General features: G+C 70.8%; 53 protein-coding genes and 2 pseudogenes (1 of these 55 only partly in view). 35 read left to right on the top strand and 20 right to left on the bottom strand.

What is annotated here, in order from left to right; genetic code table 11:
* Positions 1 to 304, bottom strand: partial view of an MFS transporter gene (locus ABZ845_RS08315; protein WP_360974633.1) — the start only. Its footprint begins 1409 nt before the window's first position; 304 of the gene's 1713 nt are visible here — the first part of the coding sequence; the start codon lies at positions 302 to 304; its stop codon lies beyond the left edge, outside the window.
* A 270-nt stretch (positions 305 to 574) separates the two neighbouring features.
* On the opposite strand from ABZ845_RS08315, the gene ABZ845_RS08310 reads away from it, so the two are divergent.
* Positions 575 to 1387, top strand: coding sequence for a TetR/AcrR family transcriptional regulator (locus ABZ845_RS08310; RefSeq protein ID WP_360974630.1), 813 nt, complete (start codon positions 575 to 577; stop codon positions 1385 to 1387).
* 371 nt (positions 1388 to 1758) lie between these two features.
* Here the strand turns inward: ABZ845_RS08310 and ABZ845_RS08305 are convergent, their stop codons facing one another.
* Positions 1759 to 2028: a hypothetical protein gene (locus tag ABZ845_RS08305; RefSeq protein WP_360975177.1), complete on the bottom strand. Its 270-nt coding sequence runs from the start codon at positions 2026 to 2028 to the stop codon at positions 1759 to 1761.
* 325 nt (positions 2029 to 2353) lie between these two features.
* Between ABZ845_RS08305 and ABZ845_RS08300 the strand changes: the two genes are divergently transcribed.
* Together ABZ845_RS08300 and ABZ845_RS08295 are read left to right on the top strand one after the other, a co-directional pair.
* Positions 2354 to 3232 (top strand): SDR family NAD(P)-dependent oxidoreductase, encoded by an 879-nt coding sequence (locus tag ABZ845_RS08300; RefSeq protein ID WP_360974627.1) that lies wholly within the window; start codon positions 2354 to 2356, stop codon positions 3230 to 3232.
* A 97-nt stretch (positions 3233 to 3329) separates the two neighbouring features.
* Positions 3330 to 3896, top strand: coding sequence for a TetR family transcriptional regulator (locus ABZ845_RS08295; protein WP_360974624.1), 567 nt, complete (start codon positions 3330 to 3332; stop codon positions 3894 to 3896).
* Between the two features lie 182 nt (positions 3897 to 4078).
* On the opposite strand, the gene ABZ845_RS08290 is transcribed toward ABZ845_RS08295, so the two are convergent.
* Positions 4079 to 7447 carry a lectin gene (locus ABZ845_RS08290; RefSeq protein WP_360974621.1) on the bottom strand — a complete coding sequence of 1123 codons (3369 nt, stop codon included), beginning with the start codon at positions 7445 to 7447 and terminating at the stop codon, positions 4079 to 4081.
* A gap of 313 nt (positions 7448 to 7760) precedes the next feature.
* Positions 7761 to 8564: a CAP domain-containing protein gene (locus ABZ845_RS08285; RefSeq protein ID WP_360974618.1), complete on the bottom strand. Its 804-nt coding sequence runs from the start codon at positions 8562 to 8564 to the stop codon at positions 7761 to 7763.
* 562 nt (positions 8565 to 9126) lie between these two features.
* On the opposite strand from ABZ845_RS08285, the gene ABZ845_RS08280 reads away from it, so the two are divergent.
* Positions 9127 to 10581, top strand: coding sequence for a glyceraldehyde-3-phosphate dehydrogenase (locus ABZ845_RS08280; protein WP_360974615.1), 1455 nt, complete (start codon positions 9127 to 9129; stop codon positions 10579 to 10581).
* A gap of 212 nt (positions 10582 to 10793) precedes the next feature.
* On the opposite strand, the gene ABZ845_RS08275 is transcribed toward ABZ845_RS08280, so the two are convergent.
* Positions 10794 to 12149, bottom strand: coding sequence for a hypothetical protein (locus ABZ845_RS08275; RefSeq protein ID WP_360974612.1), 1356 nt, complete (start codon positions 12147 to 12149; stop codon positions 10794 to 10796).
* Between the two features lie 113 nt (positions 12150 to 12262).
* On the opposite strand from ABZ845_RS08275, the gene ABZ845_RS08270 reads away from it, so the two are divergent.
* Positions 12263 to 13504: a molybdopterin-dependent oxidoreductase gene (locus ABZ845_RS08270; protein WP_360974609.1), complete on the top strand. Its 1242-nt coding sequence runs from the start codon at positions 12263 to 12265 to the stop codon at positions 13502 to 13504.
* 310 nt (positions 13505 to 13814) lie between these two features.
* Here ABZ845_RS08270 and ABZ845_RS08265 read toward each other — a convergent pair whose 3' ends face one another.
* The 3 genes from ABZ845_RS08265 to ABZ845_RS08255 are packed head-to-tail and all read right to left on the bottom strand — an operon-like array spanning position 13815 to position 15990.
* On the bottom strand, positions 13815 to 14663 hold the full coding sequence (locus ABZ845_RS08265; RefSeq protein ID WP_360974606.1) for a methyltransferase domain-containing protein: 849 nt from the start codon (positions 14661 to 14663) through the stop codon (positions 13815 to 13817).
* Positions 14660 to 15277: a DUF2064 domain-containing protein gene (locus ABZ845_RS08260; RefSeq protein ID WP_360974603.1), complete on the bottom strand. Its 618-nt coding sequence runs from the start codon at positions 15275 to 15277 to the stop codon at positions 14660 to 14662. Before ABZ845_RS08260 ends, ABZ845_RS08265 begins: the two co-directional genes overlap by 4 nt.
* Positions 15274 to 15990: a glycosyltransferase family 2 protein gene (locus tag ABZ845_RS08255; protein ID WP_360974600.1), complete on the bottom strand. Its 717-nt coding sequence runs from the start codon at positions 15988 to 15990 to the stop codon at positions 15274 to 15276. The genes ABZ845_RS08260 and ABZ845_RS08255 overlap by 4 nt, the downstream gene beginning before the upstream one ends.
* Before the next feature lie 115 nt (positions 15991 to 16105).
* On the opposite strand from ABZ845_RS08255, the gene ABZ845_RS08250 reads away from it, so the two are divergent.
* The 3 genes from ABZ845_RS08250 (at position 16106) to ABZ845_RS08240 (ending at position 18998) form a co-directional block, all read left to right on the top strand.
* The gene (locus ABZ845_RS08250) at positions 16106 to 16864 is read left to right on the top strand and encodes a response regulator transcription factor (RefSeq protein WP_360974597.1); all 759 of its coding nucleotides are present in this window, start codon (positions 16106 to 16108) and stop codon (positions 16862 to 16864) included.
* Positions 16865 to 16866: 2 nt separating this feature from the next.
* Positions 16867 to 17979 (top strand): HAMP domain-containing sensor histidine kinase, encoded by a 1113-nt coding sequence (locus ABZ845_RS08245; RefSeq protein ID WP_360974594.1) that lies wholly within the window; start codon positions 16867 to 16869, stop codon positions 17977 to 17979.
* Between the two features lie 140 nt (positions 17980 to 18119).
* Positions 18120 to 18998, top strand: coding sequence for an alpha/beta hydrolase (locus ABZ845_RS08240; RefSeq protein WP_360974591.1), 879 nt, complete (start codon positions 18120 to 18122; stop codon positions 18996 to 18998).
* Here ABZ845_RS08240 and ABZ845_RS08235 read toward each other — a convergent pair.
* Positions 18968 to 19618, bottom strand: coding sequence for a GAP family protein (locus tag ABZ845_RS08235; protein ID WP_360974588.1), 651 nt, complete (start codon positions 19616 to 19618; stop codon positions 18968 to 18970). The genes ABZ845_RS08240 and ABZ845_RS08235 overlap by 31 nt on opposite strands.
* A 284-nt stretch (positions 19619 to 19902) precedes the next feature.
* The gene (locus tag ABZ845_RS08230) at positions 19903 to 20901 is read right to left on the bottom strand and encodes an NAD-dependent epimerase/dehydratase family protein (protein ID WP_360974585.1); all 999 of its coding nucleotides are present in this window, start codon (positions 20899 to 20901) and stop codon (positions 19903 to 19905) included.
* Positions 20902 to 21108: 207 nt separating this feature from the next.
* Between ABZ845_RS08230 and ABZ845_RS08225 the strand changes: the two genes are divergently transcribed.
* The 5 genes from ABZ845_RS08225 to ABZ845_RS08205 all read left to right on the top strand — a co-directional run bounded on the left by ABZ845_RS08225 (position 21109) and on the right by ABZ845_RS08205 (position 24249).
* Positions 21109 to 21672 (top strand): hypothetical protein, encoded by a 564-nt coding sequence (locus ABZ845_RS08225; RefSeq protein ID WP_360974582.1) that lies wholly within the window; start codon positions 21109 to 21111, stop codon positions 21670 to 21672.
* An 88-nt stretch (positions 21673 to 21760) separates the two neighbouring features.
* Positions 21761 to 21958, top strand: coding sequence for a hypothetical protein (locus tag ABZ845_RS08220; RefSeq protein ID WP_360974579.1), 198 nt, complete (start codon positions 21761 to 21763; stop codon positions 21956 to 21958).
* A 239-nt stretch (positions 21959 to 22197) separates the two neighbouring features.
* Positions 22198 to 22761: a DUF308 domain-containing protein gene (locus ABZ845_RS08215; protein WP_360974576.1), complete on the top strand. Its 564-nt coding sequence runs from the start codon at positions 22198 to 22200 to the stop codon at positions 22759 to 22761.
* Positions 22762 to 22772: 11 nt separating this feature from the next.
* Entirely contained in the window at positions 22773 to 23699 is a 927-nt protein-coding gene (locus ABZ845_RS08210; RefSeq protein ID WP_360974573.1) for a ribonuclease BN, read from the top strand.
* A 1-nt stretch (position 23700) separates the two neighbouring features.
* The gene (locus ABZ845_RS08205; protein ID WP_360974570.1) at positions 23701 to 24249 is read left to right on the top strand and encodes an SHOCT domain-containing protein; all 549 of its coding nucleotides are present in this window, start codon (positions 23701 to 23703) and stop codon (positions 24247 to 24249) included.
* Between the two features lie 23 nt (positions 24250 to 24272).
* Here ABZ845_RS08205 and ABZ845_RS08200 read toward each other — a convergent pair whose 3' ends face one another.
* On the bottom strand, positions 24273 to 25262 hold the full coding sequence (locus ABZ845_RS08200; protein ID WP_360974567.1) for a Ku protein: 990 nt from the start codon (positions 25260 to 25262) through the stop codon (positions 24273 to 24275).
* Positions 25263 to 25531: 269 nt separating this feature from the next.
* Between ABZ845_RS08200 and ABZ845_RS08195 the strand changes: the two genes are divergently transcribed.
* The 3 genes from ABZ845_RS08195 (at position 25532) to ABZ845_RS08185 (ending at position 30168) form a co-directional block, all read left to right on the top strand.
* Positions 25532 to 26731, top strand: coding sequence for an EfeM/EfeO family lipoprotein (locus ABZ845_RS08195; protein ID WP_360974564.1), 1200 nt, complete (start codon positions 25532 to 25534; stop codon positions 26729 to 26731).
* Positions 26728 to 28143: an iron uptake transporter deferrochelatase/peroxidase subunit gene (efeB, locus tag ABZ845_RS08190; protein WP_360974561.1), complete on the top strand. Its 1416-nt coding sequence runs from the start codon at positions 26728 to 26730 to the stop codon at positions 28141 to 28143. Before ABZ845_RS08195 ends, efeB begins: the two co-directional genes overlap by 4 nt.
* Before the next feature lie 210 nt (positions 28144 to 28353).
* The gene (locus ABZ845_RS08185; protein ID WP_360974558.1) at positions 28354 to 30168 is read left to right on the top strand and encodes an alkaline phosphatase family protein; all 1815 of its coding nucleotides are present in this window, start codon (positions 28354 to 28356) and stop codon (positions 30166 to 30168) included.
* Between the two features lie 305 nt (positions 30169 to 30473).
* Here the strand turns inward: ABZ845_RS08185 and ABZ845_RS08180 are convergent, their stop codons facing one another.
* The gene (locus ABZ845_RS08180; protein WP_360974555.1) at positions 30474 to 30656 is read right to left on the bottom strand and encodes a hypothetical protein; all 183 of its coding nucleotides are present in this window, start codon (positions 30654 to 30656) and stop codon (positions 30474 to 30476) included.
* A 127-nt stretch (positions 30657 to 30783) separates the two neighbouring features.
* On the opposite strand from ABZ845_RS08180, the gene ABZ845_RS08175 reads away from it, so the two are divergent.
* Positions 30784 to 31185, top strand: a complete 402-nt coding sequence (locus ABZ845_RS08175) for an SseB family protein (protein WP_360974553.1) — start codon at positions 30784 to 30786, stop codon at positions 31183 to 31185.
* Positions 31186 to 31242: 57 nt separating this feature from the next.
* On the opposite strand, the gene ABZ845_RS08170 is transcribed toward ABZ845_RS08175, so the two are convergent.
* Complete coding sequence (locus ABZ845_RS08170) at positions 31243 to 31647, bottom strand: MarR family transcriptional regulator (protein WP_360974550.1); 405 nt, start codon at positions 31645 to 31647, stop codon at positions 31243 to 31245.
* A 181-nt stretch (positions 31648 to 31828) separates the two neighbouring features.
* Positions 31829 to 32179, bottom strand: coding sequence for a VOC family protein (locus tag ABZ845_RS08165; RefSeq protein WP_360974547.1), 351 nt, complete (start codon positions 32177 to 32179; stop codon positions 31829 to 31831).
* A gap of 160 nt (positions 32180 to 32339) precedes the next feature.
* On the opposite strand from ABZ845_RS08165, the gene ABZ845_RS08160 reads away from it, so the two are divergent.
* The 11 genes from ABZ845_RS08160 (at position 32340) to ABZ845_RS08110 (ending at position 43362) form a co-directional block, all read left to right on the top strand.
* Positions 32340 to 33302, top strand: a complete 963-nt coding sequence (locus ABZ845_RS08160; protein ID WP_360974544.1) for an SMP-30/gluconolactonase/LRE family protein — start codon at positions 32340 to 32342, stop codon at positions 33300 to 33302.
* Positions 33303 to 33478: 176 nt separating this feature from the next.
* Positions 33479 to 33955, top strand: a complete 477-nt coding sequence (crcB, locus tag ABZ845_RS08155; protein WP_360974541.1) for a fluoride efflux transporter CrcB — start codon at positions 33479 to 33481, stop codon at positions 33953 to 33955.
* 384 nt (positions 33956 to 34339) lie between these two features.
* Positions 34340 to 34714, top strand: a complete 375-nt coding sequence (locus ABZ845_RS08150; RefSeq protein WP_360974538.1) for a DUF190 domain-containing protein — start codon at positions 34340 to 34342, stop codon at positions 34712 to 34714.
* Between the two features lie 2 nt (positions 34715 to 34716).
* Positions 34717 to 35091, top strand: a complete 375-nt coding sequence (gene crcB, locus ABZ845_RS08145; RefSeq protein WP_360974535.1) for a fluoride efflux transporter CrcB — start codon at positions 34717 to 34719, stop codon at positions 35089 to 35091.
* An 88-nt stretch (positions 35092 to 35179) separates the two neighbouring features.
* Positions 35180 to 36013, top strand: a complete 834-nt coding sequence (locus tag ABZ845_RS08140; RefSeq protein ID WP_360974532.1) for an undecaprenyl-diphosphate phosphatase — start codon at positions 35180 to 35182, stop codon at positions 36011 to 36013.
* Between the two features lie 172 nt (positions 36014 to 36185).
* Positions 36186 to 36857, top strand: coding sequence for a FadR/GntR family transcriptional regulator (locus tag ABZ845_RS08135; RefSeq protein ID WP_360975174.1), 672 nt, complete (start codon positions 36186 to 36188; stop codon positions 36855 to 36857).
* A gap of 5 nt (positions 36858 to 36862) precedes the next feature.
* Entirely contained in the window at positions 36863 to 37921 is a 1059-nt protein-coding gene (locus ABZ845_RS08130) for an asparaginase (RefSeq protein ID WP_360975171.1), read from the top strand.
* A gap of 36 nt (positions 37922 to 37957) precedes the next feature.
* Entirely contained in the window at positions 37958 to 39370 is a 1413-nt protein-coding gene (aspA, locus tag ABZ845_RS08125; RefSeq protein WP_360974529.1) for an aspartate ammonia-lyase, read from the top strand.
* Positions 39371 to 39464: 94 nt separating this feature from the next.
* Positions 39465 to 40397, top strand: a complete 933-nt coding sequence (locus tag ABZ845_RS08120) for a glutaminase (RefSeq protein ID WP_360974526.1) — start codon at positions 39465 to 39467, stop codon at positions 40395 to 40397.
* Between the two features lie 185 nt (positions 40398 to 40582).
* Positions 40583 to 41971, top strand: a complete 1389-nt coding sequence (gene mptB / locus ABZ845_RS08115) for a polyprenol phosphomannose-dependent alpha 1,6 mannosyltransferase MptB (protein ID WP_360974523.1) — start codon at positions 40583 to 40585, stop codon at positions 41969 to 41971.
* A gap of 17 nt (positions 41972 to 41988) precedes the next feature.
* Entirely contained in the window at positions 41989 to 43362 is a 1374-nt protein-coding gene (locus tag ABZ845_RS08110) for a glycosyltransferase 87 family protein (RefSeq protein ID WP_360975168.1), read from the top strand.
* On the opposite strand, the pseudogene ABZ845_RS08105 reads toward ABZ845_RS08110, so the two are convergent.
* Positions 43278 to 44294, bottom strand: a pseudogene (locus ABZ845_RS08105) (serine hydrolase); the annotation flags it as partial. The gene ABZ845_RS08110 and the pseudogene ABZ845_RS08105 overlap by 85 nt on opposite strands.
* 108 nt (positions 44295 to 44402) lie before the next feature.
* Positions 44403 to 45542, bottom strand: coding sequence for a transcription termination factor Rho (rho, locus tag ABZ845_RS08100; protein WP_360974520.1), 1140 nt, complete (start codon positions 45540 to 45542; stop codon positions 44403 to 44405).
* Positions 45543 to 45857: 315 nt separating this feature from the next.
* Between rho and ABZ845_RS08095 the strand changes: the two genes are divergently transcribed.
* On the top strand, positions 45858 to 46601 hold the full coding sequence (locus ABZ845_RS08095) for a class I SAM-dependent methyltransferase (protein WP_360974517.1): 744 nt from the start codon (positions 45858 to 45860) through the stop codon (positions 46599 to 46601).
* Between the two features lie 132 nt (positions 46602 to 46733).
* Positions 46734 to 47678, top strand: coding sequence for a polyphosphate kinase 2 family protein (locus tag ABZ845_RS08090; RefSeq protein ID WP_360974514.1), 945 nt, complete (start codon positions 46734 to 46736; stop codon positions 47676 to 47678).
* A 54-nt stretch (positions 47679 to 47732) separates the two neighbouring features.
* Here the strand turns inward: ABZ845_RS08090 and ABZ845_RS08085 are convergent, their stop codons facing one another.
* The 3 genes from ABZ845_RS08085 to ABZ845_RS08075 all read right to left on the bottom strand — a co-directional run bounded on the left by ABZ845_RS08085 (position 47733) and on the right by ABZ845_RS08075 (position 50067).
* Positions 47733 to 48182, bottom strand: a complete 450-nt coding sequence (locus tag ABZ845_RS08085; RefSeq protein ID WP_360974512.1) for a hypothetical protein — start codon at positions 48180 to 48182, stop codon at positions 47733 to 47735.
* 183 nt (positions 48183 to 48365) lie between these two features.
* Positions 48366 to 49331 (bottom strand): acetylxylan esterase, encoded by a 966-nt coding sequence (locus tag ABZ845_RS08080; protein WP_360974509.1) that lies wholly within the window; start codon positions 49329 to 49331, stop codon positions 48366 to 48368.
* A 151-nt stretch (positions 49332 to 49482) separates the two neighbouring features.
* Positions 49483 to 50067, bottom strand: coding sequence for a hypothetical protein (locus ABZ845_RS08075; protein WP_360974506.1), 585 nt, complete (start codon positions 50065 to 50067; stop codon positions 49483 to 49485).
* A 517-nt stretch (positions 50068 to 50584) separates the two neighbouring features.
* Here ABZ845_RS08075 and ABZ845_RS08070 point away from each other — a divergent pair.
* A complete protein-coding gene (locus tag ABZ845_RS08070) occupies positions 50585 to 51301 on the top strand; it encodes a GNAT family N-acetyltransferase (protein WP_360974503.1) in 717 nt (238 codons plus the stop codon).
* Between the two features lie 33 nt (positions 51302 to 51334).
* Here the strand turns inward: ABZ845_RS08070 and ABZ845_RS08065 are convergent, their stop codons facing one another.
* Complete coding sequence (locus ABZ845_RS08065) at positions 51335 to 51784, bottom strand: MarR family winged helix-turn-helix transcriptional regulator (protein ID WP_360975165.1); 450 nt, start codon at positions 51782 to 51784, stop codon at positions 51335 to 51337.
* A 444-nt stretch (positions 51785 to 52228) separates the two neighbouring features.
* Between ABZ845_RS08065 and ABZ845_RS08060 the strand changes: the two genes are divergently transcribed.
* From ABZ845_RS08060 to ABZ845_RS08045, 4 genes and pseudogenes are all read left to right on the top strand, one after another.
* The gene (locus ABZ845_RS08060) at positions 52229 to 53050 is read left to right on the top strand and encodes a putative protein N(5)-glutamine methyltransferase (RefSeq protein ID WP_360974500.1); all 822 of its coding nucleotides are present in this window, start codon (positions 52229 to 52231) and stop codon (positions 53048 to 53050) included.
* A 73-nt stretch (positions 53051 to 53123) separates the two neighbouring features.
* On the top strand, positions 53124 to 55139 hold the full coding sequence (locus ABZ845_RS08055; RefSeq protein ID WP_360974497.1) for an NADPH-dependent 2,4-dienoyl-CoA reductase: 2016 nt from the start codon (positions 53124 to 53126) through the stop codon (positions 55137 to 55139).
* Positions 55140 to 55286: 147 nt separating this feature from the next.
* Complete coding sequence (locus ABZ845_RS08050) at positions 55287 to 55694, top strand: helix-turn-helix domain-containing protein (protein ID WP_360974494.1); 408 nt, start codon at positions 55287 to 55289, stop codon at positions 55692 to 55694.
* Between the two features lie 50 nt (positions 55695 to 55744).
* Positions 55745 to 55956 (top strand): annotated as a pseudogene (locus ABZ845_RS08045) (IS630 family transposase); the annotation flags it as partial.

Genomic DNA, 55956 nt, shown 5'->3' with positions numbered 1-55956 from the left:
CGAGGGTGAAGCCGGCGGCCCCCACCAGGAACATCCGGCGGCGCCCGTGTATGTCCCCGAGGCGGCCCCCGGTGACGAGCCCGACGGCCATCGAGAGGGTGTACGCGGCAGCGAGCCACTGCAGGGTGGAGGCACCGCCACCGAGGTCGGCCCGCATGGAGGGGCCGGCGATGTTCGTGACGACGGCGTCGAGGAGGTCCATCACCTCGGCCGCGAGGATGACGAAGAGTGCAGCCCAGCGCCACCGGTAGGGCGCCGGCGAATCGGTGGGCGTCTCTGCGGACGCGACACCGGTGGTGGACATCGGAACTCCTTGCGGGTGGGGCCGCGCTGCGGTGGTCCGCGGGCACGGTGGGACGGATGGATGTGCCGCTCGGTTCGCTGGTACGGCCCTGCAGAGGGGCGACCGAATCGGAGAACGGTGTTCACCCTAACAGAACAGTGCTCACCAAGAGAACAGTGTTCATTGAGCTATAGCGCAACTTCGATCCGGAACAAGATATATCGCGTCCGATGGCATCGGTGCCAGTCACCGAAGGAGAACACTGTTCTCGGCGATACCTAGACTGTCCTCATGACGGACCCGGCCGACGGCACCCCCACACCACCTCCGCCTTCCCCGTGGCAGCGCGAGCGCCCGGCCCGCACCCACGTCGCCCCCTCACGCACACCGCTGTCGCGCGAACGGGTCGTCGAGGCCGCCTTCACCGTGCTGGACCGCCAGGGACTCGACGGCCTGTCGATGAGACAGGTGGCATCCGAACTGGGGGTCACGGTCTCCGCCCTCTACGCCCACGTCAGCTCCAAGGACGAACTTCTGGAGCTGATGTACAACAAGCTCTTCGAGGGCTTCGAGATGCCCGAACCCGACCCGGAGCGCTGGCAGGAGCAGCTCCGGGACTTCGCCCGCGCCGGACGGCGACGCCTGCTGGCCCACCGGGACATGGCCAGGATCTCCATGGGCCATGTCCCCTTCACCGCCGAACTGCTGCCACATGTCGAGGCGTTGCTCGGCATCTTCCGCGCCGCCGGACTGCCCGACCGCATCGCGGCGGAGGCCGGCGACCTCCTCTCCACGTACATCGACGGGTTCGTCCTGGAAGAGCACATGTGGCAGGACCGGGCCGCCAGTCGCTCCGGTGGTGATGCCTCCATGGCCCGCCCCGACTGGCGCGAGATGGCCGACGAGATGGAGAGCTACTTTTCGTCCCTGTCGCCCGAGGGCTATCCCCATCTGCGCGCCCTGTCAGGGCTGATGGTGACGGACTCCTCCGACGAGAGGTTCGACATCGGTCTGGAGATCATCCTGCGCGGCCTGGCCAGCTACCTGCCGGACCGGGCCGCCTGCGCGGGTCCGGACACCTGCCCGGCCGCGGATGCCGTCTGACCCACCCGCCTGTGCCAAGCAGGGTCGTGAGCGCCGTGGGTCCGGCCCGGAGGCGCGAGCCCGCCTCGATGCCTGCCTGGCTGAGAGTGCGTAGGGCGGACCCCGGCCTGCGCCTCAGGCCTGCGCCTCCGGCCGAGATGCCTGCCGGCGCCGGGCGGCGGTCGTACGGCTCCGCGGTTCCCGGACGCGCGGGCGCCCGATACGTGCGGCCTCCGCGGGATGGTCGCCGTCGCCCCGAAGCGCCGTGGCGAGTCGTTCGAGTTCGGTGGCGCTCAGGCCGGGGCCGCCCCCGGGAGGCGGGTACAGGCCGTCCGCCGACGGCGGCCCGGACTGTGCCGGGCCGCCGGGCGTACGCCCCGTGGTTCGTGCGGTCAGCCTGCGCTCCGCGCGTCGACGACGTGGCCGTTCTCGTCGAGCGTGTGGGTGCGCCAGTAGACGTCCCACTTGTCGTCGACGTGCTGTGGCACCTTGCCCTCCGGGTATCGCGTGTATCCGGCCGGGGGCCTTTCGCCGTTCTTGACGCACGCCGAACCGGTGCCGTTCACCGTGAGGACGGGGTACTCGCCGCTGCTGCAGATGGCGTCCCGGAAGTCCGGGGAGGAGCATCCGGCGAGCGCCGCGACCGCGGTCGCGGCGACCAGGGCGGCTCCGGCGGTCCGGAGCCTGCCGGTCCGGAGGGCGGTGGTGGGCCGGGTGGCCTTATGACGCGCGAGCACGTTCGTCTCCTCTCGCTCGATGTGCCTTCACTCTCGCCGCCGACGATCTCGGACGCCTGAGTACGCGTACTCAGGCGCCTTCGCGCGGAGGCTCACTGTGCTCGGGCTCCAGCGGTGGGGTGCGGCGCCATACCTGCGGCCTGGTGGCGGACCGGCCACGGCCAAGAAGTGGATAGATAATCCGGATCTGTTAGAGTGGCGGCGCCGGGTAACCGGATGAACTATCCAGATATGGGGAGCGGGTCGCGCGATGAAGCGAACAGCGGTGGTCACGGCAGGAACAGCGGGAATCGGGCTGGAGACCGCCTTGGGGCTGGCGGAAGCCGGGCTCGCGGTCACGGTGGTCGGGCGCGACACCGAGCGCGGTGCCCGCGCGGCAGAGCGGATCAACGCCACGGGCCCCCTGCACTCCGCGCGGTTCCTGGCCGCGGACCTCTCCTCGCTCGGCGCGGTCCGCGTCCTGGCCGACCGGATCGCCGCGGACGGTCCACTGACCGTCCTGGTCAACAACGTCGGAGCGATGTTCCCGGACCGGCAGGACTCGGCCGACGGGATCGAGGCGTCCTTCGCCGTGAACCACCTCTCGCCGTATCTGCTGACCGAGTTGCTGCTGCCCGCCCTGCGGGCCGGGACGCCCAGCCGGGTCGTGAACGTCACCTCGGGAGCGGTCGGCGTCGCCAAGCGCGTCTTCGACGCCGTCGAGCCGCCGGGGGGCTACTACGGCTTCCACTGGTACGGCCGCGCCAAGCTCGCCAATCTCGCCTACACACTCGAGCTGGCGGACCGTCTCGGCGGCACGGGCGTCTCGGTCTTCGCGGCGGACCCCGGCGGCGCCCGGACCGACATGACCGACGGCACCATGAACGATCCGAAGATCGTCTCACCGGGGCTACGGGTGCTGTGGCCGCTGGTCCGCCGTAAGTTCGAACGCTCGACCTCGGGTCCGGCGTCCGTGGCGGCCAGGCCGTCGGTCTTCGCCGCGACCGACAGTTCGCTGGCCGGCCGGACCGGCGTGGTCATCGGACCCCGGGCACATCCGGTCGCCCCCTTCCGCGCGGCCGGGGACCCCCGTGTCGCCGCGGCCGTCCGCCGCCTCAGTGAACTGCTCGCACCGCTCGGGGCCGAGTGACGGGATCCGAAGCCGGTCGGCCGTCGGGGGAGGCGGGTGGCTCGTCCGGATCGCGTACCACGACGATCCGGATGAGCCATCCAGTTAGACTCGCCCCATGACGACCGCCCCCTTGCGCAAGGATGCCGCCCGCAACTGGGAACGGATCGTCTCCGTGGCCCGCGAACTCGTCGACGAAGGCGTACCGCTGCAGCTCAACGACGTCGCCCGCCGGGCCCGGCTGGGCGTCGGCACCGTCTACCGCCACTTTCCGACCGCCGAGGCCCTCCTGGAGACCGTCGCGGCTCCCGGCCTGGAGGCACTGGCCGCCCACGGTGAGCAGGCGCTGACCGATGACGACGCCGGCCGCGCTCTGGCCGGTTTCCTGACCCGCACCATCGAGGCACAGGTCACCGACGCTTCCCTGTCCCCGGTCACCGCCGCGCCCGTGGACGCGCTGACGCGCACCAGCGAACTGAAGCGGACCCTACGGTCGGTCGGCGGACAGTTGCTCGAACAGGCCCGCGAAGCCCGGGTGGTTCGCGCCGACCTCACCTCCGACGACCTGGTCCCCCTGATGTGCGGTGTCGCCTTCGCCGCGAACGTCCACAGCGCTCCCGCCGCCCGCGCCGAGACCGCGCGCCGCTATCTGAACGCACTGCTGGAGGGCTTGTACGTCCGCTGAGGTCCGGGACGACCTGGGTTCCGGTGGTCGTTGCGAGACACCCTGGCGCCCGCGATCTGACCGCGGACACGGTGCCGTACACGACTCGGCCCCGGGTATCGGCCAAGCCGTACGGCGAGGCCCATACCCGGGGCCGGGGGGATGCCCTGCGGCAACCGAGTGCCCTGCGGCAGCGGAGTGCCCTAGGGCAGCGTCCAGTTCTGCGCACCGGTGCCGTTGCAGGTGTAGAGCTGGAGCTGTGTGCTCCAGGTGGTGGACGATCCCGGATCGTCAAGGCACTTGCCGGACCCCGGGTTGACGAGGGAGCCATGCGTGTCTGCACGCCACTGCTGGGCGCCGGTGCCGTTGCACTGGTACCACTGCACCGGAGTGCCGTCGGCCGTACCTGACTTGGTGACGTCCATACAGCCGCCCAGCACCCGGAGGGTGCCGTCCTGCGCGGCGGTCCACTGCTGGGCGCCGGTGCCGTTGCAGGCGTAGATCTGCACGGGGGTGCCGTTGGTCGTGGCGCTTCCGCGGTCGTCCACGCACAGGCCGGCCGAAACACCGGAGACGATGGACCCGGTGGCCGGTCCCGTGGCGGAGGCGGTACCGAACCCGACCGCGAAGATGTGCATACCTCCGCTGCCGACGTCGGACGGCAGCCGGACGCCGCTCACCGTCTTGCCCGCGGCCAGTGCCGCGGGCGCCGTCGCGAACACATACGTCTTCACGTTGTCGGACGAGGCCCCGGCGTGATTGCGGTAGGCGGTGGTCACCGCGACGGTGTTGCCGGAGACCGGTGAGGAACTGCCGCCGCCCAGCGTCCAGTCGGAGAGGCGGACGGTGACGGACTGGGTCGTGCCGTCCGTGTAGGTGACGATCGCGGTGCCGGAGGAGGGGCCGTTGTTGGCGGCGCCCAGGAAGGATATGGCGCCGGAGCCGGACGCCCGCATGGTCTGCCCGTTCGCCTCGTAGTTGTCGGGTGTGGCGGTGGCGGTGTCGGGCCAGGTGAACGAGACCCCGCCTGCCGTGACCTTCGCCCCGGGGGTGACTCCCGCTGAGGAGAGGGCGTTCGCGGAGTAGCTGTGGCCCGCTCCGTCGAAGTCGGCCGAGGAAGTGGCGGAGTCCCCCGAAGTTCCGATGTTCGTGTAAGTGGGCGAGCCTGGGTACGACGGCGGCGCGGAGGAGGAGGACGCGGCCCAGGAGGTGTTCGCGGAGGTGCCGAGCTGGAAGGAGAGCGTGCCGCCGTCGCCGAGGGCACCTGCCGGGACGAACGCGTTGTTCCACGCCGAGCCGTTCCAGGTGGCCGACTGCACGTACGGGGCGTTGTCCGCGGCTCCCGAGCCGTTGACGGTGAGCGTCTTTCCGGAGGGAAGGGTGATCACCGCCTGGGTGAACAGCGGGCTGCCCAGCGCCAGATCGGCGGTGCCCGGGGTCTCCGGATACATGCCGAGCGCGGACCACACGTACCACGAGCTCATCTCGCCCAGATCGTCGTTGCCCGCAAGACCGGACGGGCTGTCGGTCCAGATCTGGTCCTGCACCTGGCGGACGACCTGCTGGGTCCGGTACGGGCGGCCGATGTAGTCGTACTCCCAGGGGATGTTGAGGCTGGGCTCGTTGCCGAGGTCGGTGTGCCCGTCGCCGCCCGTCAGGGAGGACAGGTCCGTGTCGAGGAACCTCGCCATGACCGGGTTGCCGCCCATCGCGGTGGACAGTCCATGCACGTCGAACGGCACCATAGGGGTGTACTGCCAGGAGTCGCCCTCGACGAAGGTGCTGCCGGACGTCGGCGAGAATCCCGAGGCCCATGTCCCCGAGGCCGTGCGCGGCTGAATGAATCCGCTGCCGTAGTTGAAGAGGTTGCGCCAGCCCTGTGCCCGGTCGGCGAACCGGCGCTGGTCGGTGGTGTCGCCGAGGGCCCCGGCCAGCGCGGACACGGCGAAGTCGGCTGAGTTGTACTCGAGAGCGGTCGACGTCGGGCCGTAGTAGTTGCAGCAGCCGTAGCTGCCGTCGCTGGGCAGCCACCCCAGCTGCCCGAGGTAGCCGAGTCCGGGCCGGTTGTTGTTGGTACCGGTCGCCTCCGCGGCCATCGCCTTGAGCGCCGCGGCACTGTCGAAGTCCCGTGCGCCGAAGGCGTAGTAGCCCGCGATGATCTCGTCCGCCGGGTCACCGACCATGACATAGGTCTCGCCGTTGTTCTCCGACCACTTGGGGAACCGCCCGGTCTGGCGGTAGTCGTCCAGCATCGACTGCGCGGTGTCGGACGCCGCCTTCGGGGCGATCAGGGCCTCGAGCTGCGCCTGGGAGCGGTAGATGTCCCAGCCCGAGTAGTTGGCGTAGGCGGCGTCGTGGCCCGGGTCGACGGTGTGCGTCGTGCCGTCGAAGCCCGGGTACTGGCCGTTGCTGTCACTGATCACGTTCGGATGCAGCAGCGAGTGATAGAGCGCGGTGTAGAAGACCGCCTGCTGAGCGGCCGTTCCACCGGCTGTGCGCACGCGGCCGAGCAGCGAGTTCCAGGTGCCCGACGCCGCGGTCCGCACTCCGTCGAAGTCCCAGCCCGGGTTCTCCGCCGTGCGGTTGGCGACCGCGTTCGAGAGCGACACGTACGAGATACCGACCTTGGCCTGCACGATGCGTTTGGCGGTGGTGTCGAAGGTGACATAGCCGTCGGTACCGCTCGCCTGGGGGGCGAAGGTGTGCGCGGCACCGGACCGGGGAGCGGTTCCGTGCAGGACCGGCCTGTTGGGCGACTCGGGGGTACCGGGGGAGACACCTGTCTTCGGTGCCGGAACCGTGGCGGTGGCCGCCGCGGTACCGCCCTGGCTGAACGGCTGGTCGAAGACCATGTCGAAGTAGACGGTGTAGGAGTTGCCCGCACCGCAGAAGTTGCCGCTGGTGACCTGACCGCTCACCTCGGTGGTGCTGACCGTCCTGAACTGTGTATTGGAGTCACCGTTCTGACTGTCAGTCAGTTTGAAGACCAGGTTGGCCTGACTGCTGGACGGGAAGGTGAACCGTCCCATGCCGCTGCGGGTGGTCGTGGTCAGCTCCGTCTTGACACCGTTGTTCAGCGACACCGTGTACACGCCGGGGGAGGCGGACTCGTTCGTGTGGGAGAAGCCCGCCGTGGCGCCGGTGTCGACCGCGCCGACGGTCGGCAGGACCGGGATGTCACCGGCGGCGCCGCAGCCCGGGCCCGCGATATGGGTCAGGCTGAACCCGGTGATGGAGGAGTCGTTGTACTCGTAGCCGCCGCCGTCTGGCCTGTGCGGTGTGTCGGGGCTCCACTGGACCATTCCGAACGGCATGTCGGCGCCGGGGAAGTCGTCGGCGGAGTGCGACGTCCCGATGAACGGATTCACGAGTGAGGCGGGACTGGTGACGAGCGCGGGTGCGCCGCCGGCGGCGATGGCCGGGGTGGAGGCGGTGGCCACGATCAGGGCGCCGGTGGCCAGGGCTGCCGCGGGGCGCAGCAGCGGGAGGGCGCGGGACAGAAGCGGCTGAGATCTGTGCCGAGTTCGCGGTCTCGGCGGTCGCAGGGGTCTTGCCGGCGTGCGTCGTGCCATCGTGACCCTTCCCTTCGACGAGCAGGCGGAACGACCTGGACGAGGGAACTGCACACGGAGGCTGACAACGTTGTCCCGGCTCGGCTCGCTGGGCTGCGCCCGACTGCAGGTGATGGCGGGAGATGACGCGGGGAGGCATGGTGCGGAGCGGGCCGAGGGGTGACCGCGTGGCCAACTGTCCGTACGACGGGGAACGTTGGACCCTGCGCCGCGCACTGTCAAGGCCGGGCGCCACGGCACCCGTCGAAGGTCGGCCACGTGTGGCGGTGCGGCGGCGGAGACCCGCCGCCGCGCACATGGCCCTCGCCTGCGCTCAGCGGGCGGTCCCGAAGTCCTGGGTCCAGTAGCTGCCGGGCTGCGCGAGACCGACGCCGATCTCCTTGAAGCCGCAGTTGAGGATGTTCGCCTTGTGGCCGGGGCTCGACATCCAGGCGGCCATGACCTGCTCGGGGGTGGAGTAGCCGTAGGCCACGTTCTCGCCGTACGAGCTCCAGTTGTACCCGGCGGCCGTGATCCGGTCGCCCGGCGAGGAGCCGTCCGATCCCGTGTGGGACATGTTCTGGTGTTCCGCCATGTCGGCGCTGTGCGCCTGCGCCACCTTGGTCAGCGTCGAGTCGAGTGTCAGGGGCGAGCAGCCGGCCTCGCCGCGCTCGGCGTTGACGAGTGCGACGATGCGCGCCACGACGGAGGATGCTGTGGGTGTGGATGTGGGTGTGGGAGTGCTCGACGCCGTCGGGATCGCGGAGGGCGTGGCCTGCGGGGCGCTGGAGAAGGCGGTGACGCTCGGGCGAGGAGCGGCGGTCGTGGGGCGGGCCGCCGGTGCGGTGGCCTTCCGCTTCGGCTTATGGGTCCACTCGGAACGCGGGGTCGCGGTCGGGGTGGCCGACTCGGCCCAGGTGTGCTTGCTGCCGCCGTCGGCGCTCCACTCCCGGTACCAGTTGGGGTCACTTCCCCAGCTCTCGGCCGCCGTCGGCTTCGCGGCGACGTGAGCCAGGTGTCCTCCCTCGCCCGGCCAGTCGGCGCAGGCAAGGGCGACGGACGGCACCCCCACGACGCCCATGGCGAGGGCGGCGACGAGTATTCGCCGGTGGCGCGAGTTCTTGCGGTGCTTCCCCATGACTGACCTCACCCGGAAATCGCCGAGCGCTTCTCGTACGGCTGGCTGTGCGCAGACTCCGCTCTTCGACGTGCGGCGATGCCCTGCGGCTCGTCATTCTTGGACGGCTTTGCAGTGAACGCAAAGTTGGTTGCTACTAATTTGCTTAGTAGGCATGCGGCGCCCTTGTCAGGGGAGTGGGGGCGTGCTCGGCACCGCTTCGCGGCCTTCGCGAAGGAGTACCGCTCCGTCATAAACCCTCTTGCCGTGGCTGTTGGCCGTGAGGGTCCCGCCGACGGGTGCCGTGCCATGTCGAGCAGCCGGTGCCCGATCCAAGTCCGGACAAATCCATCATGTCGCAGCACGAGCCTCTACTATCCGGCACCCCTAGATCCAGGTCCGATGTGATGGATGTCACGGAAGTGATCGCTCCGTTTGTGGCCGACCCGTAGGCGCCAAGGGGTCTGAGGTCGTGATGTCCCGCACTCGCCGGCCCGCCGGTCCCGTGCGGGTGGTACCGATTGAATGATCAAAATGCCGGGCGGCTACCATATGAGCACCCTCTAGCTCGAAAGATAAGCCTGTGACTGTCAACGACGACTCGTTCACCAACTGGAAGAACCGCGAGGAGATCGCGGAGTCGATGATCCCGATCATCGGGAAGCTGCACCGCGAGCGGGACGTCACGGTCCTGCTGCACAGCCGCTCCTTGGTGAACAAGTCGGTGGTCAGCATCCTCAAGACCCACCGATTCGCCCGGCAGATCGCCGGGGAGGAGCTCTCGGTCACCGAGACGCTTCCGTTCCTCCAGGCACTCACCACGCTCGATCTCGGGCCCTCCCAGATCGACATCGGCATGCTCGCCGCGACGTACCGGGGCGACGACCGCGGGCTGTCGGTGGAGGAGTTCACCGCCGAGGCAGTCGCGGGCGCCACGGGTGAAGGCAAGATCGAGCGGCGTGAGCCGCGCGACGTCGTCCTTTACGGGTTCGGCCGCATCGGCCGCCTCGTCGCCCGGCTTCTCATCGAGAAGGCCGGTTCCGGCAACGGTCTGCGGCTGCGCGCGATCGTCGTGCGCGGGAGCGGCGGCCGGGCCGCCGACGACCTCGTCAAGCGCGCCTCGCTGCTGCGCCGGGACTCCATCCACGGCCAGTTCCAGGGCACGATCACCGTCGACGACGAGAACAGCACGATCGTCGCCAACGGCAACGAGATCAAGGTGATCTACGCCGACGATCCGACGGCGGTGGACTACACGGCGTACGGCATCAAGGACGCCATCCTCATCGACAACACGGGCAAGTGGCGTGACCGCGAGGGGCTGTCGAAGCATCTGCGACCCGGCATCGACAAGGTCGTCCTGACCGCTCCGGGCAAGGGCGACGTGCCGAACATCGTCCACGGCGTCAACCACGACACCATCAAGCCGGACGAGCAGATCCTGTCCTGCGCCTCCTGCACCACCAACGCGATCGTCCCGCCGCTCAAGGCGATGGCGGACGAGTACGGCGTTCTGCGGGGCCATGTGGAGACCGTCCACTCGTTCACCAACGACCAGAACCTGCTGGACAACCACCACAAGGCCGACCGCCGAGGCCGCTCGGCGGCGCTCAACATGGTCATCACCGAGACCGGTGCCGCCTCGGCCGTGGCCAAGGCGCTGCCCGATCTCAAGGCCAAGATCACCGGCAGCTCGATCCGGGTGCCCGTGCCGGACGTCTCGATCGCGATCCTCAACCTTCAGCTGGCGCGCGAGACCACCCGTGAGGATGTCCTCGACTACCTCCGCAACGTCTCGCTGACCTCGCCGCTCAAGCGCCAGATCGACTTCACCACCGCCCCGGACGCCGTCTCCAGCGACTTCATCGGCTCGCGCCACGCCTCGATCGTCGACGCCGGTGCCACCAAGGTCGAGGGCGACAACGCGATCCTCTACCTCTGGTACGACAACGAGTTCGGCTACTCGTGCCAGGTCATCCGCGTCGTCCAGTACATCTCCGGCGTGGAGTACCCGACTTACCCGGCGCCGACCGCGTAACGAGGCCGCCACCACAGCAAGGGCCGTCACCCGCACGCCGGGTGACGGCCCTTCGTGACTTCGGTGCCGTGTTACGGCACTTCTCCGGCCGGCCTGGGCCGAACGGCGGACGATGACTGCGGCCGGTGGCGCCTTTCGTTCCGTCCGCCGGGTGTCGCGACGGGGCGAACGTTACCTGTCGTGGCACTGGCACCGTGGTCTGACACCGGTACTCACCAGCCGGTCAGCAGCAGGTGGTTGATGAGGAGCGCGAGCGCTGCCTGGGCGGCCAGCCAGCCCTGGGGGCGGTCGAGGAGGGCACATGCCGGGAGCAGCCACATGGCGAAGGGGAGCCAGATGCGCTCAGTCTCCGCCTTGCTCATGCCGGACAGGTCCGCGGCCAGCAGGGCGAGCAGGGCGCAGAGCACCAGCAGGGCCAGGCGTGACTCGGGGACGCCGGCCGCCGGAGGGCGACGGACGCCGGTGAGCGCGGCCGCGGCACGTCGCAGGCCTCCCGCGGTCGCGAGGCCGACCACCGCCACGGTGCAGGCGAGGTTCGCCCACACCCAGTAGCCGTAGGGCCGGATCCCACCGACGCCTTCGTAGTAGCGCGTCACCAGCAGCCGGTACGCCTCCCACCAGTCGAATCCGGCGGCGGTGAACAGAAGGGGGACGACGGCGAAGCCCGCGATGAGAAAAGGGGCGCCGCGCAGCAGCGTGCCGGCGGGTATCCGGCCCAGTGCCACCACGCCCGCCCCGATCAGCGCGAACAGCGTGAGACCGTAGGAGAGATAGCAGGTCAGGCCGAAGAGCAGACCCGATCCGAAGGCGGCGGCTGCCCGCGGTCCGGCTCCCGTGTTCCCCGTCACCGCCAGCGCCAGCAGCGCCACGGACCAGGACGCGACGGCCGCGAAATAGCCGTCGGCGGAGGCGCCCACCCACACCGCGGCCGGTGCCAGGACCAGGAAGGGCGCCGCCCGGCGCGCGAGGGCCTCGCCGGTCAGTGCCCGCAGGGCGGTCAGCACGGCCACGCACGCCGTGGCACCGACGGTGATGCACCAGGCCCCGGCCCAGCCGCCGCCTCGAAGACCGATGCGGTCGAGCAGGACGAAGGTCACGGTCGCGGCCGGGGGATGTCCGGCGATATGGGCGGGCCAGGGAGCGGGGGACGCGCTCACGATGTGGTGGGTGAAGTCCCGCAGCGTCGCGGGAATGTCGTGGAAGCGGTCGATGACCCGGAGGTACTCGTTGGTGGCGGTGAGCCGGCCGGCAACGCCCCGCTGCCAGCCGTCCACCAGGGCGAGGGACCACGTCCACGCCAGGCAGGCGCCCCAGGCCGCCGCGAGCAGCGCCCGCCACGGCAGTCGAGCCGCGAGAGCCGGTCCGTACGCCACCACAAGGACCGCCACCAGCAAAGCGGCCGGAGTCCCCGGTCCGACATGGGGCTCCCAATGGGCGAACAAGGGCGGCCAGTTGACGAACAGCGAGTGGTGGTCGTGCTGGATACGGCGGCCGATCACGACCGCGGCCACGATGAGCAGGGCGGCGGCCAGGACGGCGTACAGGTCACGGCGGAGGGAGCGGGTCACACCGGAACGCTAGGCCCCGGACGGGGCGCACGGGCGGGTCGCGGGGCGGACGTCAGAGTTTCGTCATCGGTCGAGAGCCCTTGTGCGGGGTGGTCGCGGCCTACGGTCGGGACATGCCCGATCAACGGCTTCCCTCATCTCCCGGTTTCTGGCGCAGTCCCCTGCGCGGGCCCTGGTTCACCTCGGTTCTGGGTCTGGTCCTGCTCGTCGGCATCACCGTGCTGTTCGTGACGGGGCTGCTCTCCTACGCCGCCTACAACCCGGACCTGTCACCGGTCAACGACATGACCCCCGGCAAGGGGCTCCTCGGCTTCTATCTCTTCGACTGGCCCACACATCCTGCCTGGCTGTACCGGCTGAACCAGGGCGTGCACGTCACGCTCGGCATCACCTTGATCCCTGTCCTGCTGGCCAAGTTGTGGTCGGTCCTGCCCAAGCTGTTCGCGCTGCCACCGGCGCGGTCGCTCGCCCATGCCCTGGAGCGGATCTCGCTGCTGCTCCTGGTCGGGGGAGGGCTCTTCGAATTCGTCACCGGTGTGCTCAACATCCAGCTCGACTACCTCTTTCCGGGCTCCTTCTACACGCTGCACTTCTACGGCGCCTGGGTCTTCTTCGCCGCGTTCCTCGCCCACGCCGTGCTGAAGACACCGGCGGCCCTGCGCGCCGTGCGCCGGATACGGGAGGAGGGGGCGCTGCCCGACGGGGAACTCGTGTCCCCCCGGCCGGATCCGCCCACCGTCTCCCGGCGCGGGGCGCTGGGGCTCGTCGGCGGCGGGTCGCTGCTGCTGTTCGGCACCACCGTGGGCCGGAGCGTGGACGGCTCGCTGCGAGAGGCCGCGGTACTCGCGCCGCACGGCGGCACCGGACCGGCCCGGGGCCCGGGTGGCTTCCAGGTCAACAAGACGGCCGCCTACGCGGGGATCCGCGACGACGAGACGAGCGAGGAGGCATGGCGGCTGGTGGTGGTCGGCCGCTCCCGTACCGTTCGGCTCAGCCGGGGCGAGCTGCTGCGGCACCCGCAGTACAGCGCGGCGCTGCCCATCGCCTGTGTGGAGGGCTGGGCCACCTCGGACCAGTGGTGGCGCGGGGTACGACTGCGTGACCTCGCCGCACTCGTCGGGCACGACGACCCGCCCGATGTGCTCGTGGAGTCGCTCCAGCGACACGGCGCCTTCCGCCGGGCCGCCCTGCGGGCCAACCAGGTCGCCGACCCGCGTTCGCTGCTCGCTCTGCACGTCAACGGTGCTGACCTGACGCCGGACCACGGCTATCCGGCGCGGATCATCGTGCCCGCGGCGCCCGGTGTGCTCAACACCAAGTGGGTGGGACGGCTGACGTTCGGAGACCCGCGATGAGGCGCCGGATCGTGGTCGGCAGCCCCGTACAACTGTTGCTGCTCGCCTGCTCGTTCACACTCGCGGGGTACGCCGGCCTGCGGCTGCTGGACGGAGACTGGTTCCAGATCGCGCTGTGGATGGTGGGCGCCGCGTTCCTGCACGATCTCGTGCTGCTGCCGCTCTACGCGGTGGCGGACCGCGCGGTCGTACGGGGTCTCGACAGGGCCGGACACCGGGAGTGGGCGGGATACGTCCGCGTCCCGGCCGCCCTGTCCGGGCTGCTGCTCCTGGTGTGGTTCCCGCTCATCAGCGGTCAGGTGGCCCAGCGCTACCGGTTGGCCACCGGGCTCTCCACGGGCCCGGTCCTCGCCCGCTGGCTGCTGATCACCGCCGTCCTCTTCGGCGGCTCGGCGCTGCTGCTGGTAGTGCGGCTGCGGCTGCGGAGGGCGACGAAGCAGCGCCCGCCCGAAGACCACTGATCGACGGCGCGCCAGCCCCTGCCGCGCGCGTGGCGCAGCAGGGCCGGCGTGCCGAGCCGCGCCCAGGGAAACGGGCTGCCCGTGCCGTTCTGGTCGCCGGGGAGATCGACGACCTGGACACTGACCCGTTCGTCGATGTCCGCGGGCGTGGTCTCCACGACCAGCGTCCCGCCGGGCCGCAGGAGTTCGTACAGCCGGTCCAGCAGGGCGTGCGGGTCGCCGCCTATGCCGACGTTGCCGTCCATCAGGAGCGCGGTGTCCCAGCGGCCTTCGCCGGGGACAGATTCGAAGACGGAGCGGAGCAGTGCGGTCGCACGGCCCGGCTTCCGGTTCCGCCGCGGCACGGGGTGCGCGAGCCGCCGGAGGGTGTGAGCGACGGCGGCCTCGCTGACGTCGATGCCGAGGACGTCCCGCCCTCGTTCGGCGAGCGCGGAGACCAGCCGTCCCGGTCCGCACCCGATGTCGAGCACGGACCCTTCGCACCGGCCCAGTACCGCCAGATCGACGGCGTCGGCCTCCGCGCACCATCGTTCGACCTCCAGAGGCAGCAGCCAGCCGTCGGCCCGCCGCAGGAAGAGCGGGCCCCGGCCCGAGCGCAGGGCGTGGGAGTACGGATCGTCCGCGGCCCAGGGCGAGGAGACGCCCGCCGCGCCGTGTGCGGCGGTGTCCACCGGCGCGATGTCGTATGCCGCGCTCATCGGGTGCTGCCCGTCCTGAGCCGGGTGAACAGCGCGGCGAACGCGCTGCCGGGCGCCGCCGCCGCGACGGCCCTGGCGTCGCCGGCGGTGTCGACATCGCGCAGGCACGGCAGGTCGCGCACCCGCAGCCCCGCGGCCACGAGCCTGTCCCGCTGCACTGCACCCGTCGTGTCGGTCGACATGGGCACACCGCGCAGCAGCGACGGATCGGGGTCGGCCAGTCCCAGGGCCCAGAATCCGCCGTCCTCGGCCGGGCCGAAGTACGCGTCGCAGCCGGCGAAGTCCACGGTGAGCAGGTCCGGTGTCACCTGCGGTGTGTCCATTCCGATCAGCAGCGCGGGGCCGTCGCAGCGCGCGAAGGCCGCGGCCAGGCGTTCGTCCAGCCCGCCCTGGCATTGCGGTACGACCTCGAACCCGGACGGCAGCCATGGTCCGGGCCGCCCCTGGAGGACGAGGATGCGCCGGGTGGCGGGGGTCCGCGCCACCGCACTCAGGGTGTCGGCCAGCGCGGCCTCGGCGAGCGCCGCCGCCTCGCGCGGGGTGAACGGCGGCGTCAGCCGGGTCTTCACCCGTCCCGGCCGCGGCTCCTTGGCGATCACGAGGAGTGTGGTCACCGGGCGGTCCCTCCCACCGTGGTTCCCGTCGGCGGCTGGGCGAGCACACGGCTCATGTCCCGAACCGCCTGCCAGGTGCCGCGCCAGGTGCCCGTCACCTTCGAGTCGCCCGTGCGCGGCAGATACGGCACGTCGTGCTCGGTGATCCGCCATCCCGCGTCGGCCGCGTGCACGACCATCTGGAGGGGATAGCCGCTGCGCCGGTCGCTGAGTCCCAGGGCGAGCAGGGACTCGCGGCGGGCGGCGCGCAGCGGGCCCAGGTCGTGCAGACGCAGCCCGGTGCGGCGGCGCAGCATCCGGGCGAGCGCGAGATTGCCCGCCCTGGCGTGCGCCGGCCAAGCGCCCTTGCCCTGCGGGCGCCGTCGTCCGAGCACCAAGTCGGCCTCGCCGGAACGCACTTCACGGACGAAGCGCACGAGCAGCGACGGATCCAGCGAGGCGTCGCAGTCGCAGAAGCAGACGATGTCGGCGGTCGCGGCGGTCAGCCCCGCATGGCAGGCGGCGCCGAAACCGCGGCGCGGCTCGTGGACGACCCTCGCGCCGAGTTCGAGCGCGAGAGCGGCCGAGCCGTCCGTGGAGCCGTTGTCCACGACGAGCGCACGCCAGCCGTGCGGGATGCGGGAGAGGACCCAGGGGAGTGCCTCGGCCTCGTTCAGACAGGGGAGCACCACGTCGACGTCCGGTGGTGTGGGAGAGGTCGTCACGGCTTTCACCCTACGAACGCGAAGGGGACATTCCGGACTCCGGCTCCTTACGAAACACGGACGTCGGCGGCCGGGAGAGGGGGCGGAGGCACTGCCGAGGGTGACGTGGTGCGAGGCTGGACGCATGCAGCAGCCGTACGAGCCCAAGGAGCCGGTGCCCCATGAGCACCGGTCGGCCGAAGCCGCCCGCGTCCTCGTCGTGGAGGACGACGCCACCGTCGCCGAGGTCGTCTCGGGTTATCTGGACCGAGCCGGTTACGCGGTGGACCGCGCGCAGGACGGGCCGACGGCGCTGGCCCGGGCCGCCGCCCACTGGCCCGATCTGGTGGTGCTGGATCTGATGCTGCCCGGGATGGACGGCCTGGAGGTGTGCCGCAGGATGCGCGACCGTGGGCCCGTGCCCGTGATCATGCTGACCGCGCGCGGCGACGAGGACGACCGCATCCTCGGCCTGGAGGTGGGGGCCGACGACTACGTCACCAAGCCCTTCAGCCCCCGCGAACTGGTCCTGCGGGTGGAGTCGGTGCTGCGCCGGGCACGGCCCGGGAACGGAACACGTCAGCCGTTGGGCGCCGCGGGGCTCACCGTGGATCCGGCCGCCCGCCGTGCCACCAAGGACGGCGCCGAACTCGCCCTCACCCTACGCGAGTTCGACTTGCTGGCCTTCTTCCTTCGGCACCCGGGGCGGGCGTTCAGCCGCGAGGACCTGATGCGCGAGGTGTGGGGCTGGGACTTCGGCGATCTGTCGACCGTGACCGTCCATGTCCGGCGGTTGCGCGGCAAGGTCGAGGACGACGCGGCCAGGCCCCGTCTGATCCAGACCGTGTGGGGCGTGGGCTACCGGTTCGACCCCGCCGGGCGTGAAGAGCGCGCAGGGAGCTGACGATGAACGACACACTTCTCATGGCCCTGTACGCCTTCCTGGGCGCCGCCGCCTCCGGCCTGGCCGGAGCGGGTGTGCTGCGCCTGATCCGGCGGCGCTCGCTCACCGCGTCCCTCACCGTGGTCGCCGCCGTGGCGGTGTTCGCGATGCTCGCCGGCACGCTGGCCGTGGCCGAGGCGATGTTCCTGTCCGGGCACGACCTGAGGGTCGTGACGACGGTCGTCGCGATGGCGGCGGTCGTCTCACTGGCCACCGCGCTGCTGCTGGGCCGGTGGGTCGTCGCCCGGAGCCGCGAACTCCAGCTCGCGGCAAGGTCGTTCGGAGAGGGCGGCGACTTCGCCGCCCCGAGGGTTCCGGCCACCGCTGAACTCGCCGCACTGAGCAAGGAGTTGGCCGCCACCAGCGCCAAGCTAGCCGAGTCCCGTGAGCGTGAGCGCGCCCTGGAGTCCTCCCGGCGCGAGCTGGTGGCCTGGATCTCGCACGATCTGCGCACCCCGCTCGCCGGACTGCGGGCCATGGCGGAGGCACTCGAGGACGGGGTGGCGGCGGACCCGGGCCGCTACCTCAGGCAGATCCGCACCGAGGTCGAGCGCCTCAACGACATGGTCGGCGACCTGTTCGAGCTCTCCCGTATCCACGCCGGCGCGCTCGCCCTCGCGCCCAGCCGGATGTCGCTGTACGACCTCGTCGGCGACGCCCTCGCGGGAGCGGACCCGCTCGCCCGCGAGCTGGGGGTACGGCTGGTCGGTGACCACGTCGAACCGGTGCCGGTGGAGGTGGACGGCAAGGAGATGAGCCGTGTGCTGGGCAATCTGCTCGTGAACGCGATCCGGCGGACACCGGCCGACGGCACCGTCGCGGTCACCGCCGAGCGCTCGGCCGACGGCGTGGTGCTGTCCGTGACCGACGGCTGCGGCGGGATCGCCGAGGACGACCTGCCGCGCGTCTTCGACACCGGCTGGCGCGGCACGCATGCCCGGACGCCGCCTGCGGGGGCGGGTCTGGGCCTCGCCATCGTCCGCGGCATCGTGGAGGCCCATCAGGGTCATGCCACCGTGCACAACATCCCGGGCGGCTGCCGCTTCGAGGTGACGCTTCCCGCGGCCATGGGGTGAACCGGCCGGGCCCGACCCTGGTCCGCACAGCCGCACGACCATGTCGTACTGTCTCGTCCCGTCCTCGGCAGTGCGCTGGTGGACGCTCTTCGAGCCGAGCGCCCTGCCTTGCCCGATGGCGATGGTATTGGAGAGCCTCGTTGAATCTCGTCGACTGGACCGCGGGCGGCACCAGGGTGGAACTGAACGGCCATCGCCTGTTCGTCCGCCAGGACGGTGAGGGCAGGCCCGTGACGCTCGTGCACGGCTTCCCCACCTCCTCCCACGACTGGGCGATGACCGTCCCGCACCTGGTCGCGGCCGGATGCCGGGTGACCACCCTCGACCTGCTCGGGTTCGGGCACAGCGACAAGCCCTCCCGCCACCGCTACTCCATCCATGAGCAGGCCGATCTGGTGGAGGCCGTCTGGGAGCACCTGGACATCCGCGACACCGCACTCGTCGCCCACGACTACGGAGTCTCGGTCGCCCAGGAGCTGCTGGCCCGTGACCCGGGCCGCATCACCCGCACCGCCCTGCTGAACGGCGGTCTCTACGCCGACCTCCACCGCCCGATCCTGGCGCAGCGTCTCCTGCACAGCCGCATCGGCCCACTCCTGGCCCGCCTCACCGACGAGAAGAGGTTCACCGCGAACCTGCGCAGCGTCCTGGCCAGGCCCGTCCCGGACGAGCTTCTGCACGACATGTGGACGTCCCTCACCCGCGAGAAGGGGCATCACCTGGCCCCGCGCCTGCTCCGCTACATCGACGACCGACGCGTCCACTTCCACCGCTGGTCCGACTCCCTCGAACAGTACGGGGGCCCGCTGCTGTTCGTGTGGGGCCCCGAAGACCCCGTCAGCGGAGCCCATGTCCTGGAGCGCCTCCGCAGGCGGCGCCCCGACGCCAGCTTCACCGTGCTCGACGGTGTCGGCCACTATCCCCAGGTCGAGGCACCCGAGGAAGCGGCACGGGCGCTGGCCGCCTTCATCGCGGACACCGGTGATGGTCAGCCGGTCGCGGACCTGACGAGAAAGTAGGCGCCGACCGCGACCAGTACTCCGGAGGTGGTCACGGTCCCGTGTGCGCTCAGCCAGGTCCTGCACCGGGCCAGATACCGTGTGCTGCGCTCGCCCCCCAGGAGGTGGACACCCATCGGCAGCAGCAGACCCGAGGAGCCCGCGAACACCAGGAAGGCGAGCCCCGCGTACTGAACGGGGCCGCTCGTCGTCCGCGACGCCGCGCCGAGGGCACCGTCGGCCGCGAACAGCAGATTCTTGGGATCGGCCGACAGCATGACGGCGGCCAGCACAGCCGAGCGCGTCGGCGTGAAGCGGTCGAAGACGCGCATCCAGCCGGGCAGGTGGCCGCCGTTCCCGCCCCGTCGACCGTGCAGCACATGGGCGGCGCCCAGGAGCAGGGCCAGGACGCCCACAGTGCGCTGCACCCACCCCGCGCCGCTGTGGGAACTCCCCGCCCCCGGACGGTCACCGGCGAGAGCCAGGAGTGTGACGACCGCGGTCAGGGCGGCCATCCAGCCGGTCGTGAACGCCAGTCCGTTGGCCCGCCCGCGGCTTGTGGTCAGCAGCAGGAACAGGACGAGCACCGGGACCGGGCTGAGCGCTATCCCGATGCCCGCCGTGACAAGCTGCCCGATCATGACGCCTCCTCCTGCCTTCCGCGCACGGCGTCGCCTTGAATTCCGCGTACAGGTCGGGAAGAAAGCACCCGAGGTGGTTCATCTCGCTTGCGTGGAGACGCACCATGCCGTGCCCTGATCCCGGGCCCAGGATCCGCGGGGGGACCGCGAAGAGGAAGGGCCGCGCAGCGGCCGGTACCAATCCGCCGCCCAGTGGCGCGGGGCCCGGTGCGGGTAGCCGCCGGGGAACGGCGCGACGGTGCGGGGCGACGCCCCGGCCTGTGTGAAGCCCGTCCGCCGCTTCGCTATCCGCGCAGTCCCGCGTGCGCGAACTCGATCATTCCCTCCTCGAAGCCGACCTCGGGCTGCCAGCCGAGTTCGGCGCGCAGCCGGGAGGAGTCCGCGGTGATGTGCCGTACGTCGCCGAGCCGGTACTCACCCGTGACGACCGGCTGCGGGCCGCCGTACGCGTCGGCCAGTGCCTGCGCCATCCGGCCCACCGTGCGGGGTTCGCCGCTGCCGGTGTTGTAGACCGTGAGCACTCCCTCGGGCAGATCCGCCTCCAGCGCCGCCACGTTGGCCGAGGCCACGTCGCGCACATGCACGAAGTCGCGCCGCTGGCGGCCGTCCTCGAAGACGCGCGGGGCCTCGCCGCGGGCGAGCGCGGAGCGGAAGAACGAGGCGACACCCGCGTAGGGGGTGTCCCGGGGCATCCGAGGGCCGTACACGTTGTGGTACCGCAGCGACACGGCACAACCCCCGGCCGACCGGGCCCAGGCCGCCGACAGATGCTCCTGGGTCAGCTTGGTGGCCGCGTACACGTTGCGGGGATCGGTGGGGGCGTCCTCGCCCACCAGCCCGGGGGACAACCCCTCGTCGCACAGAGGGCACGTCGGCTCGAAGCGCCCGGCCTCCAGATCGGCGACGGCCCTCGGGCCCGGCCGCACCACGCCGTGCCGTCCGCACTCGTACCGCCCTTCCCCGTAGACGACCATCGACCCGGCCAGGACCAGGCGCCGTACGCCCGCGTCCGCCATCGCAGCCAGCAGGACGGCCGTACCCAGGTCGTTGCGGGAGACGTACTCGGGCGCGTCCGCTACCCCGTTGCCGAGACCGACCATGGCCGCCTGATGGCACACCGCCTCGACTCCGGACAGGGCGCGGGCGACCGCTTCCGGGTTGCGCACATCGGCGCCGGTGCCCTCTCGTACGTCGAACACCACCGGCTCGTGGCCGCGCGATCGCAGTGCCTCGACGACATGGGACCCGATGAAACCGGCACCGCCGGTGACCAGTACACGCATACGGCCACGCTAGGCCCGCGACGGACCGCCGCCGCGCGTCCCGCCCGCCATGTCACCACTCCGTAAGACCGGTCGTGATGTCACCTCGCTCGACCGGTGAGGTGAAGGGCGGGGCCGTGGCGGGCCGGGATCTTCGTGCGAGAGGACGTACTGCCCGCAGACTTTCAGCCTGTCCGCCCGTGACGGGAAGTGCGAGGGAAGGCTGTGATGTCCGAGGCGGAAGGCTCCGGTGCCGAAGGCTCCAAAGCCGAGGAGAGCAGGGAGAGCAGGGAGAGCAAGGAGAGCAAGGCCGAGCGCCGCGCCCGTGCCGACTACACCGGCGGTGTCTACGGTTCACTGCTCGCCGCGTCCGTGGTGGTCGGCGCCGGGGCGACGGGCCCGGTGTCGCGCCTCGAACTGGTGCTGTTGCTGTTGGGCACCGGGCTGGTGTTCTGGATCGCGCATGTGCACGCCGAGCTGTTCGGCGCGCGGCTTGCGCAGCGGCAGCTGCCGACCTGGCGGGCAGCGCTGCATGTCTGCCGCGACGAGTGGCCCATCGTCAAGGCCGCCGTGCCGCCGGCCGTGGCCGCGGCCGTCAGTCCGCTGTTCGGACTGGACGCGCGAGGCGGGGCCTGGCTGGCGCTCGCGATCGCCGTGGCCGGGCAGATGGGCTGGTCCGCGGCGGCGGCCCGGCGCGCCCGTGCCCCCTGGTTCCTCGTGGCGGTCAGCGCCGCGGTCAATCTGCTGCTCGGGCTGCTGATCATCGTGTTCAAGATCTTCCTTGAGCACTGACACTCGGGGCCGCACCGTGGCCCGGGCTACCCCGGGTTCACCTTCGCCAGGTGAGGCCGGGGGGCGTCGTGGGGCGGAGGATCGGCTCATGCGTTATGAGATCCGCGTCGACGGGCAGATGTCCGAGGCTCTGAGCCGGGCCTTTCCCGAGCTGGACCGTCTGGTGCTGGCCGGTGAGACGGTGCTGGTCGGGCCCGTGGTCGACGAGGCACATCTGTATGGGCTGCTGGCCCGGTTCCAGTCGCTGGGACTGAGCGTCGTGGAGATGCATCGGTTGCCGGAGTGACGGGTGCCGCGCGGGGGCCGAGGTGTGTGGTCCAGGGCGGGTGCGTTGTGTGGTGTGCGCGGTTTCCCGCGTCCATGAAAGCGCAGTTCCCCGCGTCCATGAAAGCGCAGTTCCCCGCGTCCATGAAAAGGGCCGCGACCCCGGCCATCGGGGGCCTCACCCGTTGTGGGTGAGCCGGACCGCCCTTGCCGGCGGGACTCTGGCAGGGATCCGTCTCCCTGCCCGCGATAGGAGGAGCCATGTCCATACCGCGTGGTTCTGTGCTGGTCACGGGATTCGCCGCCTCGTGGACCTGGATCCTCGGTGCGGCGCTCGCGGCGCTGGTGCCGGGCATCCTCGTGCTGGTCTGGCCGCACGAGACCCTGCATATCCTCGCGGTGCTGATCGGGCTGTATCTGCTCATCACCGGAGGCTTCCGCTTTGTCACGGCCTTCTCCCGGGAGGAGCACGAAGAGAGGCTGCCACGCCTGATCATCGCGGTGATACTCGTGCTGGCCGGGGTGCTGTGCCTGAGGAACCCGCTGCAGACCATCGCCGCGCTGTCGCTCATCGTCGGGGTGGTGTGGCTGGTGTCCGGCATGCTGACCGCCTACACGGCCTTGGTGGGCCGGGACCTGCCGCACCGCGGGTTCGTCCTCGGCGCGGCGGTGCTCGGCATCGTCGCAGGGATCGTCGTACTGGCCCTGCCGGCCCAGTCGGCCGTCGTCCTGACCCGGCTGCTGGGACTGTGGCTCGTGCTGATCGGGCTCGCGGAGTTGATGGTCGCCGTCGCGTTGCGGAGCGCGCTCCGCGAGGCCCGATGACACGCTGACCGGTGTCCAGGACTCCCGGACCGGAACCCCCGCCACGCGGCGGAGCGCTGAGACGAGGGGCGGCCGGTCTGTGGTCGGGGCGCGCCGCCCGGCTCCTTCCCCGGCTGCTGGCGCTCAACGTCCTGGAAGGCGCCATCCGGCTGGCCGCCCAGGCGTTCCTCACGGCGCTCCCGTTGCTGATGACGGTGGCGGCGTTCGCACCGCACCAGCTGCAGCAGATGCTGAGCGAGTCGCTGGCCGCCGTTCTGGGGCTGCACGGTCAGACCCTGGACGAGGTGCGCCGTACCTATTTCGCCGGCGGGCCCGTGCGGGGGTCCGTGGGAGGTCTGGGCGCCCTGCTGGTGCTCCTGTCGGCAACAGCCTTCACCCGCGCGCTGCAGGCGGTGTGCGAACGCTGCTGGTCACTGGCCAGGGCGCCGATACGGTCCGTGGCATGGCGCTGGCTGCTCTGGCTGATCGTCTGGCTGGCCGTCCTCCTCGTCCAGGCCCCGCTGCGCTCCGGCTTCGGCGGCGGACCGGTGCCCGGGCTCCTGCTGTCCGCACTGTCCTCGACACTGCTGTGGTGGTGGAGTCAGCACCTGCTGCTGGGCGGCAGGATCGGCTGGCCCGGCCTGCTGCCGGGGGCGGTCCTGGCGGGAGCCGGCACCGTCGTCCTGAGCTGGGGCGCCCGGCTGGTGATGCCGACGGCCATGCAGCGCAGTCTGGACGAGTTCGGCCCGCTCGGACCCGTGTTCACGTTCCAGTCGTGGCTGATCTCCGTGTTCCTGGTGGCGGTCTCGGGCCTGGCGCTCGGCGCGACGATCGCGTCCTCCGCCTGGTACGGCGGCATACACGCTCACCCCCACCGGGTGAGGCCGCACGGTCCTCACCGCGCGCACGCTGAAAACGGCACCGGTGGCCTCGGGCGAGAGCCTGGAACGGAGGAGTGACATGGTCGCGCAGACATATCTCGCGTACGACTACCCACTGCTGAGCGCCTTCTGGACGATCCTGTGGTTCTTCGCGCTGGTCATGTGGTTCATCCTGCTGTTCCGCGTGATCGTCGACATCTTCCGCGACGACTCCATGGGCGGCTGGGCCAAGGCCGGCTGGCTGGTCTTCGTGATCGTGCTGCCGTTCCTCGGCGTCTTCGTCTACGTCGTCGCTCGCGGCAGGGACATGGGACGCCGTGAAATGGCGCAGGCACGGGCACAGCAGGAGGCCCTCGACTCCTACATCCGTGAGACGGCGGTCGGCAAGAGCCGCCCGAGCGGGACCGACGAACTCATGAGACTGTCCGATATGCGCTCCCGTGGCGACATCACGGACGAGGAGTTCCGCAGGGCGAAGGAGATGGTCCTGTCCGGCCATGGAACGTCGTGGACCGAGACATCGTCGGCGACGCCGATGTCCTCCTCCTCACCCCCGTCGGCATCCACGCCCGCGCCGGACCAGGCGGCGGAACGGCCCTCTTCCATCCATCACACCTCGCGTCGCTGACGCAGTGTCGGGCGGTCGGCCGGCTATGCGCTGCGTGGCCGGCGGGCCGCCTTCTTCGCCGTGCTCTTCTTCGCGGCCCCCTTCTCCGGCTCCTGTCTCGCGGACTTCTCCGCCACGGTCTTCCTGGCCGTCTCCTGGGCCTTCTTCACTGTCTTCTTCGCTGCCTTCTCCGCCGCCCGGGCCGCGGTCTTCTTCGGCAGCTCGTGCACCTCGGCCTCTGTGCTCTCGCCGCGGGCCGCCTTCGCCTCGGCGACCGATGCCTGGAGCGCGGCCATGAGGTCCAGCACCTTGGCCGGTTCGGCCGCCGGTTCCGGCACCCCGGGCGGCGCGTGCCCCTCGCGCTTGGCCTCGATCACCTGCTCGAGTGCCGCCGTGTAGCTGTCCGTGTACTCGGGGCCCTCCAGGTCGTCGCGGGTCATGCGCTCGATCAGATGTTCAGCCTCGGTGATCTCGTCCTCGGAGAGCCGCACGTCCGGAGGGGCCAGCTCGCCCGGGTCCCTGATCTCGTCCGGCCAGCGCATCGCGTGCAGCACGAGCGCATCGTCCCTCACCCGCAGCAGGCCGAGCCTCTCCCTGCCGTGCCAGGCGAACTTCGCCACAGCGGCCTTCGACGTTCTCGCCAGTGCCTTGCGCAGCAGCACGTACGGCTTCGCGGCGATCGCGCCCGAGGCCTGCAGGTAGTAGCCCTCACCCATACGGATCGGATCGATCGATCCGGCCGGTACGAACCCGGCGATCTCGATGGCCCTCGCCGTGGGCAGGGGCAGGCTGCGCAGCTCCTCGTCGAGGACCGGCACGACCTCGTCCCGGGACACCTCGTACCCCTTGCCGATCTCCTGGGCCGGGACCTCACGGTCCTCGGCCTCGCAGTACTTCCGGACTCGGACCCGGCCCATGTCCTCGAGGTGGTACTGGTGGAAGCGGACGCTGTGGTCCTCGGTGGCGGGGACCACGTCGACCGGGATCGTGACCAGGCCGAAGCTGATCGCTCCCGACCAGATGCTCCGGGGCATCGCAGACCTCCGTGACGTGGCCCGAGGGCACCAGCCTACGAAGGGCTCCGGCGCACGGCACGGCGAAGAGGTCCGCGCGGATGAGGAGCCCCGGTACGCGCCCGACGGCAAGCGTCCGGTGAACCAGGAGGGAACTCTTGGTGTCCGTCCCGGCCTTGGGGTCATCGGAGCCGTTCCCGCTGCCTAGCATGTGATGATCGCGCCGGCACAGCGGCGCGGGGTCAAGTTCGCACGTCACGTTCGCACGACGTCCCGGGAAGCGTGGAGGAATGCCGGTGCCCGGCCTCACCTCATGGCGGGTCCGACTCTGGGCCACGGGTGGGGTTGTCCTCACCCTCGTTCTGGTCGCGGTGCTGCTGGTCACCACTTTCGGCGGAGGCCACCGCGCACGAGCCGCCGACGGGCTGCCGCACACAGCGGTGGAGGTGTCGCCGAGCGGCTGCGGTCACGGCTGGCAGCGGGGCGCCCCGGGCCTTCAGGTCTTCGACCTGCACAACACCTCCAGCGGACCGGCGGAGGTCTTCCTGGAGGACTCCCGCAGCCACGCCGTGTACGGCGAGCTGGAGGGCCTCGCCCCGGGTACCACGCGTCAGTTGACGGTCAAGCTCGGCAAGGGCTCGTACGCGTTCATGTGCCTGCCCGACGACGCCGACGCGGTGACCGGCCCCACGGTGCGCATCACCACCGGGACTGCAGGGCCCGCCGCGGTCCCGCTCACCGAGCACGACCTGATCCCTCTCGCGATCGACTACCAGAAGTGGGTCGGCGACGGTCTGAACGGCGTCGTACGGCAGACCGGCGTGCTGAAGGACGCGATCGACCGTGGAGACCTCGACGCGGCCCGCACGGCCTGGCTCCCGGCCCATCTCGCCTATGAGCGGCTGGGCGCGGCCTACGACGCCTTCGGCGACGCGGACGGTCAGATCAACGCGACGGACGCGGGTCTTGCGAAGGGCGTGCAGGACCCGGCCTTCACCGGCTTCCACCGCATCGAGTACGGGCTGTGGCACGGCCAGTCCGCCGATTCCCTGCGCGCCGCGGCGTCCGCCCTGGTCAAGGCCGTCACCGGACTGCGTGACGGCTGGGCGCAGGCCCGCATGGACCCGGCGCAGCTGGGTCTGCGGGCGCACGAAATCCTGGAGAACACCGTGCAGTTCGAGCTGACCGGGCGCACCGACTACGGCAGCGGCAGCAACCTCGCCACCGCCCGCGCGAACCTCGACGGCACCCGCGCCGTACTGTCCCGGCTGCGTCCCGTGCTCAAGACGCGCTACGCGGACCTGTCCTCACTCGACCGGGAGCTGGACCGGGCTCAGCACACCCTGGACGGCTTCGACCAAGGCGGTCGCTGGACGCCCCTGGAGCGTCTGGAGCGCCCCCAGCGGGAGCAACTCGATGCGATCCTCGGTGATCTGGTCGAACGCCTCGCATCGGTGGCGACCCTCTGCGACCCGCGGAGGACGGTATGAGCGCGTCTCCCGCCGCTCCCGGGAATTCCGTGAACGCCGAGTCCACGAACACTGACTGCACGAACGCTGACTGCACGAACGCCGACTGCACGAACGCCGACTCCCCGTACACCGCCTCCGCGAACGGCGCCTCCATGAACGCGAATTCCCACCACAGCACCTCCGCGAAGGACGCGAAGGACGCGAGGAACGCGAAGAGCGGAGTCGCGCGTCGCGGCTTCCTGCGCGGCGCGGCCCTCGCGGGCGCCGGACTCGCCACGGGCGGCGCCGCCGCCCCGACCGGCGCCGACGCCAGGGGAGCGGGAGCACCCCCCATCGCCCCGTTCCACGGGGTCCACCAGGAGTCGGTGCTCGCTCTCCCGCGCCGGGTCAGCGCGTTCGCCGCCTTCGATCTCACGGTGGACAACCGCACTCAACTCATCGACCTTCTGCGTACCCTCACCACCCGCGCCCGCTTCCTGACCTCGGGCGGAACGCCCGCGCCGGTCGGTATCACCGGGCCGCCGGCCGACTCCGGCATCCTGGGGGAGCGGCTGCCCTCCGGCGCGCTCGCGGTGACCGTCGGCGTCGGAGCCTCCCTCTTCGACCAGCGCTTCGGGCTCACCGGCGGCCGCCCGCGGCGCCTCGCGGCCATGCCCTCGTTCCCCGACGACGACCTCAGGCCCGAGTGGTGCCACGGCGACCTCAGCCTCCAACTGCACGCCGACGACTCCGACACGGTGCTGCACGCCCTGCGCGACATCGCCCGGCACACCCGTGGCGGTATGCAGGTCCGCTGGCGCCTCGACGGCTTCAGCAGCCCGCCCCGTCCCACCGGCACCCCGCGCAATCTGATGGGCTTCCGGGACGGCACGGCCAACCCCGACCACGCCGACGCCCGTGAGATGAACCGTCTGGTGTGGGTGGGGAAGGGCATGGGCGAGCCGGACTGGGCGGTGGGCGGCAGCTATCAGGTCGTACGGCTGATCCGGATGCTCGTGGAGTTCTGGGACCGGGTCTCCCTCAGCGAGCAGGAGCGGATGTTCGGCCGGGCCCGGGAGTCGGGCGCCCCGCTGGACGGGAACACCGAGCACGACACCCCGGACTACCCGAACGACCCCAAGGGCGACGTCATTCCGCTGGACGCCCACATACGCCTGGCCAATCCGCGTACGGCGGCCACGGCCGGGCAGCGCATCCTGCGCCGCGCCTACAACTACGACTCGGGCATGGACGGCAACGGCAATCTCGACATGGGCCTGCTGTTCTCCTGCTACCAGCAGGATCTCGCCCGCCAGTTCGAGAGTGTGCAGCACCGCCTCGCGGGCGAGCCCCTCACCGACTACATCAAGCCGTTCGGCGGTGGCTATTTCTTTGCGCTGCCGGGAGTTCGGGACAGCGCGGACTGGTACGGCCGCGCTCTGCTGAGCTGAACTCGTCCGCACCTGTCCGGACAACTTCACGCGCCGTTGGTCAATACACGGTCAAGGTTTCCTTCTGTATCCCTGACTCGTTGTTCACTTGGGCGCCACCGCCCCTCCAGCGGTGTGCCGCGCGACTGGCGGAGCATCCCGACCGTATCGCGTAACGATGTTCGTGTCCGGAAGGTGAACCGAATGGCCAGCAGGGGAAGTCGAGCAACGATGAGGAGCCTGGGGGCACTTGCGGGCGCTGTGGCGCTCACGGCACTCGGCGCACACACGTCCGCCTGGGCCGGCACGCCGGACGGGGCCCACCACCCGTCTACGGCCACGCCCATCAAGCACGTTGTCGTCCTCTTCGACGAGAACATATCCTTCGACCACTACTTCGCGACCTACCCCGAGGCCGCGAACACCGACGGCACGAAGTTCACCGCGGCCAGGAACACCCCGAGGGACATCGACAACCTGCGCACCGCGGGGCTGCTGAAGAAGAACCCCAACCAGTACGCCCCCAAGCGGCTCACCCCCTCCCAGGCCATGACCTGCGACCAGAACCACTCCTACGGTGCTGAGCAGTACGCCTACAACGGCGGCAAGAACGACCAGTTCGTGCAGAACACGGACTCGGGCAAGTGCTCGGGCAACCTGTTCGGCGAGCCGGGCCTGGTCATGGACTACTACGACGGAAACACCGTCACGGGTCTGTGGAACTACGCCCAGCACTACTCCCTCAACGACCGCTCCTTCAGCTCGGTCTACGGCCCCTCCACGCCCGGCGCCCTCAACCTGGTCTCCGGCCAGACCCACGGCGTCGTCTCGATGGACCCGTCCTCCGGTACCGAGAACCCCAAGCAGACCGCCGCACCGGACTCGTACACCGTGGCGTCGCCCGACGCCAAGGGTGTCGGCACGGTCATCAACGACCCCGACCCGGCGTACGACGACTGCTCCGGCAAGGACCACACCAGCAAGAACGCCCTGGCGTCGATGCAGGGCCGCAACGTCGGTGACGTGCTCAACTCCAAGAAGGTCAGCTGGGGTTGGTTCCAGGGCGGCTTCCGGCCGTCCACGGCGTGGGACGGCAAGCAGGGCGACTACGCCAAGTGCGACACCGCGCACACCAACGTCGGCGGGGCCTCGGCCGTCGACTACAGCCCGCACCACTCGCCGTTCCAGTACTACAAGTCGACGTCCAACCCGCACCACCTGCCGCCCAAGAACGTCGACGAGATCGGTCACAACGGGCAGGCGAACCACAACTACGACCTGACGGACTTCGACGCCGCCCTCAACGCGGGCAAGCTGCCCTCCGTCAGCTTCCTCAAGGCCGGCGAGTACCAGGACGGCCACGCCGGCTACTCCGACCCGGTCGACGAGCAGCACTTCCTGATCCAGGAGATCAACGCGATCCAGAAGTCGCCGCAGTGGAAGTCCACGGCGGTCGTCGTCGCCTACGACGACTCCGACGGCTGGTACGACCACGCCTACGCCAAGCCCCGCAACGGCTCCAAGGACACCTCGACCGGCTCGAACGGCAAGGCCACCGACAGCCCGGCCTGCCAGGCGGGTCCCGCCGCCTCGGGCGGCTACGCGGACCGCTGCGGCCCCGGCACCCGGCAGCCGCTGCTCGTGATCTCGCCCTACAGCAAGGTCAACAAGATCGACCACACGACGACGGACCAGTCCTCGATCATCCGTTTTGTCGAGGACAACTGGCACACCGGCCGGATCGGTGACCACTCCTTCGACTCCACGGCCGGTTCCCTCGCGGGCATGTTCGACTTCCGTCACCCCAACAACCGGCAGGTGCTGCTGAACACCGACGGTTCCGTGAAGTCGGTCGGCCCCATCCACCATGTGAACCCCGTGGCCACCAGCATCACCCCGGGTCCTGCGATGCAGAACACCGCGGCGACCACGGACGCGTCGTCCTTCCCCGCCCTTCCGGTGAGCATCGCCGCGGGCGCCCTCGTCGCGGCGGGTCTGACGGGCACGTACCTCACCCTGCGCCGCAGGGAGCGCACCGGCGCCTGACACAGGGCGCGGGCAGAGCGGGCGGTGACTCCGGCGATGCCGGGGCCACCGCCCGCGTTGCGTTGCTCCTCTGCGCCTCACAGGACCGCTGGGGGTGTCCGGCCGTCCGCTCCCAGCGCCGCCACCAATTGCCCGTGCAGCCCCTTCGGAGCCACGAGGAAGCTGTCGCATCCGACGGTCCACGGCCGTCCCGCGGCATCCGTGACCAGGGCGCCCGGCGATCGGCCGGCCTCCCGCGCCGCCACCGGCTGCCGGGAGATGAACGGGGGCCGGCTCGTGGCCCCGAGGGCGGCGGCTGGATCCGCCTAGGCCGACGGGGTGAGGGCCCGCCCGTGGCGGGTGGCCCCCGCGCCCAGGGCGCCGAGGCCTCGGGCCGGCGGCGCGCAGTCCTCGGCGACGCCGAAACGCACCGTGCTCACTCCGGTGCGGCCTGCGGTGTCGAACGACCCGGACAGGGCCGGGCGGCAGGGCAGGGTGATCACGGCCACGCGGCACTGGCCGTATTCCGTCCCTGGTGGCAGGCATGGCCCGGGGGCTGTCGGGGTACGCGACCGTAGTTCGCCCGGAACCGTGGATTCCGGGCGGTGCACGCACGCCACTATCTGGGGATCTGCCATGAACACGCCCGAAAAGAACCATCGACCGACCGCAGCCCAGGCAGCGCTCGACACCCTCGCGGTGGACACCTCGGACTCGGACGCGCTGGACACGCTGGCCGGGAGCGACGTGCTCGTCCCGGTCCCGGACGACGTCGACGAGGACGACACGACCAACCCCTACGCCGTGGCCCTGCCGGTGCTGGAGCAGCCGGACGGCGAGCAGACGGTGCCCGTGTTCACGTCCGAGACGGAGATGGCCGACCTGTTGCCGTTCGTCTCCCGGTACCGACTCGTGCCGCTGGGTGCGCTCGCCTCCCAGTGGCCCACCGACGACATCACCCTGACCATAGACGCGGCCTCGCCGCACGGTCTGACGCTCAACTCCGAGGGAGTGCGCACGCTGCTGGCTCGCCCGTAGGGGCGGAGCCGTAGCCGCGGGCGAGGGACCGTGCCGGGGCGGGACCGCCGGGCGCGGTCACTCCGCCGGTGTGCCGGTGGCCAGCATCCGCGCCAGGACGTCCCGCTGCAGCGGCTGCACCTCGGTGTGCAGTGCCCGGCCCTTCTCCGTCAGGGCGACCCACACCCCGCGCCGGTCCTCCGCGCACACGGAGCGCAGTACCAGGCCGTCCTTCTCCAGACGCCCGATCAGCCGCGACAGGGCGCTCTGGCTCAGATGGACGCGCCCCGCGATGTTCTGCACCCGGCACTGCTCGCCGTGCGCGGGCGTCTCGGCGGCGAGGATGTCGAGCACCTCGAAGTCGCTGGCACCGAGCCCGTGCGGGTGCAGAACCCGGTCGATCTCGCACATGGTGCGCGCGTGCACGGACAGGATGTCCCGCCACCGCTCCTCAAGCCCGGCACCCGCCGTCTTCGCTGCCATACCCGCACGGTAACAGACAAAGAGCCTTTTGTTTACCGTGCAATTACTGCACCCGCAAGTGATCTGTCCGGCGGGGGAGGGCGGCAACCGACGACAACGCGGCTGGGGGTACCCCCTGCTCGAAGAGCTTGGGGGAGCGGTGCCAGGGCCCGCGAGCCCGGTCTGATCCAAACGAAAGACCCTAGGCGACCGGGTCCTGCGTCAGCCCCACCAGGTTTCCGTCCGGGTCCTTCACCGAGGCGATCAGTTTGCCGCCGCCGACGTCGGTCACGTCCTGGAGCAGCTCGGCCCCGGCGTCCAGCAGGGCCCTGAGGCGGGCACGAATGTCGGGCACGCTCCAGTAGGGCACCGGACCGGTCATGCCCTTGGCGTGGCCGTTGGGGTCGAGGCCGACGTCCTGGCCCGCGTCCTTGAAGCCGACGTAGTACGACTCGTCCGCGTACGGCTCGGTCTCCAGCAGTGCCCCGAAGACCTCCTTCGCCCGGGCGAGGTCCTTCACGGGGTAGATGATCGTCTTCAGGCCCGCGGTCATGGTGTGCTCCTTCGCTTTGTGAGGACCGGTGTGTTTCGCCGGTGGTTCCAAGTTAGGGCGGGGGAGGGACCCATGGCTTCTCGAATCCTGACCGGTTGGGCCCGGTGACACCCGGGCGGCTGCGAGGATGGCGGCTTCCGGCAGTGAAAGGCAGGCGTCCATGGTCCGTTCCACGGCTCTCGTACCGCGCCACTACGTCGACCTCGGCGTCCGGGGCCCCGAAGACGTGATCGCCGACCCGGAGGGCCGGGTGCTGACCGGTGTGGAGGACGGCCGCGTCCTCCGCCTGACCGGCATCGCCGACCCGTCCCGCACCCGTGTCGAGGTGCTCGCGGAGACGGGCGGCCGGCCGCTCGGCCTCGAACTCCTCCCGGACGGTGCGCTGCTGGTGTGCGACGCGCGCCGCGGACTGCTGCGGATCGACCCCGCGGGCGGCGCCCCGCGCGTCCTCGCCGACTCCGTGGCGGGGGAGCCGCTGCGCTTCTGCAGCAATGTCGTCGCCCTCTCGGACGGCACGGTCTACTTCACCGTCTCCAGCCGCAGGTACCCCCTCGAGCGGTGGATCGGCGACATGGCCGAGCACACGGGGACGGGACGGTTGCTGCGGCTGGCTCCCGGCGCCGAGCGCGCCGATGTCGTACTGGAGGGACTGCAGTTCGCCAACGGGCTGGCCCCGAGCGGGGACGAGTCCTTCCTCGTGATCGCCGAGACCGGCGCCCGCCGCCTCACCCGTCACTGGGTGGCCGGTCCGCACGCGGGCCGGAGCGAGCCCTTCGCCGAGGACCTCCCCGGTATGCCGGACAACCTGTGGCGCGACGGCGACGGACGCATCTGGGTGGCCCTGGCGGGCCCCCGCCTGCCTGCGCTCGACCTGCTCCACCGGGCCGCCCCGGCCGTGCGCCGCACCGCGGCCCGTGTCGCGCTGCGCGCGCCGTACCGTCCGGCGGGCACGGCCGCCGTCCTCGCGGTCGACGACACCGGACGTGTGGTGCATCACCTGCTGCGGCGCCGGTCGGGCTTCCGGATGGTCACCAGCGGCTGTGTCGCCGGCGGCCTGCTGGTCCTCGGAAGCCTGTGGGAGCGGGGGGTGGCGGTGTGCGAGCCGCCCATGGGCGAAGGCTGACGCCGGGTGCGTGGCCGCGGCGGTCGGCGTTACCCTGTTCACCGGCCGCGATCATGCCTCGCGGCGCGGCGGTGGGGCCCGCCGTACCCGAACCGCGGCAGTGTCGCCGCCAACGGTCCCTACTTGCGATCGAGCGTGCCCGTTCGACAGGGCCCCGGCGAGTAGGAGAAGTATTCATGAGAGTGCCGCACCCCAAGAGCGCCGAACCGAGCGAGACAGCCGTGCCCGAGCGCGCCCCGCGCCCCTCGCCCTGGCAGGGACAAGGGGACGTCGTGGCGGTCGTCGCCCTCGGCGGCGCCATCGGCGCCGTCGCCCGCTACGGGGCCTCGCTGCTGTGGCCCGCGCAGACCGGGGGATTCCCCTGGACCACCTTCTGGGTCAACGTCGTGGGCTGCGCCGTGATCGGGGTCCTCATGGTCGTGATCACCGAGCTGCGGGCGGTGCACCGGCTGGTGCGCCCCTTCTTCGGTACCGGGGTGCTCGGCGGCTTCACCACGTTCTCGACCTATGCGGTCGACATCCAGAGGCTGGTCGCCTCGGGGCACCCCCGCACCGCGCTCGCGTACCTGTTCGCGACCTTGCTCGTGGCCCTCTCGGCGGTCTGGCTCGCGATGACGGCGGCCCGCCGTGCCCTGGCATGGCGGCAGCGATGAGCGGCGAGAGCGAAGAACCAGCGTTGAACCCTCCCCCAGCTGAAGCAGGGGGATTCCTGGCTCAGGAAGCCCTGCAGGTCAACGACCTGAAAGGTCTTACTCCCTCAACACCATCCGGGACGGAACCTGCCCGGTTTGTGCAGCAAAGTCAGGTGCTAGGTGTGCTGGCTTGGTTCTCGCGCAACACGTTGTACGCGCTTGGTTCTCGCAACGCACAGCGCACAGGCTACCCGTCATGTACGCGGTCTTTCGCCCTTAGGGCGAAACCCCGTTTCCTGCCCTGCTCCGCAGGAGCTTCGTTTCCTCCCCCGGCTGAAGCCGGGGGTATCCACGAAGGAAAACCCCGATGAACGGCACCACGACCGGCGCACCCGGGAGGCGGCGATGACACGACTGAACGGACGGGCCCTCAGGCTGACCGTCTTCATCGGCGAGAACGACCGCTGGCACCACAAGCCCCTCTACGCCGAGATCGTGCACCGCGCGCATGCCGCGGGCATGGCCGGAGCGAGTGTGTTCCGGGGCATCGAGGGCTTCGGCGCCTCCTCGCTCGTCCATACGACGCGGCTGCTGTCGCTGAGCGAGGACCTGCCGGTGGCCGTGGTCGTCGTGGACACCGAGGAGAGCGTCCGCGCCTTCCTGCCGCAGATCGAGGAGCTGGTCGGCGAGGGTCTGGTGACGCTGGAGGACTGCGAGGTGATCCGGAACGCGGGCCGGGACGAGGAGCCGCGCGCACCGCACGGGAAGGGTGAGAACTGATTGTGAACTGGCTGCTCGTCGTCATCGGAGCCGTCGTCGGCGCACCCCTGCGCTATCTCACCGACCGTGCGGTGCAGATGCGGCACGACACGGTCTTCCCGTGGGGTACCTTCGTGGTCAACGTCTCGGGTTCCTTCATCCTCGGCCTGCTGACCGCCGCGGCCTCGTCCGGGCACGCCTCCCCCCATCTGCAGCTTCTGATCGGCACCGGCCTGTGCGGGGCACTGACCACCTACTCGACCTTCGCCTACGAGACCCTGCGGCTCACCGAGACCGGAGCGGCGTTCTACGCTGCCGCCAACGTGATCGCGAGCGTGGTGGCGGGACTCGGTTCCGCCTTCGCCGGGGTTTCGTTCGCCCAAGCTTTGTGGCCCTAGTCGACCGACGTCACCCGCGCATAGTAAAAACCTCCTTGCAGTAATACCGTCTACAGCACTGTCGACCAACTCCTCAGAACTGGATCCCATGAGCGTCATCAACGTCGGTCAGGCCGCCGTCCTCGGAGTCGTCGAGGGATTGACCGAATTCCTCCCCGTGTCCTCGACCGGCCACCTCAAGATCACTGAGGGGTTGATGAAGATCCCCGTCGACGACCCGGCCGTCGTCGGCTTCTCGGCCGTCATCCAGGTCGGCGCGATCGCCGCCGTGCTCCTGTACTTCTTCAAGGACATCGTGCGGATCGTCACCGCCTGGGGCCGCGGCCTCCTCAACAAGGAGGAGCGGTACCACCACGACTACAAGTTCGCCTGGTGGGTCATCTACGCCACGATCCCGATCGTGGTGGTCGGCCTGGCCGCCAAGCCCCTCATCGACGGCCCGCTGGCCTCTCTGTGGGTGGTGGCGGCCTCGCTGATCGTCGGCAGTGGTGTGATGTGGTGCGCGGACCAGATGGGCCGTCACAAGCGCGGCGAGGACGACACCTCGTTCAAGGACGCGATGCTGGTGGGCAGCTCGCAGATCCTGGCGCTGCTCTTCCCCGGCTTCTCCCGCTCCGGCGCCACCATGTCCACCGCGCTCGTCCTGGACCTCGACCGCGTCGCCGCCACCCGCCTGTCCTTCTTCCTCGGCATCCCGGCCCTCACCGGCGCCGGCATCTACGAGCTCAAGGACGCCCTGGGCGCGGGGGTGGGCGCTGCGCCGCTGGCCGTGGGCACGATCGTCTCGTTCGTCGTCGCCTACGCCTCGATCTCCTGGCTGCTGAAGTTCGTCGCCAAGCACTCCTTCAACGCCTTCGTGATCTACCGGATCATCGTCGGCGTACTGCTCCTGGGCCTGCTGTCGACGGGCGTGCTCAGCTGACCCGAGGCGCGCCTGCCGACCGCTCGGGGGGTGTAAAGCCCGATCTCGGGCTTCACACCCCCTGCGGCTTTCGTCACCCTCGCTTGACATCCCGCACCGTCGCCCGCACGATCGCATCGTGAACCTGTCAGACAGCCAGACAGCTGGTGGAGTGCCGCGGCGCGTCAGCGCCATGGAGGCGGTGCTCACCCATCTGCGCGGCGCCATCGAGCGCGGCGACTACGCGATCGGCGACAAGCTCCCCTCCGAGGCCGAGCTGTGCCGGACCCTGGAGGTCAGCCGTCCCGTGCTGCGCGAGGCGCTGCGGGCCCTGCAGACCATGGGGCTGACCGTCTCCAAGACAGGCAAGGGCACGTTCGTGATCGCCGGTACCGTCGAGGACCCCACCTTCGGTGACTACGCGGCCAGCGACCTGCTGGAGGTGCGTCGCCATGTGGAGATCCCGGTCGCCGGGTACGCCGCGCTGCGCCGTACCCCGGGGAACCTCGACCACCTGGCCCACCTCCTGGACCGGATGGAGCGGGAGACGGACACCACCGCGTGGGTCGCGATGGACACGCTCTTCCATCTCGCCGTGGCCGAGGCAGCGCAGAACCCGGTGTTCCGCCGGGTGATCGAGGAGATCCGGGACGCGCTGGCCCGCCAGTCCGCCTTCCTCAACGAGCTGGGCGGGCGGCGCGAGCAGTCCAACCTGGAGCACCGGGCGATCCTCGAGGCGCTGGTCGACGGCAGTGAGGACGACGCGGCCCAGGCCATGGCCCACCACCTCGACCGCGTCGAGACGACCCTCACCGACATCGTGCGATCCGGGCGCGCGGACAATTCCCCCAAGGCGGATGTGTGAACACCATGACGGCGTACGCGAGTTCCATAGCGGAGGCTCCCGCGATCCGGGAGCCCCTGCACGTACCGGTCGCCCACCTCGTCCGCGGCGGGGTCGTCGAGGGAATCCACTACGGCTCGGTCGTCGTCCTCGCGGCCGACGGGGCCGTGGAGTTCAGGCTCGGCGACATCGAGGCCGCCTTCTACCCGCGCTCGGCGCTCAAGCCGCTGCAGGCGGTCGCGATGCTCAGGGCGGGACTCCCGCTCGACGGGGAACTGCTCTCGCTGGCCGCGGCCAGCCACTCCGGTGAGGAGCGCCATCTCGCCGGCACCCGCCGCATCCTGGAGCTCGCCCGGGTCACCGAGGGCGACCTGCGCAACGTCCCCGACCTGCCGTACGGCACGGACGTACGCGATGCCTGGGTGCGCGAGGGCCGTTCGCCGTCCAGGCTCGCCCAGAACTGCTCCGGCAAGCACGCGGCCATGCTCTACACCTGCAAGCTCAACGGCTGGCCGCTGGAGGACTACCTCGACCCCGGCCACCCGCTCCAGCGGACGATCGCCGAGACCGTCGAGGAGCTCACCGGGCAGCGTGTCGCCCGGGTCACCGTCGACGGCTGCGGCGCGCCCCTGTTCTCCGTCTCGCTGCACGGACTCGCCCGCGCCCTGGCCCGTATCACCGGCGCTCCCGCCGGCACCCCGCAGGCACGGGTGGCCGACGCGATGCGCGAGCACGCCGAGATGGCCTCCGGCGCGGGGCGCGACGTCGCCGCCCTGATGCGCGCCGTGCCCGGGATGCTCGCCAAGGACGGGTTCGAGGGCGTCCAGGTCGCCGCGCTCCCGGACGGCCGTGCCATTGCCGTGAAGATCGCCGACGGGGCGAACCGGGCGCGCGTCCCGGTCGCCGCCGCGGCCCTCGTCCGCGCCGGGATCGACCCGGCCGCGCTCGCCGGTTTCGAGGGCGAGCCGCTGCTGGGCGGCGGCCGGCCGGTCGGCAGCGTCCGGCCGGTCCCGGCGCTCGGCTTCAGCGCGGGCACCCGCTCCCTCACCGACCGGGTCGACCCCGGCGCCCCCACGCACGCCTGACCGAACCGCCACCGCCGGAAGAGGACCCGCACAGCCATGACCCCCGCAGCCCACCGCAGCGAACACGATCTGCTCGGCCACCGCGACGTACCCGCCGAGGCGTACTGGGGCATCCACACCCTGCGCGCCAGGGAGAACTTCCCCATCACGGGAACGCCGATCTCCGCCTACCCACACCTGATCGAGGCCCTCGCCGCGGTCAAGGAGGCCGCCGCGCTCGCCAACCAGGAACTCGGCCTGCTGGAGCACGGGAAGGCCACCGCCATCATCGAGGCCTGTCGCGAGATACGCGCCGGAAAGCTGCACGACCAGTTCGTGGTCGACGTCATCCAGGGCGGCGCCGGCACCTCCACCAACATGAACGCCAACGAGGTCGTCGCCAACCGGGCGCTGGAACTGCTCGGCCACGCCAAGGGCGACTACCGGCACCTTCATCCCAACGAGGACGTCAACCTCGGCCAGTCCACCAACGACGTCTACCCGACCGCCGTCAAGATCGCGACGGTGTTCGCGGTGCGCGGTCTGCTGAAGGCGATGGCCGTGCTCCAGGACGCCTTCGCCGCCAAGGCCATCGAGTTCCGCCATGTGCTCAAGATGGGCCGCACCCAGCTCCAGGACGCGGTGCCGATGACGCTGGGGCAGGAGTTCTCGGCGTACGCGGTCATGCTGGACGAGGACCGCAGCCGGCTCGCGGAGGCCGTCGAACTCATCCACGAGATCAACCTCGGCGCCACCGCGATCGGCACCGGCCTCAACGCCCCCGCCGGATACGCGGAGTCGGCGCGCCGCCACCTCGCAGCGATCACCGGACTGCCGCTGGTGACGGCCGCCAACCTGGTCGAAGCCACCCAGGACTGCGGGGCGTTCGTGCAGATGTCGGGCGTGCTCAAGCGGATCGCCGTCAAGCTCTCCAAGAGCTGCAACGACCTCAGGCTGCTGTCCTCCGGACCGCGTGCGGGCCTGGGCGAGATCAACCTGCCGCCGGTGCAGGCCGGTTCGAGCATCATGCCGGGCAAGGTCAACCCGGTGATCCCCGAGGTGGTCAACCAGGTCGCCTTCGAGGTGATCGGCAACGACGTCACCATCACCATGGCCGCCGAGGCCGGACAGCTCCAGCTGAACGCCTTCGAGCCGGTCATCCTGCACTCCCTCTCCGAGAGCATCACGCATCTGGAGCGCGCCTGCCTGGCCCTCGCCGAGCGGTGTGTCGCCGGGATCACCGCGAACGAGGAGCGGCTGCGCGCCGCCGTGGAGAACTCCATCGGCCTGGTCACCGCGCTCAACCCCCACATCGGGTACGAGGCGGCCACCGGCATCGCGAAGGAAGCCCTCGAAACGGGGCGCGGTGTCGCGGAACTCGTCCTGGAGAAGGGGCTGCTGCCCGCCGAACGGCTGGCGGCGCTGCTGCGCCCCGAGGTGCTCGCGGGCAGCGGCTCACCGTCCCTGTGACCTCATAGGGCGTGACCCGTACACGACGGCGAAGGAGCCATCGCGTGTTCACGAAGGACCCCAGGGTGGGCGGCCCGCTCCGCCGGGCGGCACGATGGTGACCATGGCCTCGTCGCTGACCTTCCAGCCCGTGCTGGAGCGCATAGCGGAAGACATGGAGCGGCGGCCCGGGCGCGGCCGGGCCGCCGACTACATCCCCGCACTCGCCGCCTTCGACCCGCGCCGCTTCGGCATGGCCGTCGCGGAGCTGGACGGCACGGTGTACGGCGTGGGGGAGTGGCGGCAGCCGTTCTCCACTCAGTCCATCACCAAGGTCTTCACCCTCGCCCTCGACCTGGCCCGCGAGGGCGACGAACTGTGGGAGCACGTGGGCCGGGAGCCGTCCGGCAACCCGTTCAACTCGCTGGTCCAGCTGGAGTACGAGAACGGCATTCCGCGCAATCCGTTCATCAACGCGGGCGCGCTCGTCGTCACCGACCGCCTGCACACCCGTACCGGCCAGGCGGCCGACACCCTGCTCGACTTCCTGCGCGCCGAAAGCGGCAACCCGGACCTCACCTTCGACCAGGAGGTGGCCGCCTCCGAGTCCGCGCACGGCGACCGCAACGCCGCTCTCGCCCATTTCATGGCGTCCTACGGCAATATCGACAACCCGGTGCCGGCCCTGCTCGACCAGTATTTCCGGCAGTGCTCCATCGAGGCGTCCTGCGCGGACCTCGCCCTGGCCGCCGGCTTCCTCGCCCGGCACGGCGTCCGTGCCGACGGCACCCGCCTGCTGACCCGCAGCCAGGCCAAACAGATCAACGCCGTCATGCTGACCTGCGGCACCTACGACGCGGCCGGAGAATTCGCCCACCGGGTCGGCCTGCCCGGCAAGAGCGGCGTCGGCGGTGGCATCATCGCGGTCGTCCCCGGGCGGTGCACCCTGTGCGTGTGGAGCCCCGGTCTCGACGAACGCGGCAACTCGGTGGCCGGAGTCGCGGCGCTCGACCTCTTCACCACGCTGACGGGCCTGTCGGTCTTCTGAGGCGCAGGCCGCGAATTCTGCGGTCTGTACGGCACCGGGGATTCCGTCGGCCCGGCGCCCTGACCGGGGCTTGTAGGGTTCCGTGCCGCGACTGCTCATACGCCGGTCATGTGCAGTCCGCCGGAGCGAGGGAAAGGTGTCGACTTCCGGCCACCCGGCGTTGACACGCTTTCCGAGTGTTGGCCATGGCTTTTCCCGTCGATCTCCGCCGCTGTCAGGCCCTTGGCCTGGCCGGTACCGTCTTCCTGGCGCTGGGCGGTGAGACAGCCGGGGCCCTGCCGGTCGCGGATCTGGTCTCCCCCGAGTCCGGGCGCGCCGCCCTCGGACTCGTCGGGGTCTACTTCGGAGTCGTCCTCCTCATCGCCGCGTGGGCGCTCCTCGGCAAGGTGATACGCGGCCCCGAGCCGCCGACGCCCCGCGCGCTGCTGCTCGTCCTCGTCGTCTGGGCGGCACCGCTGCTGCTCGCCCCGCCGCTGTTCAGCCGCGACGTGTACAGCTACCTCGCGCAGGGCGCCATGGTCGACGCGCACATCGACGTGTACGCGCACGGGCCCGCGCAGCTCGGCGGCCCACTGGCCGACCAGGTCGCCCCGGTATGGCGCGACACCGCGGCCCCGTACGGCCCGGTGTTCCTCATCGTCGCCTCCGGGCTCTCCCGCATCACCCACGGCGAACTGCCGGCCGGTTTGATCGGCATGCGGCTGGTGGCGCTGGCCGGGGTGGCCCTGATGGCGGCGGCGCTGCCGCGGCTCGCCCGTCAGTGCGGTGCCGACCCGGCCGCCGCGCTGTGGCTGGGGGCCCTGAACCCGCTGGTGCTTCTGCATCTGGTCGCGGGCGCCCACAACGACGCCATCATGCTGGGACTGCTCGGCGTCGGCCTGCTCGCCGCTCGCGGCCGGCTGCACATCCTCGGCGCCGTCCTGGTGACGCTCGCCGCACTGGTCAAGGCCCCGGCCGCGCTCGGTCTGCTGGCGGTCATCGCGCTCAGACGGCACGTCGGAATCGTCCGTGCGGCGGCCACCACCATCGTGAGCGCGCTGGTGACCACGGCGGTGGCCACCGCCGTCGCCGGGACCGGCTACGGCTGGATAGCCGCCCTGAAGACGCCCATCTCACCGCACAACTGGTCACCGACAAGCGTGCTCGGCCGGGTCACGGGCCGCCTCCTGGACGGACTCGGCAGCGGACTCGCCCCTTTGGCCATCCCCGTCTGGCATGCGGCCGGACTTCTTGCGACCATGCTCGCCGTGTTGTTCATATGGATCAAGCTCCGGCCCGGCCCCATCTACGCGCTGGGCCTCAGCCTGGCTGCCGTCGCCGTCCTAGGCCCCGCGATCCGCCCCTGGTACGCCCTGTGGGGGCTGTTCCTCATCGCTGCCGCGGCACCCAGTACCTCCGTACGCCACCGGGTGGCCGCCGCCACCGCCGTCCTCGCGCTCGCCGTGCTGCCGGGTGGCGGGCCGCCCGATCTCGCCCAGGTGGTCCTGGCCGTCTCCGGCGGCGTCCTTGCCGTGGTCGTGCTGTGGCAGGCGCACCAGTCGGCGCAGGAACCCGCACTGGGACGGACCGCATGAGAATGCCCAGCACCGAAGTGAGAATGCCCAGCACCGAAAGAGGCAGGCGCTGGCTGGTCCTGTGCCTCGTCGCCGCCGTGACCGTCTTCACCGCCACGGTGCCATTGCTGCGCGGCTGGTTCGACGTGAAGGTCTACTACGGCACCGTGGACGCATGGATGCACCACGGCGGTCACATCTACGACTTCCGGGAACCGGGGACGACCTACGGTTTCACGTACCCGCCGTTCGCCGCCCTCAGCATGCTGCCGATGGCGTTCGTCGGCCTGTACACGACCATCGCGGGCGCGCTGCTGCTCAACCTCGCCGCCGTCTCCGTCGTCATGTGGATCCTGTTCGGACCGCAGCTGAGCCGCCATGGCTGGTTCGGCTGGGCGCTGGCCGCCTGTGCGCTGGCGCTGTTCGAACCCGTGCGCGACACGTTCAGCTTCGGGCAGGTCAATCTGCTCCTGCTGGCCCTCGTGCTCGCGGATGCCTGGTTGCTGTCCACGGGACGGGGCAAGCGCGCCGGGGTCGGCATAGGACTCGCGGCGGCCATCAAGCTCACGCCCGCCGTGTTCATCGGGCTGCTGCTGCTCGCCCGAAGGTGGAGGGCCGCAGCCGTAGCGTCCGGTGTGGCCGCGGCCGCCTCGCTGTTCGCCTTCTGGGCACTGCCCGGCGCCTCCCGCTTCTACTGGGGGCACGCCCTGTGGGACACCACCCGGGTGGGACGTCTGGACTATGTCTCCAACCAGTCGCTGCAGGGCGTCCTCGCCCGGCTCGCGGCACCGGGCGAACCGAGCCGCGCCGCCTGGGAACTGACCGTCGTCGCGGTCCTGGCCGTGTGGGGATGGCGCTCCCACAGTGCCCTGCGCACCGGTGACTGGTACGGCGCCTTCGCCCTCACCGGACTCACCGCCTGTCTGATCAGCCCCATCACCTGGGTGCACCATCTCGTGTGGCTGCTGCCCTCGTTCGCCGTGCTCGTGCGGGAGCGGCGGCTGCGGATCGCGGGCGTGATCTACGTGGTGATGTGCAGCAGCGTGGTGTGGCTGTGGTTCGACGACGCGTCGGGGATCGACGGATTCCTCGGCAGCAACACCTATGTGTGGATCACGCTCGGTCTGCTGCTGGGCCTGCCGGCCGGTCAGTCCCGTGCCGTCCGCTTGCGCCTGCCCCAGAGCCGGTGGGCCACCGCGGCCACCACTCCCGCTCCGGCTCCGGCGGCGCCCGCGAGCACCCCGCGCGAGTGCCAGCCGACGGTGCCCGACGCCCGTACGGGCGTCACCTTCACGGGTGCGCTGGGACGGGTCTTCAACGCGAGCGGCCGGGCGGGGGCGAGCGAACCCACCGGCGTGACACGCCCGGCGGCGGCGAAGCCCCAGTCGAGCAGCGAACGGGCTTCTTCGTAGACCGCGTGGCCGCGGCCCGACTGCGGGTTCATCACCGTCACCAGCAGGGTGCGCCCGCCCCTGCGGGCCGCGGCCACGAGGGTGTTGCCCGCGTGGCTCGTGTAGCCGTTCTTGATGCCGATGAGGCCGGGGTAGGCCTGGACGCCGTCCCGCCCGGTCAGCAGCCGGTTCGTGTTCGCGATCTCGTAGGTCGATCCGTCGTCCCCCGGGAAACTCGACTCGACCGTGCCGCAGTAGCGGGTGAAGTCCGGGTTCTGCAGCCCGGCGCGTCCGAACACCGCGAGGTCGTAGGCGGACGAGACCTGGCCCTCCTCGTCGTAGCCGTCGGGCGAGACCACATGGGTGTCGAGCGCGCCCAGAGCCCGGGCCTTGGCCTGCATCTGGCGGACCGTCGCCGGAACACCGCCGTTGAGCGCGGCCAGTACGTGCACGGCGTCGTTGCCCGAGTGCAGGAAGACTCCCCGCCACAGGTCGCTGACGCGGTAGGAGTCGCCTTGGCGGACCCCGACAAGGCTGCTCCCGGCGCCGATGCCCTCCAGATCGTGTGCGCTGACCGTGTGCACGGCGTCGCTGGGCAGGGCGGGCAGCACGGTGAGGGCGAACAGGGTCTTCAGGGTGCTGGCCGGCGGCAGCGCGCGGTGCGCGTCGTGCGCGGCCAGCACATCACCCGAGGCGGCGTCGGCGACCAGCCACGACAGCGCCGACATGTCCGGGAGCTGGGGGACTCCCGTCCGCGGTCGAGTCAACGTGCCCGGCCCGTAGAGGAGAGAGGGGCCCGAGGCCGAGGGCCGGGAGGAGCCGGAGCCGGTACCGGAGCCCGTGTCGGCGGCGGCGGGGAGCGGCGGGAGAACGGCCAGCCAGGCCGCGCCCAGAACACAGCAGGAGACGGCGGCGCGGGAGACGGCGGTGCGCGAGGAGGATCCGATGCTCATACCCACACCGTGGAACGGTGTCGGCCCGTATGCCCGGGCGAGCTGAGCCGAGTGGGGGGCGGGTGCACCCGGATGCCGCACTCCCGGTGGGTCCGGCCGTACGGGTCATCAGGCCGGCAGGGTGGGCTGGACCCGGCGCAGGAACGCCGCGTTGTCGGGTGTGGTGCGCATCCGTTCGAGCAGGGTCTCCAGGTTCGCCTGGCCGTCACCCGACTGCAGTACGCGCCGCAGGGCCCGTACGGACTTCAACTCGGCTTCGGGCAGCAGGAGTTCCTCGCGTCGGGTGCCCGAAGGGGCGATGTCCACGGCGGGATACACGCGGCGGGAGGCGAGGGCGCTGTCCAGGCGCAGCTCCATGTTCCCGGTGCTCTTGAGCTCCTCGAAGAAGTACCCGTCGGCGCGGGAACCTGTGTCGACCAGGGCGGTGGCGAGGATGGTGAGCGAACCGCCCTCCTCGGCCAGCCGCGCGGCGCCGAACAGCCGCTTGGGACCGTGCAGCGCGGACGCGTCGACGCCGCCGCTGAGGGTGCGTCCACCGGTCCCGGCCGCGTTGTTGTGCGCCCGGCACAGCCGGGTCAGCGAGTCGAGGAGGACGACGACGTCCTGGCCCTGCTCCACGAGTCGCTTGGCGCGCTCGACGACCAGCTCGGCGAGTGCGATGTGCTGCTTCGGAGTCTGGTCGAACGTGGAGGCGTAGACCTCGCCGCGCACCGACCGGCGCATGTCGGTGAGTTCCTCGGGCCGCTCGTCGAGCAGCACCACCATCAGCCGACACTCCGGATGGTTGCCCGCGACGGCCGCCGCGATCTGCTGGAGCAGCACGGTCTTGCCGGATTTGGGCGGCGCCACGATCAGTCCGCGCTGCCCCTTGCCGATCGGCGTGAGGAGGTCCATGACGCGTCCGGACAGTCCGGCGGCCGGGTGTTCGAGCCGCAGGCGCTCGCGCGGGTGCAGAGGGGTGAGGTCACGGAAGTGCGGACGGCCGTGCAGTTCCTCGGGCGAACGGCCGCCCACCTGCTCGACCTCGGTGAGAGAGCGCCCGCTGCGGATGCCGGTGATCGTGTCGCCCTTGCGCAGCCCGAAGCGGCGGACGACGGCGGGGGAGACCTGGAGATCGGCGGGCGAGGCCAGGCACGCGGCGGAGCGCAGATGACCGCCGCCGTTCCGGTCGATGTCGAGGATGCCGGTGACGGTCCGGGGCGGAACTTCCCGCTGCGCGGCCGGGTGTTCGAGCGTGGTGGTGGTCATGGGTGGTGGTCCTTTCACGGGCGTGAGCCAGAAGGAAGCGACAGATGCGCGGGGAGAGAGTCGGCCGGGAGGCGGAGTGATCACGCCTCGGCGACGCAGGGGATCAACGCCTCGGGTACGGCATGAAATGCCGACTGCGAGTCGATGCGAGAAAGCCGCTTGGCCGGTCGGAAACGACGGACAGCCATTGCGGGTTGGAAGGGATCGGCACCGGAGCCTATTGCGGGCGTACACAGGTGCTGCTCGCACTGTAGCACTCGTCCACGGATCCCGGCTCATGAATTCGCGCGTGCCAGGGCACTAGACTGGGCGACGATGTTCTCCCCGCATGGTCCCACCCTTCGTGAGCTGGCCGTTCAGGCCTTGTCCTCGGTCGAGCACGGATACGACCTGCTCGCGCCCAAGTTCGACCACACCCCCTTCCGTACGCCGGACAGCGTCCTGGACTCCGTCGAAGGGGCGCTCAAGAGCATCGGACCCTTCGAGCGCGGGCTCGACCTGTGCTGCGGCACGGGCGCGGGGGTGGAGGCGCTGCGCACGGTGTGCCGGGAGAGCGTCACGGGCGTCGACTTCAGCGCCGGGATGCTGGCCGTCGCACGGGAGCAGGTGCGGCCCGACGGCGTGCCACGCGTCGACTGGGTGCGCGCCGACGCCCGCGCCCTGCCCTTCGGCCCGGCGTTCGACCTGGTAGCGAGTTTCGGCGCTTTCGGCCATTTCCTGCCCGGCGAGCTTCCGGGCCTGTTCGCGCAGGTCCACTCCGTGCTGCGGCCGGGCGGACGGTTCGTGTTCCCGGTCGGTGCACCGCCGGGCTGGGCCTCGCCCTGGTACTGGGCACTGCTCGGCTTCGACACCGCGATGCGGGTACGCAACGCCATGTGGCGACCGCCGTTCGTCATGTACTACCGGGCGTTCCGCTTCTCCACGGTGCTGCGCGAGCTGACGCGGGCCGGTTTCACGGTGGAGCACCAGGCGCTGACCGACTTCGGTCGCAGACGCGACGGCAGCCCGCGCTGCCGGCTGGTCCTGGCCACGCGGGGAAGGGACACGCCGGGAAGGTGAGCCGCCCGTCCCCACGGGCTCCGGACCACCCGTGGAGGGTGAGGTCGTTCGCCGTGGAACAGGGCGATTCTGCTGGTAGACGCCGTGCCTGACGCCGGTCGGCAGGCCGGCCGCCGAAGGAGCGGAGGGGCGATGGCCGACGACAGAGCCGAACGTATAGCGGAGTTCATCCGTCCGCTGAGAGTCGAACCCGGCACCGAGGTGCGTCTGCCAGGGGATTTCGACCCCGGATACAAGGCGGGTATCCGGAAGAAGGAGGACGGCGTCGAGCTGCTCAGCAAGGGGATCGAACTGCTCGCTGACTACCAGCGGCGGCTGGCCGCCCAGGACACCTACGGAGTATTGGTGTGCCTGCAGGCCCTGGACGCCGGGGGAAAGGACGGGACGATCCGCCATGTGATGAGCGGCATCAATCCGCAGGGCGTGAACGTCTACGGATTCAAAGTGCCCTCCGCCGAGGAGCTCGACCACGACTATCTGTGGCGCTACGCCTGCCGTCTGCCCAGACGCGGGGAGATCGGCATCTTCAACCGCTCGCACTACGAAGAGGTCCTGGTGGTGCGGGTGCACCCCGAGCATCTCGAGCGCCAGCGGCTCCCGGAGGAGGCCCGGGGCCCGGACGTGTGGGCGCGGCGCTACCGGGAGATCAACGACTGGGAGCGGTACCTGCACGACAACGGCTTCCGGATCGTGAAGCTGTTCCTGAACCTGTCGAAGGAGGAACAGCGCCGCCGCTTCCTCAAGCGCATCGACGTTCCCGAACGGAACTGGAAGTTCTCAGCGGCGGATGTGCGCGAGCGCCGCCGGTGGGACGACTATCAGCAGGCCTTCTCGCAGATGCTGTCGGCCACCAGTACGGACTGGGCGCCCTGGTACGTGATCCCGGCCGACCACAAGTGGTTCGCGCGCCTCTGCGCCGCCTCGGTGCTGGCGGACACGCTGATCGACCTCGATCCCCAGTATCCCCACGTCAGTGAAGCCGCCCGCCGCGAACTGGCCGCAGCCAAGCGGGAGCTGGAACGCGAGGCACCCGAGGGGATGCAGAAGCCCGACAAGGCCGAGGACGGCGGGAATTGAGGCTCACGCCCGGGCGCGGGTGGACCCCACGGACGCCCGGGCGGGCCGCTTCGTTCACATCGCGCGCGGCTCTCCCCGCTGGGTGCCGGACGAGCCCTCGGGCCGTGCCACGCACAGCGCCCAGACGACGAACGCCGACAGCGCCATCATCACGACGGACCAGAACGGGTAGTACGGCAGGGACAGGAAGCTCGCGATGATGATGAACCCGGCGATGGCCACGCCGCCGACGCGTGCCCAGAACGCGGCCGGGGTCATCAGTCCCATGCCGACGACCACGGCCACCACTCCGAGGGCCAGATGCACCCAGCCCCAGCCGGTGAGGTCGAACTGGAACACGTAGCTGCGCGTCGCGACGGTGATGTCGTTCGTCGTGATCCCCATGATGCCCCTGAAGATGTCCAGCACCCCGACGACCATCAGCATGACCGAGGCGAACATCATGAGGCCCTGGGCCCACAGCTGCTTCGCCGACCGTGTGGGTGTGGTGTGTGTCGAGGTCATCGTTCCGCCTCGTTTCGTCTCGTCCGGCGTGCTCACTGACCGGGAGCGCGGATACCGGAGGAACCGGAGGAGACTCCCGGCTCCGGTACGGCTCTCCTCTGCCCTCAGCGTGAGCCAGGAAGGACCGGGCGGCCTCACCCGGACCGGGTGAGCCACAGGCACCGGCACGGTTCCTCGTGCGTGTCAGAAGCGGGCCGGCAGCCAGCGCAGCTTGACCGCCTCCTGGTAGGGGCCGCCGCCCTCGTGGTCGTTGAACTCGTACACCTCGATCGACTTGTCGTCGTTCCCCCACGCGTTGAACGCGGCGAACACCGTGGACGGGGGACATGTCCGGTCCTCCAGACCCGCCGAGAACAGGGCGGGAGCACGGCCCCGGGCCGCGAAGTGCACTCCGTCGAAGTACGAGAGGGTCCGCATCACCTGGTCCGTACGGCCGCGGAACGCCTTGAGGTAGTTGCCGATCTCGCGGTAGGGCTCGCGGTCAGTGAGCGTCGTGGCGCGCGGGAAGTCGCACAGGAACGGCACGTCCGGTGCCACCGCCACCAGATCCGGTACGAGACCGCCGACCGCGATGGTGATGCCGCCACCCTGGCTCGCGCCGACGGCTGCGGTGCGGGAGGCGTCCGTCAGCGGGTGCGTCCGGGCGGCCTCGACGGCCCGGACACCGTCCGTGAACAACCGGCGGTAGTAGTACGACTCTGGGTCCTCGATGCCTCGCGTCATGAACCCGGGACCTGCCGGAGCACTGCCCACCGGGTCCGGGGTCTCGCCTCCGCCCCATTCGCTGTCCTGCCCGCGGGTGTCCATCACGAAGTGGGCGAAGCCCGCCGACGCCCACAGCAGATGCATATGCGCAAGCGCGCGTCCGCCGCCGTAGCCGAGGAACTCCACGACCGTCGGCAGCGGTTCGTCCGAACCGGCGGGGACGGTCAGCCAGCCCTTGACCGGATGGCCGCCGAACCCCGCGAACGTCACGTCGTACACCTGGACCGTCTTCAGGCCCGTTTCGAGCGGCTCGAAGCGGGCGTCCAGGTCGTGCTCGCGGGTCTGCTGGAGAGTCTTCGCCCAGAACGCGTCGAAGTCCGCGGGCTCGGCGGAGGCGCTGCGGTACGCACGGAGTTCGTCGAGGGGCAGGTCGAACAGGGCCATGAAGGACCGCCTTTGACATCAGGGGGCACGAAAGATCACGTAGGGTTCCCCCAGCGAGGCATTCCAGACCTTCATTTCGCCTGTGAGCAGCCCGGATGTGCGGGTCGGCCGAGGCCGTCGGGCCGGGTGCGGACCGGTCGGGCAGGCCCCCTCACGCCGTCCGGCGCCTCCACTCCGGCCCCGTGCGGGCCCACTCGGCCTCCCACTCCGCCATGCGGTGCCGCTGGGCGACCCGGCGTGTGACGGCACGTGCCACCAGAACTGCCCCGGCCACTCCGGCCGCGGCCCACACACCCGTCGTCGCGGCGTGCTGCCACACGACCGTGTCGGTCGGCGGCGGGTCGACGCCGCGGTTCCTGGCGTCCAGCCACACATCCGTACGGTCACCAGCGCGCATACCGGCCGGAACCCTTGCGACGGTGGTCACCGCGCCTTTGCCCGGCTCGGTCCAGCGCACCTTCACGTCGTAAAGGGGCTGCCTGCTGGTCTGCGTGGCAGAGGACCCTGCCGGGGCGTCCTCGACGAGCACCGCGGCTACCTCATGGCGCTGGGCGCGCTCGGTCACCTGGGCCGTGCGCGCGTTGCCGTACGCCCACCAGCCCGCCGCCACGCCGGCGAGCGGCGCTCCGACGCACAGCAGTACGGCGACGAGGAGGGCAGTCCATGCCTCGATGACATCCGACCGGCGGCGCAGCGGATTGCACCGCCAGCGCCAGCCGCGCACCCGGGTTCTCATCTCGACCTCCTTGCCCCCACGTCCCGCCCGCGCAGGGGGCCGACCGCGCTCGGCAGCAGGCCGATGGAGCCGATTCCGCCCCGCACCACGGCGGTGGTCCCGGCACGTCCCGCACCCGGGACCGACATGGCACGGCATTTTTGTGCCAATTGCCCATTGTCCCCTCGGCCGGGTTTCCCGGCCATCCGGCGTCGAAACCCGGTGCCGAAGCCGCACGCCGCAACCCGGTGCCGAAGCCGCACGCCGCAACCCGGTGCCGAAGCCGCACGCCGCAACCCGGTGCCGAAGCCGCACGCCGCAACCCGGTGCCGGACGCGGCGCGCCGGTCGGGCCGGGAATAGCCGCACCACGTTCGTGCTTGCTGTTCAGTGGCCGGGTTCCGTGGCTTCGGCGACGGGTGGTCCGGCGGTGGCGAAGGACAGCAGCGAAGGAGAGTGAGGCAGGTCATGCCCAAGGCGTACGGGTACAGGCACTACGGCGGCCAGGTCCGCGGCACGATCGCGGCCGGGGCCGGCGCATGAGCACCGGACGCCACATCCTCGACAACCCCGCCCACGCCTCGCTGACCGGCCCGCACGCCCGCTTCGCCGAGCGCCGGGGCCGTGTCCTGCGCTACCCCCTGGACGTCTCGCCCTGGGTGGGCCTGCCCGACGCCCCCGGCCCGGAGGACTGGGCCGATCTCGCGGCGCTCGCGGGCCCGGGCGCCGAGGCACCGCTCCCCGGATTCCACGGGCAGGTCCCGGACGGCTGGGAGATCACCTTCGACGTCGAAGGCGTTCAGCTCGTGGACGACGGGATCACCGCCGCGCCCGACCCTGGGGCCGTGATGCTCACCGCCGCCGACGTACCGGAGATGATGGACCTGGTGGAGCGCACCCGGCCAGGTCCCTTCCTGCCGCGCACCATCGAACTGGGGACCTACCTGGGCATCCGCCGGGGCGGCGGCCTGGTGGCCATGGCGGGCGAGCGGCTGCGCCCGCCGGGCTGGACCGAGATGAGCGCCGTGTGCGTCGATCCGGACTGCAGGGGCCAGGGGCTGGCCACCCGGCTGATCCTGGCCCTCGCGCACAGCATCCGCGAGCGTGGCGAGACCCCGTTCCTGCATGCCGCCGCGGGCAACACCAACGCGATCCGGCTGTACGAGTCCCTCGGCTTCAGGCTGCGCCGTACCACGAGGTTCCTCGGGGCGCGGGTCCCGGAGCACGCGGCGGACCAGCAGGCCGTCGTGGTCTGACCGGCAGCGCGCGGTGGGGTGCGGGACCGTCCGTCAGCCGATGACCGGCCGTGAGGTTGCGGCCGTCACCGCCGCCGTGTTGTACCGCAGCAAATAGGCCGCGAAGCGTTCCAGGTCGTCCTCCGCCCAGCCCAGAAGGCGCTCCCGGAACGCTTCGCGCCGACTCTCGGTCACCTGGGCGAGGATCTGCGTGCCCGTCGCGGTCAGGGCCAGTACCTGCACCCGGTGGTCGTCGGGATCCAGCCGTCGCTCGATCAGCCCGGCCCGCTCCAGCGCGGCCACCTGGCGGCTGACCGTGGACTTGTCCAGAGCGTAGTGGGCGGCCAGGTCGGTGGCGCGGCAGCCGCCGCTCTCCTCCAGATGCCCGAGCAGGGTGTAGGAGACGAGCGACAGTTCAGGATGCATACGCCCGGCGGAGGCCCTGGCGCGGCGCGCGAACGCCGTCAGCTCACGATGGATGGTCTCGAGGGCCAACTCGGCCACCTGCGACACGGCGGCGGCGCAATCCGTGACAGTCGTCTCGCGGGGTCTCTCGGCTGTCTCCACGGAACCACCTCCTCGAGCCTCTGGTTGCAGAATACAACTGGAAGGGGGAACCGTACGACCCGGAGACCCGGAGACCCGGAGACCCGGAGACCCGGAGACCCGGAGACCCGGAGACCCGGAGACCCGGAGACCCGGAGACCCGGAGACCCGGAGACCCGAGGTCCGGGGGTGACCCGGGGGCGGCACGGGTGCGTCGTCCTGCGCCCCTGCTACTGTGATCGTCCGGCCGTGGATCGTCCTGGCCGCTCGTGGCCGAGGAGGTGAGACCGATTACCGCTGTGTCGGCTCGGGTGCTCTCACCTCACGACGGCGCGGATCGCCGCTGCCTGGCGGAGTGACCGCGAGGGCGCCCTTCGGTGAACCGGAAGGCTTCTCTTCTCCATGCCACCACTCTCGCTGCCCCTTGTCGTCTCCACGCTCCGCTCGGCCGGCTGTGTCTTCGCCGAGGACGAGGCGGAGTTGATCCTCGCCACCGCCCGTACGCCCGACGAGGCAACCGCCATGATCGCCCGGCGAGTGACGGGACTGCCCCTCGAACAGGTCCTCGGCTGGGCCGAGTTCCGCGGAATGCGGGTCGCGGTGGAGCCGGGTGTCTTCGTGCCCCGCCGCCGCACCGAGTTCCTGGTCGAACAGGCCCTGGCCCTCGGGAGCGCCGCCTCCCTGATCGTGGACCTGTGCTGCGGCTCGGGCGCGGTCGGCGCGGCACTCGCCGAGGCGCTCGGCGCGCTCGGCACTCCCGGAAACGCTCCCGAACTGCACGCCGCCGACATCGACCCGGCCGCGGTGCGCTGTGCCCGGCGCAACATCGCCGTCTACGGGGGCCGGGCCCACGAGGGCGACCTTTTCGAGGCCCTGCCGGACGAACTGCGCGAACGGGTCGGCATCCTGGCCGCGAACGTCCCCTATGTGCCCACGGGCGACGTCGCGCTGCTGCCGTCCGAGGCGCGCGATCACGAGCCCAGGGTCGCCCTCGACGGCGGCCTCGACGGCCTGGACGTCCTGCGCCGCGTCACCGCCGAGGCGTCCGGGTGGCTGGCGCCCGGGGGGCTGCTGCTCGTCGAGACCAGCGAACGCCAGGTCGCCGCGGCCAGGGAGGCGTTCCTGCGCGGCGGCCTCGATGTCCGGCTCGCCGTCTCGGCGGAGCTGGGCGCGAACGTCCTGATCGGCACCAGACCCCATGGGACGCGGCTCACACCGAGGTGATTGTGCAACTAGTTGCACAACGGGCCCGCCGTCGTCTACAACGGACATCACGACACCGTGTACGGAGGGCCCGATGAGTCGCTACCCGCATCTGCTGACCCCGCTCGACCTGGGCTTCACCGCGCTGCCCAACCGTGTGCTGATGGGATCGATGCACGTCGGTCTGGAGGAGGCGGAGCGCGGCTTCGAGCGCATGGCCGCGTTCTACGCCGCCCGGGCGCGCGGGGGAGTGGGCCTGATCGTCACCGGCGGCATCGCGCCCAACGATGCCGGGCGCCCCTACGAGGGCGGCGCCAAGCTCACCACCGACGAGGAGGCCGCGCAGCACTCGGTGATCACCGAGGCGGTCCACCGCGAGGGCGGCAAGATCGCGATGCAGATCCTCCACTTCGGCCGGTACGCCTACCACCAGGACCTGGTCGCGCCCAGCGCCCTACAGGCCCCGATCAGCCCGTTCGTGCCGAACGCGCTGACCGACGAGGAGGTGGAGCGGACGATCGACGACTACGCGCGCGCCGCCCGGCTCGCCCGGCAGGCCGGGTACGACGGTGTGGAGATCATGGGCTCCGAGGGCTACCTCATCAACGAGTTCATAGCGGCCCAGACCAACCAGCGCGAGGACCGCTGGGGCGGTTCGTACGAGAACCGCATGCGCTTCCCGGTCGAGATCGTGCGCCGTGTCCGCGAGGCCGTCGGCGACGACTTCATCATCATCTACCGGCTGTCCATGCTGGACCTCGTCCCCGGAGGCTCGTCCCTCGACGAGGTCATCACGCTCGCCAAGGCGGTCGAGGCCGCCGGAGCCACCATCATCAACACCGGCATCGGCTGGCACGAGGCCCGCATCCCGACCATCGCCACCTCTGTGCCGCGCGGCGCGTACACCTGGGTGACCAAGAAGGTCATGGGCGCCGTATCGATCCCGCTCGTCACCACCAACCGCATCAACACCCCGGAACTCGCCGAGCAGTTGCTGGCCGACGGATACGCCGACATGGTGTCCCTGGCCCGCCCGATGCTCGCCGACCCCGACTTCGTGGCCAAGGCCGCCGACGGGCGCGCCGAGGCCATCAACACCTGCATCGGCTGCAACCAGGCGTGCCTGGACCACACCTTCAGCGGGAAGATCACCTCCTGCCTGGTCAACCCCCGCGCCTGTCACGAGACCGAGCTGGTCCTGTCCCCGACCCGGCTGCGCAAGAAGGTCGCCGTCGTCGGGGCCGGTCCCGCCGGGCTCGCCTGCGCCGTCTCAGCCGCCGAGCGCGGCCATGAGGTCACGCTCTACGACGCGGCGGGCGAGATCGGCGGACAGCTCAACGTCGCCCGCAAGGTTCCGGGCAAGCAGGAGTTCGACGAGACGCTCCGGTACTTCCGCACCCAGCTCGACCTGCACGGCGTGGACGTCCGGCTGAACACGCGCGTCGCCGCGGCGGACCTCGCTGACCATGAAGAGGTGGTCGTCGCCACCGGAGTCGCCCCGCGCGTTCCCGAGATCCCCGGCGTCGACCACCCGAGCGTCGTCGGCTACCTCGACGTGCTGCGCGACGGCGCCCCCGTCGGTGAGCGCGTCGCCGTCCTCGGCGCGGGAGGCATCGGCTTCGACGTCGCCGAGTTCCTCACCGACCCGGGCGACAAGGCCAGCGAGGACCCGGCGACCTACTTCCGCGCCTGGGGCGTCGACATGGACTACCAGGCCCCCGGCGGTCTCGCAGCACCCGCCCGGACCGCCCCGCCGCGCCGGGTCCACCTCCTCCAGCGCAAGACCACCAAGGTCGGAGCGGGCCTCGGCAAGACCACCGGCTGGATCCACCGCACCGAGCTGAAGCACCGCGGCGTCACCATGGTGCCCGGCGTGACCTACGACCGGATCGACGACGCCGGGCTGCACATCAGCGTGGACGGGGTGAGCCAGGTCCTGGAGGTCGACACGATCGTCCTGTGCACCGGGCAGGAGCCCGCCCGGGGCCTGTACGAGGAGCTGCTGGCCGCGGGCCGCACCCCGCACCTGATCGGCGGCGCCGACGTGGCCGCCGAACTGGACGCCAAGCGCGCCATCAAGCAGGGCACCGAGGTGGCCGCGGCGCTCTAGTAGGTTGTCGCCGCTTAGTTCTTGCATGTTTGGGAGACTGGTATCGGTCAGGTTCCTTCTCCCTTGTCAGGCAGGTCTGTTGTTATGGGTTCGCAGAAGAAGTGGCCGGTCAGGCTGACTGCGCGGGACCGTGAGGAACTGGTCCGGGTGACTACGACGGGTGTCCGCGGGGCCTCGATGATCACGCGTGCGCGGGTACTGCTCGCACTGGACACCTCGGTGGGCCACGTGGATTCCAAGGCGGTGATCGCGGCCCGGCTCGGCGTCTCCGGTGAGACGTTACGGCTGGTCGCCAAGCGTTTTACCGAGACCGGTGGGGATGTTCACGCCACGATCGCGCGGAAGAAGCGTGACCTGCCACCGGTGCCCTCGCCGGTGACCGGTGAGGTCGAAGCACGGCTGATCGCGATGGCTTGCTCCCAGCCACCCCAGGGCCATGCGCGATGGTCGCTGCGACTGCTGGAGAAGCACGTCGCGCTGGCCGAGGACATCCCCGACCTGGACCACTCCACCATCGGGCGAGTCCTAAAAAAACGGAACTGCGCCCTCACCTGAGAAAGTGCTGGAGCATCCCACCCCGGGCGAACGCGGAGTTCGCGGCCCGGATGGAAGACGTGCTGGCCCTCTACGCCCGGCCCTACGACCCGGCACGTCCGGTGGTGTGCATGGACGAGAAGCCCTACCAACTCCTCGACCACGCCCGCGACCCGCTCCCGGCCCGCCCCGGTCACGACGCCCGCCAGGACAGCGAGTACATCCGCTGCGGCACATGCTCCATCTTCGTGTGGGTCGAACCCCTGCGCGGATGGCGTCGCGT

This window comes from Streptomyces sp. NPDC047022 (assembly GCF_040644155.1).
In the GTDB taxonomy this organism is placed as follows: domain Bacteria; phylum Actinomycetota; class Actinomycetes; order Streptomycetales; family Streptomycetaceae; genus Streptomyces.
Note: the sequence above shows the minus strand (reverse complement) of the source record. Positions and strands in the feature narration are given on the sequence as shown.

What these genes read in the sequence shown, in the direction of transcription:
- ABZ845_RS08310 (WP_360974630.1), top strand. Translation starts at nt 575, where the DNA reads ATGACGGACCCGGCCGACGGCACCCCCACACCACCTCCGCCTTCCCCG.
- ABZ845_RS08220 (WP_360974579.1), top strand. Translation starts at nt 21,761, where the DNA reads ATGCGTTATGAGATCCGCGTCGACGGGCAGATGTCCGAGGCTCTGAGC.
- ABZ845_RS08245 (WP_360974594.1), top strand. Translation starts at nt 16,867, where the DNA reads ATGAACGACACACTTCTCATGGCCCTGTACGCCTTCCTGGGCGCCGCC.
- ABZ845_RS08205 (WP_360974570.1), top strand. Translation starts at nt 23,701, where the DNA reads ATGGTCGCGCAGACATATCTCGCGTACGACTACCCACTGCTGAGCGCC.
- ABZ845_RS08170 (WP_360974550.1), bottom strand. Translation starts at nt 31,647, where the DNA reads ATGGCAGCGAAGACGGCGGGTGCCGGGCTTGAGGAGCGGTGGCGGGAC.
- crcB (WP_360974541.1), top strand. Translation starts at nt 33,479, where the DNA reads ATGAGAGTGCCGCACCCCAAGAGCGCCGAACCGAGCGAGACAGCCGTG.
- ABZ845_RS08200 (WP_360974567.1), bottom strand. Translation starts at nt 25,262, where the DNA reads ATGCCCCGGAGCATCTGGTCGGGAGCGATCAGCTTCGGCCTGGTCACG.
- ABZ845_RS08235 (WP_360974588.1), bottom strand. Translation starts at nt 19,618, where the DNA reads ATGATCGGGCAGCTTGTCACGGCGGGCATCGGGATAGCGCTCAGCCCG.
- ABZ845_RS08055 (WP_360974497.1), top strand. Translation starts at nt 53,124, where the DNA reads ATGAGTCGCTACCCGCATCTGCTGACCCCGCTCGACCTGGGCTTCACC.
- ABZ845_RS08230 (WP_360974585.1), bottom strand. Translation starts at nt 20,901, where the DNA reads ATGCGTGTACTGGTCACCGGCGGTGCCGGTTTCATCGGGTCCCATGTC.
- ABZ845_RS08095 (WP_360974517.1), top strand. Translation starts at nt 45,858, where the DNA reads ATGTTCTCCCCGCATGGTCCCACCCTTCGTGAGCTGGCCGTTCAGGCC.
- ABZ845_RS08140 (WP_360974532.1), top strand. Translation starts at nt 35,180, where the DNA reads ATGAGCGTCATCAACGTCGGTCAGGCCGCCGTCCTCGGAGTCGTCGAG.
- ABZ845_RS08175 (WP_360974553.1), top strand. Translation starts at nt 30,784, where the DNA reads ATGAACACGCCCGAAAAGAACCATCGACCGACCGCAGCCCAGGCAGCG.
- ABZ845_RS08165 (WP_360974547.1), bottom strand. Translation starts at nt 32,179, where the DNA reads ATGACCGCGGGCCTGAAGACGATCATCTACCCCGTGAAGGACCTCGCC.
- ABZ845_RS08060 (WP_360974500.1), top strand. Translation starts at nt 52,229, where the DNA reads ATGCCACCACTCTCGCTGCCCCTTGTCGTCTCCACGCTCCGCTCGGCC.
- ABZ845_RS08135 (WP_360975174.1), top strand. Translation starts at nt 36,186, where the DNA reads ATGGAGGCGGTGCTCACCCATCTGCGCGGCGCCATCGAGCGCGGCGAC.
- ABZ845_RS08285 (WP_360974618.1), bottom strand. Translation starts at nt 8,564, where the DNA reads ATGGGGAAGCACCGCAAGAACTCGCGCCACCGGCGAATACTCGTCGCC.
- rho (WP_360974520.1), bottom strand. Translation starts at nt 45,542, where the DNA reads ATGACCACCACCACGCTCGAACACCCGGCCGCGCAGCGGGAAGTTCCG.
- mptB (WP_360974523.1), top strand. Translation starts at nt 40,583, where the DNA reads ATGGCTTTTCCCGTCGATCTCCGCCGCTGTCAGGCCCTTGGCCTGGCC.
- ABZ845_RS08270 (WP_360974609.1), top strand. Translation starts at nt 12,263, where the DNA reads ATGCCCGATCAACGGCTTCCCTCATCTCCCGGTTTCTGGCGCAGTCCC.
- ABZ845_RS08085 (WP_360974512.1), bottom strand. Translation starts at nt 48,182, where the DNA reads ATGACCTCGACACACACCACACCCACACGGTCGGCGAAGCAGCTGTGG.
- ABZ845_RS08290 (WP_360974621.1), bottom strand. Translation starts at nt 7,447, where the DNA reads ATGGCACGACGCACGCCGGCAAGACCCCTGCGACCGCCGAGACCGCGA.
- ABZ845_RS08150 (WP_360974538.1), top strand. Translation starts at nt 34,340, where the DNA reads ATGACACGACTGAACGGACGGGCCCTCAGGCTGACCGTCTTCATCGGC.
- ABZ845_RS08090 (WP_360974514.1), top strand. Translation starts at nt 46,734, where the DNA reads ATGGCCGACGACAGAGCCGAACGTATAGCGGAGTTCATCCGTCCGCTG.
- ABZ845_RS08160 (WP_360974544.1), top strand. Translation starts at nt 32,340, where the DNA reads ATGGTCCGTTCCACGGCTCTCGTACCGCGCCACTACGTCGACCTCGGC.
- ABZ845_RS08215 (WP_360974576.1), top strand. Translation starts at nt 22,198, where the DNA reads ATGTCCATACCGCGTGGTTCTGTGCTGGTCACGGGATTCGCCGCCTCG.
- ABZ845_RS08080 (WP_360974509.1), bottom strand. Translation starts at nt 49,331, where the DNA reads ATGGCCCTGTTCGACCTGCCCCTCGACGAACTCCGTGCGTACCGCAGC.
- ABZ845_RS08195 (WP_360974564.1), top strand. Translation starts at nt 25,532, where the DNA reads ATGCCGGTGCCCGGCCTCACCTCATGGCGGGTCCGACTCTGGGCCACG.
- ABZ845_RS08185 (WP_360974558.1), top strand. Translation starts at nt 28,354, where the DNA reads ATGAGGAGCCTGGGGGCACTTGCGGGCGCTGTGGCGCTCACGGCACTC.
- ABZ845_RS08075 (WP_360974506.1), bottom strand. Translation starts at nt 50,067, where the DNA reads ATGAGAACCCGGGTGCGCGGCTGGCGCTGGCGGTGCAATCCGCTGCGC.
- aspA (WP_360974529.1), top strand. Translation starts at nt 37,958, where the DNA reads ATGACCCCCGCAGCCCACCGCAGCGAACACGATCTGCTCGGCCACCGC.
- ABZ845_RS08070 (WP_360974503.1), top strand. Translation starts at nt 50,585, where the DNA reads ATGAGCACCGGACGCCACATCCTCGACAACCCCGCCCACGCCTCGCTG.
- ABZ845_RS08120 (WP_360974526.1), top strand. Translation starts at nt 39,465, where the DNA reads ATGGTGACCATGGCCTCGTCGCTGACCTTCCAGCCCGTGCTGGAGCGC.
- ABZ845_RS08130 (WP_360975171.1), top strand. Translation starts at nt 36,863, where the DNA reads ATGACGGCGTACGCGAGTTCCATAGCGGAGGCTCCCGCGATCCGGGAG.
- ABZ845_RS08250 (WP_360974597.1), top strand. Translation starts at nt 16,106, where the DNA reads ATGCAGCAGCCGTACGAGCCCAAGGAGCCGGTGCCCCATGAGCACCGG.
- efeB (WP_360974561.1), top strand. Translation starts at nt 26,728, where the DNA reads ATGAGCGCGTCTCCCGCCGCTCCCGGGAATTCCGTGAACGCCGAGTCC.
- ABZ845_RS08300 (WP_360974627.1), top strand. Translation starts at nt 2,354, where the DNA reads ATGAAGCGAACAGCGGTGGTCACGGCAGGAACAGCGGGAATCGGGCTG.
- ABZ845_RS08265 (WP_360974606.1), bottom strand. Translation starts at nt 14,663, where the DNA reads ATGAGCGCGGCATACGACATCGCGCCGGTGGACACCGCCGCACACGGC.
- ABZ845_RS08225 (WP_360974582.1), top strand. Translation starts at nt 21,109, where the DNA reads ATGTCCGAGGCGGAAGGCTCCGGTGCCGAAGGCTCCAAAGCCGAGGAG.
- ABZ845_RS08295 (WP_360974624.1), top strand. Translation starts at nt 3,330, where the DNA reads ATGACGACCGCCCCCTTGCGCAAGGATGCCGCCCGCAACTGGGAACGG.